Source organism: Cryobacterium sp. Sr3 (assembly GCF_004402835.1).
In the GTDB taxonomy this organism is placed as follows: Bacteria; Actinomycetota; Actinomycetes; order Actinomycetales; family Microbacteriaceae; genus Cryobacterium; species Cryobacterium sandaracinum.
Map to the genome: position 1 here is coordinate 170,635 of NZ_SOFA01000038.1, position 55,051 is coordinate 225,685.

Annotated in this window: 58 protein-coding genes (2 of these 58 running past the window's edge); 25 read left to right on the forward strand and 33 right to left on the reverse strand. The window is 67.3% G+C overall.

Annotated features, from left to right (window positions below):
- Nucleotides 1-315, forward strand: partial view of a peptidase gene (locus tag E3N94_RS12315; protein WP_134374666.1) — the 3' portion only. The gene continues 15 nt to the left of window position 1, outside the view; 315 of the gene's 330 nt are visible here — the last part of the coding sequence; its start codon lies off the left edge, out of view; its stop codon occupies nucleotides 313-315.
- Between the two features lie 265 nt (nucleotides 316-580).
- On the opposite strand, the gene E3N94_RS12320 is transcribed toward E3N94_RS12315, so the two are convergent.
- Nucleotides 581-1,861, reverse strand: coding sequence for a solute carrier family 23 protein (locus E3N94_RS12320; protein WP_134400810.1), 1,281 nt, complete (start codon nucleotides 1,859-1,861; stop codon nucleotides 581-583).
- A gap of 102 nt (nucleotides 1,862-1,963) precedes the next feature.
- Here E3N94_RS12320 and E3N94_RS12325 point away from each other — a divergent pair, with 102 nt between their 5' ends.
- The 3 genes from E3N94_RS12325 (at nucleotide 1,964) to E3N94_RS12335 (ending at nucleotide 5,562) form a co-directional block, all read left to right on the forward strand.
- A complete protein-coding gene (locus tag E3N94_RS12325) occupies nucleotides 1,964-3,493 on the forward strand; it encodes a carboxylesterase/lipase family protein (RefSeq protein WP_241987121.1) in 1,530 nt (509 codons plus the stop codon).
- Between the two features lie 226 nt (nucleotides 3,494-3,719).
- A complete protein-coding gene (locus tag E3N94_RS12330; RefSeq protein WP_241986224.1) occupies nucleotides 3,720-5,138 on the forward strand; it encodes an NCS2 family permease in 1,419 nt (472 codons plus the stop codon).
- Nucleotides 5,139-5,256: 118 nt separating this feature from the next.
- Nucleotides 5,257-5,562: a hypothetical protein gene (locus E3N94_RS12335; protein ID WP_233191409.1), complete on the forward strand. Its 306-nt coding sequence runs from the start codon at nucleotides 5,257-5,259 to the stop codon at nucleotides 5,560-5,562.
- Nucleotides 5,563-5,590: 28 nt separating this feature from the next.
- On the opposite strand, the gene E3N94_RS12340 is transcribed toward E3N94_RS12335, so the two are convergent.
- The 5 genes from E3N94_RS12340 to E3N94_RS12360 all read right to left on the reverse strand — a co-directional run bounded on the left by E3N94_RS12340 (nucleotide 5,591) and on the right by E3N94_RS12360 (nucleotide 10,765).
- Entirely contained in the window at nucleotides 5,591-6,337 is a 747-nt protein-coding gene (locus E3N94_RS12340; protein WP_104101273.1) for an FCD domain-containing protein, read from the reverse strand.
- Between the two features lie 67 nt (nucleotides 6,338-6,404).
- Complete coding sequence (locus tag E3N94_RS12345; RefSeq protein ID WP_166784834.1) at nucleotides 6,405-7,196, reverse strand: 3-oxoacyl-ACP reductase; 792 nt, start codon at nucleotides 7,194-7,196, stop codon at nucleotides 6,405-6,407.
- A 35-nt stretch (nucleotides 7,197-7,231) separates the two neighbouring features.
- Entirely contained in the window at nucleotides 7,232-8,593 is a 1,362-nt protein-coding gene (locus E3N94_RS12350) for an aldehyde dehydrogenase family protein (RefSeq protein ID WP_104101072.1), read from the reverse strand.
- Nucleotides 8,590-9,411, reverse strand: coding sequence for a gamma-glutamyl-gamma-aminobutyrate hydrolase family protein (locus E3N94_RS12355; RefSeq protein WP_198411611.1), 822 nt, complete (start codon nucleotides 9,409-9,411; stop codon nucleotides 8,590-8,592). Before E3N94_RS12355 ends, E3N94_RS12350 begins: the two co-directional genes overlap by 4 nt.
- Complete coding sequence (locus E3N94_RS12360) at nucleotides 9,398-10,765, reverse strand: glutamine synthetase family protein (protein WP_134342064.1); 1,368 nt, start codon at nucleotides 10,763-10,765, stop codon at nucleotides 9,398-9,400. Before E3N94_RS12360 ends, E3N94_RS12355 begins: the two co-directional genes overlap by 14 nt.
- A 220-nt stretch (nucleotides 10,766-10,985) precedes the next feature.
- Here E3N94_RS12360 and E3N94_RS12365 point away from each other — a divergent pair, with 220 nt between their 5' ends.
- Both E3N94_RS12365 and E3N94_RS12370 read left to right on the forward strand, forming a co-directional pair.
- Nucleotides 10,986-12,533 carry an amino acid permease gene (locus E3N94_RS12365; protein WP_104101074.1) on the forward strand — a complete coding sequence of 516 codons (1,548 nt, stop codon included), beginning with the start codon at nucleotides 10,986-10,988 and terminating at the stop codon, nucleotides 12,531-12,533.
- A gap of 438 nt (nucleotides 12,534-12,971) precedes the next feature.
- Nucleotides 12,972-13,253 (forward strand): alpha/beta fold hydrolase, encoded by a 282-nt coding sequence (locus tag E3N94_RS12370; RefSeq protein ID WP_134342063.1) that lies wholly within the window; start codon nucleotides 12,972-12,974, stop codon nucleotides 13,251-13,253.
- Between the two features lie 112 nt (nucleotides 13,254-13,365).
- Here the strand turns inward: E3N94_RS12370 and E3N94_RS12375 are convergent, their stop codons facing one another.
- From E3N94_RS12375 to E3N94_RS12390, 4 genes are all read right to left on the reverse strand, one after another.
- Nucleotides 13,366-13,803, reverse strand: a complete 438-nt coding sequence (locus tag E3N94_RS12375) for a hypothetical protein (protein ID WP_134570316.1) — start codon at nucleotides 13,801-13,803, stop codon at nucleotides 13,366-13,368.
- A 107-nt stretch (nucleotides 13,804-13,910) separates the two neighbouring features.
- Entirely contained in the window at nucleotides 13,911-14,123 is a 213-nt protein-coding gene (locus E3N94_RS12380) for a glycosyltransferase (protein WP_166790110.1), read from the reverse strand.
- Nucleotides 14,124-14,187: 64 nt separating this feature from the next.
- Entirely contained in the window at nucleotides 14,188-15,063 is an 876-nt protein-coding gene (locus E3N94_RS12385) for a fumarylacetoacetate hydrolase family protein (protein WP_233199212.1), read from the reverse strand.
- Nucleotides 15,060-16,736: an AlkA N-terminal domain-containing protein gene (locus E3N94_RS12390; RefSeq protein ID WP_277870683.1), complete on the reverse strand. Its 1,677-nt coding sequence runs from the start codon at nucleotides 16,734-16,736 to the stop codon at nucleotides 15,060-15,062. Before E3N94_RS12390 ends, E3N94_RS12385 begins: the two co-directional genes overlap by 4 nt.
- Nucleotides 16,737-16,871: 135 nt before the next feature.
- Here E3N94_RS12390 and E3N94_RS12395 point away from each other — a divergent pair, with 135 nt between their 5' ends.
- The 3 genes from E3N94_RS12395 to E3N94_RS12405 all read left to right on the forward strand — a co-directional run bounded on the left by E3N94_RS12395 (nucleotide 16,872) and on the right by E3N94_RS12405 (nucleotide 20,052).
- Complete coding sequence (locus E3N94_RS12395; RefSeq protein WP_134570318.1) at nucleotides 16,872-18,263, forward strand: FAD-linked oxidase C-terminal domain-containing protein; 1,392 nt, start codon at nucleotides 16,872-16,874, stop codon at nucleotides 18,261-18,263.
- Between the two features lie 22 nt (nucleotides 18,264-18,285).
- The gene (locus tag E3N94_RS12400; protein WP_134570319.1) at nucleotides 18,286-19,515 is read left to right on the forward strand and encodes a PrsW family intramembrane metalloprotease; all 1,230 of its coding nucleotides are present in this window, start codon (nucleotides 18,286-18,288) and stop codon (nucleotides 19,513-19,515) included.
- 165 nt (nucleotides 19,516-19,680) lie between these two features.
- Nucleotides 19,681-20,052 (forward strand): FKBP-type peptidyl-prolyl cis-trans isomerase, encoded by a 372-nt coding sequence (locus E3N94_RS12405; protein ID WP_104101078.1) that lies wholly within the window; start codon nucleotides 19,681-19,683, stop codon nucleotides 20,050-20,052.
- Nucleotides 20,053-20,103: 51 nt separating this feature from the next.
- Here E3N94_RS12405 and E3N94_RS12410 read toward each other — a convergent pair whose 3' ends face one another.
- Nucleotides 20,104-20,400 (reverse strand): DUF167 domain-containing protein, encoded by a 297-nt coding sequence (locus tag E3N94_RS12410; protein ID WP_233191412.1) that lies wholly within the window; start codon nucleotides 20,398-20,400, stop codon nucleotides 20,104-20,106.
- A gap of 56 nt (nucleotides 20,401-20,456) precedes the next feature.
- Here E3N94_RS12410 and E3N94_RS12415 point away from each other — a divergent pair, with 56 nt between their 5' ends.
- On the forward strand, nucleotides 20,457-20,876 hold the full coding sequence (locus E3N94_RS12415; protein WP_104101079.1) for a hypothetical protein: 420 nt from the start codon (nucleotides 20,457-20,459) through the stop codon (nucleotides 20,874-20,876).
- 992 nt (nucleotides 20,877-21,868) lie between these two features.
- On the opposite strand, the gene E3N94_RS12420 is transcribed toward E3N94_RS12415, so the two are convergent.
- From E3N94_RS12420 to E3N94_RS12430, 3 genes are all read right to left on the reverse strand, one after another.
- Nucleotides 21,869-22,717 (reverse strand): SDR family NAD(P)-dependent oxidoreductase, encoded by an 849-nt coding sequence (locus tag E3N94_RS12420; protein WP_104101081.1) that lies wholly within the window; start codon nucleotides 22,715-22,717, stop codon nucleotides 21,869-21,871.
- Between the two features lie 4 nt (nucleotides 22,718-22,721).
- A complete protein-coding gene (locus E3N94_RS12425; protein ID WP_104101082.1) occupies nucleotides 22,722-23,147 on the reverse strand; it encodes a pyridoxamine 5'-phosphate oxidase family protein in 426 nt (141 codons plus the stop codon).
- 112 nt (nucleotides 23,148-23,259) lie between these two features.
- On the reverse strand, nucleotides 23,260-23,571 hold the full coding sequence (locus tag E3N94_RS12430; protein ID WP_134570320.1) for an LPXTG cell wall anchor domain-containing protein: 312 nt from the start codon (nucleotides 23,569-23,571) through the stop codon (nucleotides 23,260-23,262).
- Between E3N94_RS12430 and E3N94_RS12435 the strand changes: the two genes are divergently transcribed.
- Nucleotides 23,564-23,962: a hypothetical protein gene (locus E3N94_RS12435; RefSeq protein ID WP_134342059.1), complete on the forward strand. Its 399-nt coding sequence runs from the start codon at nucleotides 23,564-23,566 to the stop codon at nucleotides 23,960-23,962. The genes E3N94_RS12430 and E3N94_RS12435 overlap by 8 nt on opposite strands.
- Before the next feature lie 293 nt (nucleotides 23,963-24,255).
- Here E3N94_RS12435 and E3N94_RS12440 read toward each other — a convergent pair whose 3' ends face one another.
- The gene (locus tag E3N94_RS12440) at nucleotides 24,256-24,525 is read right to left on the reverse strand and encodes a protealysin inhibitor emfourin (RefSeq protein WP_104101085.1); all 270 of its coding nucleotides are present in this window, start codon (nucleotides 24,523-24,525) and stop codon (nucleotides 24,256-24,258) included.
- Between the two features lie 10 nt (nucleotides 24,526-24,535).
- On the reverse strand, nucleotides 24,536-25,717 hold the full coding sequence (locus E3N94_RS12445) for a M4 family metallopeptidase (RefSeq protein WP_134570321.1): 1,182 nt from the start codon (nucleotides 25,715-25,717) through the stop codon (nucleotides 24,536-24,538).
- A 253-nt stretch (nucleotides 25,718-25,970) separates the two neighbouring features.
- Between E3N94_RS12445 and E3N94_RS12450 the strand changes: the two genes are divergently transcribed.
- Nucleotides 25,971-26,873: an LLM class flavin-dependent oxidoreductase gene (locus E3N94_RS12450; protein ID WP_134570322.1), complete on the forward strand. Its 903-nt coding sequence runs from the start codon at nucleotides 25,971-25,973 to the stop codon at nucleotides 26,871-26,873.
- A gap of 234 nt (nucleotides 26,874-27,107) precedes the next feature.
- Nucleotides 27,108-28,352: an IS256 family transposase gene (locus tag E3N94_RS12455; RefSeq protein ID WP_134570323.1), complete on the forward strand. Its 1,245-nt coding sequence runs from the start codon at nucleotides 27,108-27,110 to the stop codon at nucleotides 28,350-28,352.
- 422 nt (nucleotides 28,353-28,774) lie between these two features.
- On the opposite strand, the gene E3N94_RS12460 is transcribed toward E3N94_RS12455, so the two are convergent.
- The 10 genes from E3N94_RS12460 to E3N94_RS12510 all read right to left on the reverse strand — a co-directional run bounded on the left by E3N94_RS12460 (nucleotide 28,775) and on the right by E3N94_RS12510 (nucleotide 36,160).
- Entirely contained in the window at nucleotides 28,775-29,275 is a 501-nt protein-coding gene (locus E3N94_RS12460; RefSeq protein WP_134570324.1) for a hypothetical protein, read from the reverse strand.
- 196 nt (nucleotides 29,276-29,471) lie between these two features.
- A complete protein-coding gene (locus E3N94_RS12465; protein WP_347232704.1) occupies nucleotides 29,472-29,816 on the reverse strand; it encodes a VOC family protein in 345 nt (114 codons plus the stop codon).
- A gap of 345 nt (nucleotides 29,817-30,161) precedes the next feature.
- Complete coding sequence (locus E3N94_RS12470) at nucleotides 30,162-31,556, reverse strand: IS1380 family transposase (protein WP_134570326.1); 1,395 nt, start codon at nucleotides 31,554-31,556, stop codon at nucleotides 30,162-30,164.
- A gap of 156 nt (nucleotides 31,557-31,712) precedes the next feature.
- Nucleotides 31,713-32,177, reverse strand: coding sequence for a GNAT family N-acetyltransferase (locus tag E3N94_RS12475; RefSeq protein ID WP_104101090.1), 465 nt, complete (start codon nucleotides 32,175-32,177; stop codon nucleotides 31,713-31,715).
- A gap of 67 nt (nucleotides 32,178-32,244) precedes the next feature.
- Nucleotides 32,245-32,511: a hypothetical protein gene (locus E3N94_RS12480; RefSeq protein WP_146068128.1), complete on the reverse strand. Its 267-nt coding sequence runs from the start codon at nucleotides 32,509-32,511 to the stop codon at nucleotides 32,245-32,247.
- A gap of 146 nt (nucleotides 32,512-32,657) precedes the next feature.
- On the reverse strand, nucleotides 32,658-33,431 hold the full coding sequence (locus E3N94_RS12485; RefSeq protein ID WP_134570328.1) for an MFS transporter: 774 nt from the start codon (nucleotides 33,429-33,431) through the stop codon (nucleotides 32,658-32,660).
- A gap of 723 nt (nucleotides 33,432-34,154) precedes the next feature.
- Nucleotides 34,155-34,484 (reverse strand): transcriptional regulator, encoded by a 330-nt coding sequence (locus tag E3N94_RS12495; RefSeq protein ID WP_104101093.1) that lies wholly within the window; start codon nucleotides 34,482-34,484, stop codon nucleotides 34,155-34,157.
- The gene (locus E3N94_RS12500; protein WP_104101094.1) at nucleotides 34,474-34,944 is read right to left on the reverse strand and encodes a hypothetical protein; all 471 of its coding nucleotides are present in this window, start codon (nucleotides 34,942-34,944) and stop codon (nucleotides 34,474-34,476) included. Before E3N94_RS12500 ends, E3N94_RS12495 begins: the two co-directional genes overlap by 11 nt.
- Nucleotides 34,945-35,127: 183 nt before the next feature.
- Nucleotides 35,128-35,538, reverse strand: coding sequence for a DUF4913 domain-containing protein (locus tag E3N94_RS12505; RefSeq protein ID WP_104101095.1), 411 nt, complete (start codon nucleotides 35,536-35,538; stop codon nucleotides 35,128-35,130).
- A complete protein-coding gene (locus E3N94_RS12510; protein WP_104101096.1) occupies nucleotides 35,531-36,160 on the reverse strand; it encodes a TraG/TraD/VirD4 family protein in 630 nt (209 codons plus the stop codon). The genes E3N94_RS12505 and E3N94_RS12510 overlap by 8 nt, the downstream gene beginning before the upstream one ends.
- A 160-nt stretch (nucleotides 36,161-36,320) precedes the next feature.
- Between E3N94_RS12510 and E3N94_RS12515 the strand changes: the two genes are divergently transcribed.
- The 5 genes from E3N94_RS12515 (at nucleotide 36,321) to E3N94_RS12535 (ending at nucleotide 40,397) form a co-directional block, all read left to right on the forward strand.
- A complete protein-coding gene (locus E3N94_RS12515) occupies nucleotides 36,321-37,286 on the forward strand; it encodes an AI-2E family transporter (RefSeq protein ID WP_134570330.1) in 966 nt (321 codons plus the stop codon).
- A gap of 90 nt (nucleotides 37,287-37,376) precedes the next feature.
- Nucleotides 37,377-38,183 carry an HAD-IA family hydrolase gene (locus tag E3N94_RS12520; RefSeq protein WP_104101098.1) on the forward strand — a complete coding sequence of 269 codons (807 nt, stop codon included), beginning with the start codon at nucleotides 37,377-37,379 and terminating at the stop codon, nucleotides 38,181-38,183.
- On the forward strand, nucleotides 38,180-38,599 hold the full coding sequence (locus E3N94_RS12525; RefSeq protein ID WP_134570331.1) for a dihydroxyacetone kinase subunit L: 420 nt from the start codon (nucleotides 38,180-38,182) through the stop codon (nucleotides 38,597-38,599). Before E3N94_RS12520 ends, E3N94_RS12525 begins: the two co-directional genes overlap by 4 nt.
- A gap of 314 nt (nucleotides 38,600-38,913) precedes the next feature.
- Entirely contained in the window at nucleotides 38,914-39,183 is a 270-nt protein-coding gene (rpsO, locus tag E3N94_RS12530) for a 30S ribosomal protein S15 (protein WP_104101100.1), read from the forward strand.
- Between the two features lie 125 nt (nucleotides 39,184-39,308).
- Complete coding sequence (locus E3N94_RS12535; RefSeq protein WP_134570332.1) at nucleotides 39,309-40,397, forward strand: LLM class flavin-dependent oxidoreductase; 1,089 nt, start codon at nucleotides 39,309-39,311, stop codon at nucleotides 40,395-40,397.
- A gap of 290 nt (nucleotides 40,398-40,687) precedes the next feature.
- On the opposite strand, the gene E3N94_RS12540 is transcribed toward E3N94_RS12535, so the two are convergent.
- The 3 genes from E3N94_RS12540 to E3N94_RS12550 form a co-directional block, all read right to left on the reverse strand.
- Nucleotides 40,688-40,876 carry a DUF1508 domain-containing protein gene (locus E3N94_RS12540; RefSeq protein WP_104101102.1) on the reverse strand — a complete coding sequence of 63 codons (189 nt, stop codon included), beginning with the start codon at nucleotides 40,874-40,876 and terminating at the stop codon, nucleotides 40,688-40,690.
- 88 nt (nucleotides 40,877-40,964) lie between these two features.
- A complete protein-coding gene (locus tag E3N94_RS12545) occupies nucleotides 40,965-41,276 on the reverse strand; it encodes an AzlD domain-containing protein (RefSeq protein ID WP_134400825.1) in 312 nt (103 codons plus the stop codon).
- On the reverse strand, nucleotides 41,273-42,034 hold the full coding sequence (locus tag E3N94_RS12550) for an AzlC family ABC transporter permease (protein WP_134570333.1): 762 nt from the start codon (nucleotides 42,032-42,034) through the stop codon (nucleotides 41,273-41,275). Before E3N94_RS12550 ends, E3N94_RS12545 begins: the two co-directional genes overlap by 4 nt.
- Nucleotides 42,035-42,142: 108 nt before the next feature.
- Here E3N94_RS12550 and E3N94_RS12555 point away from each other — a divergent pair, with 108 nt between their 5' ends.
- Both E3N94_RS12555 and E3N94_RS12560 read left to right on the forward strand, forming a co-directional pair.
- Nucleotides 42,143-43,678, forward strand: a complete 1,536-nt coding sequence (locus E3N94_RS12555) for an amino acid permease (RefSeq protein WP_104101105.1) — start codon at nucleotides 42,143-42,145, stop codon at nucleotides 43,676-43,678.
- A 65-nt stretch (nucleotides 43,679-43,743) separates the two neighbouring features.
- Nucleotides 43,744-44,205, forward strand: coding sequence for a VanZ family protein (locus tag E3N94_RS12560; RefSeq protein WP_134570334.1), 462 nt, complete (start codon nucleotides 43,744-43,746; stop codon nucleotides 44,203-44,205).
- On the opposite strand, the gene E3N94_RS12565 is transcribed toward E3N94_RS12560, so the two are convergent.
- The 4 genes from E3N94_RS12565 to E3N94_RS12580 are packed head-to-tail and all read right to left on the reverse strand — an operon-like array spanning nucleotide 44,193 to nucleotide 49,029.
- Nucleotides 44,193-45,899, reverse strand: coding sequence for an alpha-glucosidase (locus E3N94_RS12565; RefSeq protein ID WP_134400835.1), 1,707 nt, complete (start codon nucleotides 45,897-45,899; stop codon nucleotides 44,193-44,195). The two genes, E3N94_RS12560 and E3N94_RS12565, sit on opposite strands and share 13 nt — an antisense overlap.
- A 23-nt stretch (nucleotides 45,900-45,922) precedes the next feature.
- On the reverse strand, nucleotides 45,923-46,831 hold the full coding sequence (locus E3N94_RS12570; protein ID WP_134343014.1) for a carbohydrate ABC transporter permease: 909 nt from the start codon (nucleotides 46,829-46,831) through the stop codon (nucleotides 45,923-45,925).
- Nucleotides 46,831-47,766 carry a sugar ABC transporter permease gene (locus tag E3N94_RS12575; protein WP_134343015.1) on the reverse strand — a complete coding sequence of 312 codons (936 nt, stop codon included), beginning with the start codon at nucleotides 47,764-47,766 and terminating at the stop codon, nucleotides 46,831-46,833. The genes E3N94_RS12570 and E3N94_RS12575 overlap by 1 nt, the downstream gene beginning before the upstream one ends.
- Before the next feature lie 3 nt (nucleotides 47,767-47,769).
- Entirely contained in the window at nucleotides 47,770-49,029 is a 1,260-nt protein-coding gene (locus E3N94_RS12580; protein WP_134570335.1) for an extracellular solute-binding protein, read from the reverse strand.
- A 217-nt stretch (nucleotides 49,030-49,246) separates the two neighbouring features.
- On the opposite strand from E3N94_RS12580, the gene E3N94_RS12585 reads away from it, so the two are divergent.
- The 5 genes from E3N94_RS12585 to E3N94_RS12605 form a co-directional block, all read left to right on the forward strand.
- On the forward strand, nucleotides 49,247-50,419 hold the full coding sequence (locus E3N94_RS12585; protein ID WP_233191414.1) for an ROK family transcriptional regulator: 1,173 nt from the start codon (nucleotides 49,247-49,249) through the stop codon (nucleotides 50,417-50,419).
- A 44-nt stretch (nucleotides 50,420-50,463) separates the two neighbouring features.
- Nucleotides 50,464-51,570, forward strand: a complete 1,107-nt coding sequence (locus E3N94_RS12590) for an LLM class flavin-dependent oxidoreductase (protein ID WP_134570348.1) — start codon at nucleotides 50,464-50,466, stop codon at nucleotides 51,568-51,570.
- Nucleotides 51,571-51,593: 23 nt separating this feature from the next.
- Complete coding sequence (locus tag E3N94_RS12595; RefSeq protein WP_134343017.1) at nucleotides 51,594-52,568, forward strand: dihydroorotate dehydrogenase; 975 nt, start codon at nucleotides 51,594-51,596, stop codon at nucleotides 52,566-52,568.
- Entirely contained in the window at nucleotides 52,568-53,545 is a 978-nt protein-coding gene (locus E3N94_RS12600) for a dihydroorotate oxidase electron transfer subunit (protein ID WP_198411610.1), read from the forward strand. Before E3N94_RS12595 ends, E3N94_RS12600 begins: the two co-directional genes overlap by 1 nt.
- A 257-nt stretch (nucleotides 53,546-53,802) precedes the next feature.
- Nucleotides 53,803-55,051 carry the 5' portion of a polyribonucleotide nucleotidyltransferase gene (locus tag E3N94_RS12605; RefSeq protein ID WP_134343018.1) on the forward strand. Its footprint extends 1,025 nt past the window's final position, so the window shows 1,249 of its 2,274 coding nt (coding positions 1-1,249); it begins with the start codon at nucleotides 53,803-53,805; its stop codon lies beyond the right edge, outside the window.

The window sequence follows — 55,051 nt, forward strand, 5'->3', positions numbered from 1 at the left end:
GCGTTCCTCGTCGTCGCGCTCGCTTCGCTCCTCTCGTCCGCGGTCGTGGTGGGCCTGTATTCGCTCGGGCTGCGGTTGCTCACCACCTCCGGCCGTGTACCCGTGGTCGAACCGGCCGAATTCACGGGAGCCATCACCGTGCTCACCCCCAAGCGTGCGGCCAAGGAGGCCAAGCGCGCGCGCAAGGCCGCCGCCGGCCCACTGAGCCCTCTGCAGAAGCAGGTCGCCCTGATGGGCGCCTACGCCTGTTTCGTGCTCTGTAGCGCGGCCGTGCTCTACGGTGTCTACCTGATTGTGCCGGCCCTGCACCGCTGACCCGCTGCGTCCCTGTTCCGCTTCCCTCGCAGCGTTCCGTGCCGTAACGGGCGCTCTCGGTTGCCGCGCGGTAGCTGCGCCGCTGCGCTGGTGGCACGCCACGTGCGGAACGGCGCTGCACGCTCGCAACGCCGGATGACTGCGCGACCTGGTCCGTCAGGCTGGCGGCGCACCCTGTGGAGCTGGGCGCACGGTAGACGGTGCGCCGCGAGCCAGGACATGCGCCGCGAGCCAGTACCTGCGGCGCTGCAGAGGGCCGCGGATGCTACCGTGCGGTGCCGCGCACCCGGGCCACCCACGTCATCAGGTGGTAGATCACGATGGCGGCGACCGTGCCGAGCGCGATGCCGTTGAAGCTGAGGCTGCCGGCCGTGAAGGTGTAGTCGGCGATGCCGATGATCAGCGCGGTGGCCGCGGTGAACTGGTTGACCGGCTTGCTGAAGTCGACCTTGTTGTCGAGCCAGATCTTCACGCCGATGATGCCGATCAGGCCGTAGAGGGCCGTGGTGACGCCGCCGAGCACCCCCGCCGGGATCGTGTTGATGACCGCACCGATCTTGGGGGAGAGTCCGAGCAGCACCGCGGTGATGCCCGCGACCCAGTAGGCGGCCGTGGAGTAGATGCGGGTGGCCGCCATGACGCCGATGTTCTCGCCATAGGTGGTGGTGCCCGATCCGCCGCTGAAGCCGGCGAGCATCGTGGCCAGACCGTCGGCCATCAGGGCGCGACCCGTGAAGCGGTTCACCGTCACATTCGTCATCTGGGCAACGCCCTTGATGTGGCCCACATTCTCGGCCACCAGCACGAGCACGACCGGCAGGAACGCCGGCAGCACGCCGAGGGCGGCGGACGGATCCGCGAACGGGTTCATCGCCGCGGTGAACTGGGGCAGGCCGATCCAGGCAGCCTCGCCCACCCCGCTGAAGTCGACCTCGCCGGCCACCACGGCGGCCACATAGCCCACGATCACGCCGATGAAGATGGACAGCCGGCCCAGGATGCCGCGGAACACCACGGTCGAGAGGATCACGGCGAGCAGGGTGATCAGCGCGGTGAGCGGGGCCAGCTCGAAGTTCGACTTGGCGACGGGAGCCAGGTTGAGGCCGATCAGGGCGACGATGGCCCCGGAGACGACGGGCGGCATCAATGCGTCGATCCAGCCGGTGCCGGTGAGCTGCACGATCACGCCGATCAGGGCCAGGAGTAGGCCGACGACGATGATGCCGAACAGGGCGCTGCCCATGCCCGCGCTCGCGGTCGCGGCGGTGATCGGCGCGATGAAGGCGAACGAGGAGCCGAGGTAACTGGGCAGCTTGTTGCGCGTGATTACCAGGAAAAGCAGGGTGCCGATGCCCGAGAAGAGCAGCGTCGTGCTGGGTGGGAAGCCCGTGAGCAGCGGTACCAGGAACGTGGCACCGAACATGGCGATGACGTGCTGGGTGCCGATCCCGATGGTCAGCGGCCAGTTCAGGCGCTCGCCGGGGCCGACGACATCCGTGGCTCCGACCGTTTTTCCGTCACCGTGCAGGGTCCAGGGCAGAGCCATGTGTTTCTCGTTTCCGTGTCGTACGTAATCCCGATGGTAGTGAACAATTAAGATCGGACGGTGAGACCATCCGTTCAGCCTGCCCAAGCAGAGCCACTCTCGGTGAGGATTGAAACCGGCTTGCTGCACGGAATCCGGGTGCGCGGGGTGCGCCAGTGGCGCGGGATTCCCTACGCGGCCGCCCCCGTGAACGAGCTCCGATTCCGCGCTCCGCAGCCGGCCTCGCCTTGGCCGGGCGAACGAGATGCAAGCTCCTTCGGCCCGGTCGCCACGCAGAGCCACCGCGGCCAGTTCATCGGCGCGAAACCGACGATCCCGCAAAGCGAGGACTGCCTCAACCTCAACGTGATCGCTCCCGACGAACCGGTCGACCCGCGGATGCTGCGGCCCGTCATGGTCTTCATCCACGGCGGCGCCTACAGCGTCGGGTCCTCGCGGGAGGTGCCCCGGCAGGGTGAGGGGCTCGTGCGGCGCGGCGGCATCGTCTATGTCAGCCTCAACTACCGGTTGGGGGCGCTTGGCTACATCGACTTCAGCCGTTACTCGACCGCGGAGCATGCGTTCGAGAGCAACCTCGGGCTGCGCGACCAGGTGGCTGCGCTCGGCTGGGTGCGGCGCAACATCCGCGCGTTCGGCGGCAACCCGGATGCCGTCACCCTCTTCGGCGAATCGGCCGGAGCCAACGCCGTGACCACCCTGATGACCGTCCCGGCCGCCGCCGGACTCTTCCAGCGCGCGATCGCGCAGAGCGCCCCGCCGAACGCCGTCTATGCCCCCGATGTCACCGCCGAGTGGGCCACGGACTTTGTGCGGCTCCTGGCCCGGCGCACCGGGCAGGCCGACCCGACGAACTCGACCACCACGGCGACGGATGCCGCTGCCCTGCTTCTGCAGGCCGACCCGGCACATCTGGCCGAGGCCACGAGCGACCTGACCCGGCGTGCCCCGGACCGGTACCCCGGCACGATCCCGCTCTCGCCCGTGATCGACGGCGACTTCCTGCCTGAACGACCTCTCGACGCCTTCCGCGACGGCCGTGCCCACCGGATTCCGCTGATCATCGGCACCAACTCGCGGGAAGGTTCGCTGTTCAGTGGGCGCATCGACATCCTCGCCACGACGCCCGGGCGCATCCGCGCCGTGTTCGCGAACACCAAGAAGAAGGCTCGCACGCGCCTGCGGGCGCAGTACCCCGGGATACCCGCGCTGCGGCCCGCCCTCGATTTCGGTGGTGATTTTTCTTTCTGGTACCCGAGCGTGCGCGTGGGCGAACGGCACTCCCGGTATGCCCCGGTGCGCTTCTACCGCTTCGATGCCGCGCCGCGCCTGGTGCGTTTGATGGGGCTCGACGCTACGCACGGCCTCGAGCTGTTCCCGCTGTTCGACCGGCTCGACGGCTGGTTCGGCCGCGGCATGACCGCGCTCGGCGGTCGCCGCGACTTCCAGCGGATCGGTGCCCGGATGCAGGGTTGGTGGCTCAGTTTCGCGGCCTCCGGGGTGCCGGATGCGGCCTGGCCGCTCTACGACGAGGCCGAGCGCCTGACCCTGGTCATCGACGCCGTCGACCGTGTCGAGTCCGACCCGCGCGGGGACCGCCGCCGGGCCTGGGACGCCTTCGTGCCGCACATCTGAGCTCGGCGTGCCACAGCCCGGAAGCCCGGCCGGTTGCCTCCGCGGGCCGTCCTCGCCCAGCCCCGCGGAATCGGCCCGCGCTCCGGGGCCGTAAACTGAGGAACTGAGAATCAGCTGAGTCGGACACCAGGAGCACCCCATTTCTGAAACAGAGACCCACACGTCATCCACGCCTGCCCCCAAGCCGGACGCCCCGGCGGGCACGAACCCGGGGCTCAAGTCCCGCATCGATCGGTACTTCGAAATAACCCGGCGCGGCTCCACCTACGGCCGAGAAATCCGCGGCGGTCTGGTGACGTTCGTCACGATGGCCTACATCGTGATCCTCAACCCGCTCATCCTCGGCGGCTTCAGCGCCGACCAGGCCGCGGTCGACGTGGCCGGCGGATGGCTGCCCAACGGCCAGGTTGCCGCGGTCACCGCCCTCACCGCCGGCGTCATGACCATCCTGTTCGGCGCCGTCGCCCGGCTTCCCTTCGGTTTCGCCGCGGGCCTCGGCATCAACTCCTTCCTGGCCGTGAGCGTCGTCGGCCAGGTGACCTGGCCGGAGGCCATGGGCCTCGTGGTCATCAACGGGCTCATCATCGTGCTGCTCGCCTCCACCGGCCTACGCGAGCTCATTTTCAACGCCGTGCCGCGCCAGCTGAAGATCGCCATCACGGTCGGCATCGGCCTGTTCATCGCCTTCATCGGCCTGGTCGACTCCGGCTTCGTGCGCGCGAGCGGCGCCGCGTCGCCGCCCGTGCAGCTCGGCGACAACGGCTCCGTCGTGAGCCTGCCGACCGCCGTGTTCGTGCTCGGCCTGATCATTCTCGGCATCCTGGTCGCCCGCAAGGTGAAGGCGGCCCTCCTGATCGGAATCGTCGCCACCACGCTGGTCGCGGTGGTCCTCGAGGCGATTTTCAAGGTCGGGCCGTCATTCGGGCAGAACCCCGACGGTTGGAACCTGAACGCGCCGGTACTGCCGACCTCCATCGTCTCGCTGCCCGACCTGAGCCTCGTCGGACAGGTCAGCTTCGGCGCCTTCGACCGGATCGGCATTCTGGCCGCGTCGATGCTCGTTTTCACGCTCGTCTTCACGAACTTCTTCGACGCCATGGGCACCATGACCGGCCTGGCCAGCGAGGCCGATGTGGCCGACGAGAAGGGCAACTTCCCGCGCCTGAAATCCGCCCTGATCGTCGAGGGCGTCGGCGCCGTCGTCGGCGGCGCCACCTCTGCCTCGTCGAACACGGTGTTCATCGAGTCCGGTGCCGGCATCGGTGAGGGTGCTCGCACGGGACTGGCCAACATCGTCACGGGACTGCTGTTCCTCGCGGCCATGTTCTTCACCCCGCTCACCCAGATCGTGCCGCTGGAGGTGGCCGCGGCCGCCCTCGTGATCGTCGGCGCGATGATGGTGTCCCAGATCCGGTTCATCGACTTCACGGAGTTCTCCATCGTGCTACCGGTATTCCTCACGATCATCGTGATGCCGCTGACCTACTCGATCGCCAACGGAATCGGGGCCGGCTTCATCACCTGGGTGCTGGTGCGTTCGTTCTCGGGGAAGGCGCGCGAGATCAGCCCGTTGCTCTGGGTGGTCGCGGCCGGCTTCCTGGTCTTCTTCGTGCGCGGCCCGATCGAGGTTCTGTTCGGCGCGTGACCGTGTGGCCGCCCCCGGCCCGATTCGGGGGCTAACCCCATGGGTGCCAGAACGGATGCTCCGTAGTGTCGTTGGGAGAGCGGCATCCGTCGCTCCCCATCGAAACGGAGAACCGCCCATGTCAACCATCGCTCCCGACCAGGCCCCGGTCTACACTGCCGAGCCCGTACCCCCGCGGAGCAGCACTCTGGCCGTGTCGAGCCTCGTGCTCGGCCTCGTGTCGATCGTCGCCGGCTGGACCTTCCTCGTGCCCATTGCCGGCCTGGTCGTCGGCATCCTCGCCCTCGGACGGGAACCGCAGGCGCGCACCCTGGCGATCTGGGGCATCGTGCTCAACGCGGTGCTGCTGGCCGGCTCGCTGCTGCTCGTGCTGCTGGCGCTGGCCCTCGGCCTGCTGGCGCTGCCGTTCGCGTTCTTGATCTGACCTCGATCTGGCCCGGCGCGGCCTCGCGCTACTCCAGGAAGCCGCGCAGGAGCAGGGCGGTGCCGGCCAGATGCTCGGCCATCGCCTGTGCGGCGGCGTCGGGCCGACCGGTCAGGATCGCGGTCACGATCTGCTCGTGCTGCCGGTCCGAGTGTGCGATGTTCGGTCCGAGTGACGGGATGTTGTCGAGCAGTTCGTTGATCCGCATCCGCACTTCGGCCAGCAGCGGCACGAGCGACGGTGAGCCGGCCAGCTCGCCGATGGTGAGGTGCAGCCTGGAGTCCAGTCGGCGGTAGTCCTCGCCGGTGGCGCCGATCGAGTCGGCCAGGCTGTTCCACAGCACTTCCCGTTCGCCGGGCGACAGGGTGCGCGCGGCGGCATGCCGGGCGGCGCCCTCCTCCAAGATTTCCCGGAGCGCGAGCGCGTCCTCGATCTCGGCCACGGAGATGTCCCGGCGCGCCGGCAGTCCACGCTCGTGGCCTCGGCCGGGCGTTTGCTGGGGCAACGAATCGTTGACGAAGGTGCCGCCGTAGCGGCCGCGTCGGGAGACCAGATAGCCGGCCTCGGCCAGGGATGCGATCGCATCCCGCAGCGTGTCCCGACTCACGGCGAGCATGGCGGAGAGTTCGCGTTCGGCCGGCAGTCGTTCGCCGGGCGCGACGAGTCCCAGCCGCACGGTCTGCAGCAGCCGCTGCACGGTCTCCTCGAAGGCGTTGCCACTGTGCACGGGGCGCAGCAGCAGTCCACTGTCGAGCCCGGGCTGTTCGTCGTCGATCACTGTTCTGGTCCTGGCTCCTGGTCGAACTTCCAGTCCATCACGGTTTCCGCACCCTCCCGCACCGCTACATCGGCGTCACGTAGGCCGAGCTGATGCCGCCGTCGACCAGGAACGTGGAGCCCGTGATGAACGAGGAGTCATCGCTGGCCAGGAACGCGACCGCGGCCGCGAGCTCCTCGGGTTCCGCGAACCGGCCGACTGGGATGTGCACCAGCCGCCGGGCCGCGCGCTCCGGGTCCTTCGCGAATAGCTCTTGCAGTAGCGGGGTGTTCACCGGGCCGGGGCAAAGGGCGTTGACCCGGATGCCCTGGCGCGCGAACTGCACGCCCAGCTCGCGGCTGAGCGCGAGCACGCCGCCCTTCGAGGCGGTGTAGGAGATCTGACTGGTCGCGGAGCCGAGCACGGCCACGAACGAGGCCGTGTTGATGATCGACCCGCGGCCCTGCTTCACCATGTAGCGCAGGGCGGACCGGCAGCACAGGTACACCGACTTCAGGTTGACGTCCTGCACCCGTTGCCAGGCCGGTAGCTCGGTCGTCTCGATCGAGTCGTCGTCGGGCGGGGAGATCCCGGCATTGTTGAACGCGATGTCGACGGAGCCGTAGGTGAGATAGGCGGTGTCGAAGAGGTTGTTGACCTCGCCCTCGTCGGTGACATCCACCTTGACGAAGAGGCAGTCGAGCTGGTCGGCCGCCGCGAGCCCCGCCGCCTCGTCGAGGTCGCCGATCACAACCGTTGCTCCTTCCGCGGCGAACCGTTTCGCCGTGGCCAGGCCGATGCCGCTGGCACCGCCTGTGATCACGGCGACCCGGCCCGCGAGCCGCTGGGTGAGGTCGATGGGGGTGAGGGTGCTCATGCTGGCTCCTTGGGGTTCGTCTGAGGGTGTGGCGTCTAGTCGACGGCGATGAAGACGTTCTTGGTCTCGGTGAACGACAACGGGGCGTCCGGGCCCAGTTCCCGGCCGAGGCCCGACTGCTTGAAGCCGCCGAATGGAGTCGTGTAGCGCACGGAGGAGTGCGAGTTGACGGACAGATTGCCGGATTCCACGGCCCGCGCCACTCGGATCGCCCGGCCCACGTCGCGGGTCCAGATCGATCCGGAGAGGCCGTAGTCGGTGTCATTGGCGAGGTTCACGGCGTCGTCTTCACCGTCGAACGGCAGCACGGTGACGACGGGTCCGAAGATCTCGTCGGTGACGCAACGGTCCGTGCGGGAGTCCGGGGTGAGCACGGTCGGCGGGAACCAGAAACCCGGTCCGGTCGGGGCGCTGCCCCGGAAGGCCACGGGGGAGCCCTCCGGCACATAGGCCGAGACCGCGGCGTGGTGCGCGGCCGAGACGAGCGGGCCCATCTCGGTGCTCTCGTCGGCGGGATCACCCACCCGCACACCGGCGACGGCCGGCTCGAGCAGCTCGAGAAATCGGTCGTAGACGCTCCGCTCCACCAGGATGCGGCTACGGGCGCAGCAGTCCTGGCCGGCGTTCTCGAACACCCCGGAGGGTGCGGTGGCGGCGGCCTTCTCCAGGTTGGAGTCGGCGAACACGATGTTGGCGCTCTTGCCGCCGAGTTCCAGGGTGACCCGTTTGACCTGGGCGGCGCAGCCGGCCATGATCCGCTTGCCGACATCCGTCGACCCGGTGAAGACGACCTTCCGCACTTGGGGGTGCGTCACGAACCGTTCGCCGACCACCGATCCGCGGCCCGGCAGCACCTGGAACAGCCCCTCGGGCAGGCCGGCCTCCCGGGCGAGTACGCCCAGATGGATGCTGGAGAGCGGCGTCCACTCCGCCGGCTTCAGCAACACCGCGTTGCCAGCCGCGAGGGCGGGAGCGAAACCCCAGGCCGCGATCGTCATCGGGAAGTTCCACGGGGTGATGATGCCGACCACACCCAGCGGTTCCTGGAAGGTCACGTCGAGACCGCCGGACACCGGGATCTGCCGCCCGAAGAGTCGCTCGGGGGCGGCCGAGTAGTAAGTCAGCACGTCGCGCACATGGCCGGCCTCCCAGCGCGCCTGCATGATCGGATGCCCCGAGTTGGCCATCTCGATGCGGGCCAGGTTCTCCCGGTCCCCGTCCACGGCCTCCGCGAAGCGGCGCAGAACGGCAGCCTTGTCGGCTGGCGCCACCCGGGACCAGAGCCGCTGCGCGGCCACCGCCCGGGAGACGGCCTCATCGGTCGCATCCGTGTCGAGGTGTTCGACCACGGATACTGGGGTCTCGTCGGCCGGGTTGATCACGGTGTAGCTGCTCACAGGGTGTCCCTTTCCTGATCGTGGTCGTGGTCGTGGTCGTGGTCGTGGTCACGGGCCGCCCGGTAGCGGGCGGCCGCGTCGACGAGGCCCGCGAAGAGACGTAGGTCGTCGTGCTGTTCCGGATGCCACTGCACGGCCAGCCCGAACGGGACATCGGTGAGTTCCACGGCCTGCACGACCCCGTCGTGAGTGCGTGCGGACACGGTGAGGCCGGCGCCGATCCGGTCGATGGACTGGTGGTGGTAGACGGGAACGGGAAGCGGCACGTCCAGGGCGTCGAGCAGCCCGTGCAGCCGCGACTCGGGTTCCACGTGCACGTCCACGATGTTGAAGACGCCGCCGCCGGCCTGGTAGCCGCCGTGGCCCACGACGTCGGGCAGGTGCTGGTGCAGGGTGCCGCCCTGTGCGATGTTGAGCATCTGGGCGCCGCGGCAGATGCCGAGCAGCGGCAGCTCCCGGTCGATGGCCCGGTGGATCAGCTCATGCTCCCAGGCGTCACGGTCCCGCCGCGGCTCGTCGGTTTTCGTGTGGGCGGCCTGACCGTAACGCGCCGGATCGACGTCCTTGCCGCCGGTGATGACCAGGCCGTCGAGGCCGTCGAGCACCCGGTCGGCAATGGCCGCGTCCACGGGCTGCGGCGGCAGCAGCACGGCGATGCCGCCCGCGCGGATGACCGAGTCGAAATAGGCCTGGGGCAGGAAGGCGGCCGGCACGTCCCAGACACCGGTCTGGGACTGCTCGAGATAGGTGGTCAGGCCGATCACGGGGCGCGGGTCGGCACCGGGGCGCGGTGCGGTGCCGGGGTCAGAGGCGCTCAAAGCCGCGCACCCGCTCCCAGTCGGTCACCGCCGCGTCATAGGCTTCCAGCTCGATCCGCGCGTTGTTGAGGTAGTGATCGACGACCTCGTCGCCGAATGCCTCCCGGGCGATCGTGGATGTCGCGAACAGCGCTGTGGCCTCCCGCAGCGAGGCCGGCACCCGCTCGGCGCCGCTCTCGTAGGCGTTGCCGACGAAGGCATCGTCGAGTTCGAGTTCGTTCTCGATGCCGTAGAGGCCGGCCGCGATCAGCGCGGCCACGGCCAGGTACTGGTTCACGTCGCCGCCGGGCACTCGGTTCTCCACCCGCAGGCCGAGGCCGGCCCCCACCACGCGCAGGGCGCACGTGCGGTTATCGAGCCCCCAGGCGATCGCAGTCGGCGCGAAGCTGCCGCTGACATAGCGCTTGTAGGAGTTGATGTTCGGTGCCGAGAACAGGGTCAGCTCGCGCATCACCGCGAGCTGGCCGGCGAGGAAGTGACGGAACAGCGTCGACATGCCGTGATCGGCATCCTTGTCGGCGAAGACCGCGGATCCGTCGGTGCCGCGCAGGCTGATGTGGATGTGGCAGCTGTTGCCCTCCCGCTCGTTGAACTTGGCCATGAAGGTCAGGCTCTTGCCGTGGGCATCCGCGATCTCCTTGGCGCCGTTCTTGTAGATGGAGTGGTTGTCGCAGGTGGCCAGGGCGTCGGTGTAGCGGAACGCGATCTCCTGCTGGCCCAGGTTGCACTCACCCTTGACGCCCTCGCAGTACATACCGGCGCCGTCCATGGCGTTACGGATGTCCCGCAGTAACGGTTCCATCCGGGTGGATGCGAGCAGCGCATAGTCGATGTTGTAATCGCTGGCGGGTGTCAGGTCGCGGTAGCCCTTCTTCCATGCCTCCCGGTAGCCGTCGTCGAAGACGATGAACTCCAGCTCGGTGCCGACATAGGGCACCAGCCCGCGGTCGGCCAGCCGGGCCAGCTGGGTTTTCAGGATCTGGCGGGGTGACGCCACGACGGGTGACTTGTCGAGCCACCGCAGGTCCGCGGTGACGAGGGCGGCCCCGGGTAGCCAGGGCGCGCGTCGCAGTGTGGCGAGGTCGGGGATCATGGCCATGTCGCCGTAGCCGCGTCGCCAGCTCGACATCTCATAGCCGTCCACCGTGTTCATCTCCACGTCGACGGCCAGCAGATAGTTGCAGCACTCCGCGCCGTGGCCGGCCACGTCCTCCAGGAAGAGCCGCGCGGAAACCCGCTTGCCCACCAGCCGCCCCTGCATATCGGTGAATGCGACGACGACGGTGTCGATGTCGCCGCCGCGAACCAGGGAGGTGAGGTCCTCAAGCGAGAGATTTCCGGAGCGGGGTGTCATCAACTTCTCCTCATCGAGCCGGTCAAAGGGTGAACATTCGACCATTAGACCACAGATCGAGCGCTGTGTGACGGCCAATTTTTGTTTCGCTCGACTCAGGAATCGGGCATGTAAAGGTATGTACAAGCCACCATTGGAGCCCTATAGTCATGCCAACGTAAACTCCCGGAGTTGCCGCTCGATCGCTGAGTTGCGCAACCAGAACGCAAAGGAATCCAGGATGTCCAAAGACACCTTGAACGTCTCGGGCGTGACCTACACGACGGCAGAGGCAGGGTACTTCGAGAAACGCAAGCTCCGCCGCAGCGCCGGGATCTGGGGGCTGTGGGGACTCGCCGTCGCCGCGGTCATCTCCGGTGATTTCTCGGGCTGGAACTTCGGCATCGATTTCGCTGGATTCGGCGGAATGCTGATCGCCTTCGCCCTCTTGATCGTCATGTACTACGGCATGATCTTCGCGATCGGGGAGATGGCGTCGGCCATGCCGCACACGGGCGGCGCCTATTCCTTCGCCCGGGCGGCGCTCGGGCCCTGGGGCGGTTTCGTCACCGGCCTGGCCGAGACCATCGAGTATGTCGCGACCACCGCGGTGATCGTGTACTTCTCGGCGTCCTACGCAGACGGCATCACGAGTGAGCTGCTCGGAGTCTCACTGCCCGCCTGGGCGTGGTGGGCCATCCTCTACGCCGTATTCATCGGCCTGAACTCGGCCGGCGCCGCGATCTCGTTCAAATTCGCGATCGTGGTCTCGATCATCTCCATCGGCATCCTGCTGGTGTTCTCGGCAATGGCGGCCTTCTCCGGGCTCTTCAGTGTGGACAACCTCTTCGATATCGCCCCGGAGGCCGGCCAGTCCGAGTTCCTGCCCTTCGGCGTGGTGCCGATCCTGTTCGCCCTGCCCTACGCCATGTGGTTCTTCCTCGGAATTGAGGAGCTGCCGCTGGCCGCGGAGGAATCCCACGACCCGGTGCGGGACATCCCGCGAGCCGGTCTGATCGCCCGCACGACCCTGATCGTGACCGGGCTCCTGGTGCTGGTGCTCAACACCGGGATAGTCGGGGCCTCGAACATCGCCACCGCCGGGGAGCCACTGCTCGACGGCTTTCGGGCGATGGTCGGCGACGAGGCGGCCGCTGTGCTGGCCCTGTTCGCCCTGGTCGGACTGCTGGCCTCCCTGCAGGGCATCATGTTCGCGTACGGGCGCAACATGTACTCCCTGTCGCGGGCCGGCTATTACCCGAAATTCCTCTCCCTGACCGGCCGCCGCCAGACTCCGGCGGTGGCGCTGCTCGTGGGGGCCCTGATCGGCTTCGTGGCCCTGATCCTCGTCGACTCGCTCGGCGGCGCCGGCGGCGTGGCCGGGGCGATCGTGCTCAACATCGCCGTTTGGGGAGCCGTGATCGCCTACATCCTGCAGATGATCTCGTTCGTCGTGTTGCGCCGAAAGTACCCGAATGCGAACCGGCCCTACCGCAGCCCGTGGGGCGTACCCGGGGCGGTGATCGCGGGCATCCTCTCGCTCGCGATCTTCTTCGGGTTCTTCATCAACGAGCCGGCCCGCCCGGCCATCGCGGCCATCGCCGTGGTCTACGTGGTCATGCTGCTGATCTTCGCGCTCTACGGGCGCAAGCGCCTCGTGCTCTCCCCGGAGGAAGAATACGCGGTGTCCGGCGGCCTGCACGGCGACCCGCAGAAGGAAGGCTACGGCGGCGCCGTGGAGGAGCAACTGCTCGCGCTCGACGGTCGGGACGACCAGCGCGCGCCGTAGCCGAACGAGTTTCGATCGATTGGTTGGGTCGCCCTCCGCGGGTCAGAGCTGACGCACCCGCGTGGACGCTGTTCAGCACAGGCGGAGCGACCTGCCGGTGTTGAACCAATTCGACGGAGATTCTCGAGGAAAACGGCCATTTCGACGTGGTGAGGTCCGTTTTGGGCAGAATCTCCGTCGAATTCGTTCGGGCTGCGGGGCGGGAGCGCTACCGTGACGCCATGTGCGTCTGGGAGCGGCGTTCCCGCGGCCGACCGGGTTCCGCGCCGGCCGCTCGGCCGGCAGGGAACCCGGCCGATGTGATGGTGCTGCGCGACCACACCCTCCCCGACCGGGACTGGACGGTGCTGCCCGCAGGCAGCCGCGCCTTCTGGTTCCCGGCGCCGAGCGGGAACCTCGCCGCCTTCGAGCCGGGCGACCCCGGCCGCTCCGAGAATCGTGCTGCTGCCCGGCGCGACCGGCTCCAAGGAAGACTTCGTGCTGTTGGCCCCGCTGCTGGCCGACGCCGGCTACTTCGTGCAGAGCCACGACCTGGCCGGGCACTACCAGGCGTGCGCGGCCGGGCCCGGCGGCACCGAGCCCTGGGACTACGCCCCGTTCGTGGCCGACCTGATCGTGTTCCCCGACGCAGGGCCCACCCCGGTGCACGTGCTCGGCTACTCGATCGCCGGGATCGTCGCGGAGCTGGCCCTCGCCGCGCTTTACCGGGCGGCTGGCTGATCAGGCGGGCCGATTCGGCAGGCTGATCCGGCTGGTAGCAGGCTGTACCGGAGGTTGGCCGGCCGGCTGAACCGGAGGCCGGCGGGCTGATCCGATGCCCCCGCGAAACAGGTCAGTGCCCGATCGTGGGACGCCCGGCCCGGTGGCGCCGCACCGCGTACCGGGCGGCATGCCGGCGCCACGGGTTATTCTCCGGCCAGCCCTGCAGCAGGGTGCGCCCGCCCCACCGCGCCCGGCGGGCGATGGCGCTCCAGGAATCGAAGGGCCGGCCGGAGATGGCTACCCGCAGGGTCGGGTCGTAGCGCACGCGCACCGCGGGGCTCAGTTTCCTACTGAGGTCGAGGTCGTCGTGGATGTCGTCGCGGTCGCGGTGCACCCGGAGGCGGGCCTCCAGCCAGACCGCCCGGTGCATGGCGAAATTCGAGCCGAAGACCGGGCGGTGCCCCAGCCAGAACGGCATCCAGAAGAAATATCCGCCGATGTAGAAGGTCCCGCCCAACCAGGCCACGAGGGTGCCGCAGCCGTAGAAATCGCCGGGGCCGGTGACCATGTCGCTCCCGGGGACTCCGCCAGCGCGGACTCGATCCGCGCCAGCCAGTCGGCTGGCGGCACGGAGTCGGCGTCGAGACGGGCGATCACGTCACCGGATGCCGCATCCTAGCCGGCTGCCGCCGCCGGCCAGATGCCCCGCTGGGTCGCCCGCACGACCCGCGCACCCCCGAAGAGAGCGATCTCTGCCGAAGCATCCGTGCTCGCGTTGTCGACAACGATCACCTCGTCGGGCACCCGCTGCTGCCGCGCCAAAGCCGCGAGGCAGGTTCGGAGAAGGGCGGCGTCGTTGTAGCAGGGGATCACGACCGAGATCGTCATCGTCGCTGCATCCTTTCCCGCCCGCAGCGAGCTGTCGCATTGATCCTCCATCTGGCGGTCACGGTCAGATCGCGCGGCAATGCGTGGTGAGGAACCCGATCTTGTCGATGGTGATCGTGACCGTCGAGCCGTCGCGCAGGAACACCGGAGGTTTGCGGCTGTAGCCGGCGCCGCCCGGGCTGCCGGTGGAGATGAGCGTGCCCGGCAGCAGGGTCGAGGTTTTAGAGAGGTAGGAGATGATCTCGGCGACCGAGCGCACCATGTCGCCGCTCGAGGCGTCCTGCAGGATGCGGCCGTCGACGTGGGTGGTCAGCCACAGGTCCTGCGGGTCGGCGATCTGGTCTGCCGTGATGACGACCGGCCCGGTGGGCGTGAAACCGTCGAAGGACTTGCAGCGCGACCACTGCGCCTCGGAGAATTGCAGGTCGCGCGCCGTGATGTCGTTGACGACCGTGTAGCCGAAGACATGGTCGAGAGCGTCCGCCACCGACACGTGGTGTGCGGCCGTGCCGATGATCACGCCGAGCTCGGCCTCGTAGTCGACCTGGCTGGTCAGATCGGTCGGCCAGGTGATCGTGGACTCGTGCCCGGTGAGCGAGTTGGGCCAGAGCGAGAACACGGTCGCGGCCGTTTCGACGCGTAGTTCCAGCTCGGAGGAGTGGGCGGCGTAGTTGGCGCCGATCGCGATGATCTGAGGCGGACGCAGCACGGCCGACGAGTAGCGCAGCTCGCCCAGCGGGGTGAGCGTTGCTCCCTGCGCGGCGGCGTTCTGGCTCAGGGCGCGCACCCGGTTGTACTCGTCAGAGTCCTTCTCGATCAGGTCCTGCAGATCGCGGGGGGCGTCGTCCATGATCTCGTCGAGGAACAGCGCTGCGTCGTCGAAGACGGCGGCGAGCCGCGGAGTGGATTGACCTTCAACTCTCAGGTGGGCGAATTTCACCTGTTCAGGCTATCTGGCCCGGGAGGGGTCGCGGTGCGCGGGGTAGCCGCGGCGCCTGCCGCGCGCCACAAGTGCATGCCGGCGTAGCTGCGCCACGGCGCCCAGGCGGCACCGTGGCGGGCGAGTTGCCGGGCCTCCGCGGGCAGGCCGAGCCGCCCGGCGCCCTGCAACAGGGCCAGGTCGCTGGTCAGCAGGATGTCCGGGCTGCCCAGCACGCGCAGGGCCACGTATCCGGCCGTCCACGGTCCGATCCCGGCCAGGGCGGTCAGACGGGACTCAAGATCCTCCCGGGTCTGCCCGTAGGAGAGCACCAGATCGCCGGAGCAGAGCGCCTCCGCCACGCCGATGATCGCGTCGATGCGCGCGGCCGGGCCGCGCAGCACGCCGCGGCCCTCGGTTGCGATCCGCTGGGCGGTGGGAAACAGCCGGGTCAGGGGAGCGGCGGTGGAGTCGTGGATGAAGAGGCTTTGGCTGGTGCCGGTGGTGGCGCTGGTGCCGCTGGTGCCAGTGGTGGCGCTGCTGTCGCTGTCCCCTGCACCCGGGTACACGTCGTCGCCGAGCGCAGCGGCCAGCCGGGTGAGTGCCGTTCGGGCGGAGGCCACCGAGACCTGCTGGCCGATGAGCGCGCGGAACAGGGTCTCCTCGGGGTCCACGCTGCCCGGCACGCGCATGCCGGGGGTGGCCGCGATTCCGGCCGCGAGTTGCGGGTCCCTCCCGAGCGCCAGGTCGATCGCCCGGGAGTCCGCGTCCAGGTCGAGCAGGCGCCGCACCCGGCTGACGAGCGGCGCGAGGTCGGCGAGGCTGGCCAGTCGGGCGCGGCAGGCGACGGCTGGCGCGGCCGCCGTTCCCGACAGGGTCAGTTCCACCGTCGCGGGTCCGTGTGGCAGGCGCAGCGTGCGCGCGTAACGGGCATCCGTCGCCTGTTCCACCCCCGCGAGGCCTCGCGCGGCAAGGAACCGCAGCACCCCCACCCCGTCGAACGGCGCGCGCGCCGGCAGCAGCAGGTCGATGCCCGTCCCGTCACCGACCCCGAAGCCGGCCTCACCGACCCCGCCGACGCCGAGGGGCTGGGCGCGGGGCTGGGCGCGGGCGGGACGGGCGCGGCGCAGCTCGGTGGGGGTGCGCTCGTAGACGACGGCGATGGTGTCGTTGAACTGGCGCACGCTGCCGAAACCGGCGGCGAATGCGACCTCGGTGATCGGGACATCCGTGCTCGCCAGCAGCACGCGGGCGGTCTGCGCGCGGTGCGCCCGGGCGAGCGCGAGCGGGCCGGCGCCCAGCTCGGTCACGAGCACGCGGGTCAGGTGCCGTTCGCTGTAGCCGAGGCGGCGGGCGAGGCCGGGCACGCCCTCCCGCTCAACCGTGCCGTCGCTGATCAGGCGCATGGCGCGGGCGGCGAGGTCGTCACGGATGTCCCAGTCCGGCGACCCGGGGACGGCATCAGGAAGGCAGCGTTTGCACGCCCGCAGGCCGGCCTCGTGCGCGGCCGCGCTGGTGAGATAGAACGACACATTGGCCGGCTTCGGTGTGGCCGCCGGGCAGCTGGGGCGGCAGTAGATTCCGGTGGAGTGCACGCCCGTGATGAACTGACCGTCGAAGCGGGAGTCTCGGGAGGACATGGCCCGGTAGCGCTCGAAGAAGACCGGATCGAGCCCGGCAGGAGGGATGGTCACCCGGCCAGCCTGCCACCGCGAGCCCGGGCGCACCAGCGGGAATCGGCCATCGCCGGTGCCGGCCGCAGCGGCCGCGGGCTATGCCGGCCTGTGTCCGGGCCTGCCCTCCGGCACCCGGCCCGGTACTCTGGGCGCATGACCGCATTGGAGCGTCTGCAGGCCGAACTCGGCACCCACGTCAGCGTCGATCCGCGCCGGCTCGCGGCCGTTCGGGGCGACAAATCGGGCTGGGTTGCCCCGGGGATGCCGCTGGCGGTCGTCTACGCCGCATCCGTCGACCAGGTGCAGGCCACGCTGCGCATCGCGACCGAGTTTCGCGTGCCGGTGATCACCCGCGGAGCCGGAACGGGCCTGGCCGGGGGAGCGTGCGGCACGGACGGCGCCATCGTGCTGAGCGTCGAGCGGATGAACCGTATCCTCGAGATCCGCCCAGAGGATGAACTGGCCGTGGTCGAGCCGGGCGTGCTCAACGGCGACCTCAACACGGCCCTCTCCGCGCACGGGCTGTGGTTCGCGCCGGACCCGGCAAGCCGGGCGATCTCCTCGGTCGGCGGCAACATCGCCACCAACGCGGGTGGGCTGCTCTGCGCGAAGTACGGCGTCACCCGGGAGGCGGTGCTGGCGTTGACGGTGGTGCTCGCCGACGGGAGCCTGCTGGAGACCGGGCACCGCACCGTCAAGGGCGTCACCGGCTACGATTTGACCGCCCTGCTCACCGGCTCGGAGGGCACCCTCGGCGTGATCGTCGAGGCCACCGTGCGGGCGCACGCCATCACCCTGGGTGAGACCGTCACGATCGGCGCGACGTTCCCCAACGTGGCCCAGGCGGCCGCGGCATCCGGTCTCGTCACGGCGGCCCGGCTGCGCCCGGCCGTGATGGAACTCATCGACCCGGTGGCCCTGGCCCTGATCGCGGCGTACCTCGGGCCGAACCTGTTCGAGGGAGTTCCGGCTAGGGGAGCGTTCCTGCTGGTGCAGACGGATGGGCCGGCGAGCCAGGCGGAGGCGGACCAGGCGGTGGCCGTGCTGCGGGCCGCGGGCGGGGAGGTGCGCGCCTCCACCGACGCCGAATCCGCCGATCGACTGCTGGCCGTGCGGCGGGCCGCGCATCCGGCGCTGGCCGCTCACGGCGAGGTCCTGATCGAGGATGTCTGCGTGCCCCGCTCCCGGCTGGCCGAGATGTTCGCGCGGATCGCTGAGATCAGCGCCCGCACGGGCCTGCCCATCCCCACGGTGGCCCACGCCGGAGACGGCAATCTGCACCCCAATTTCCTGATCCCGTTCGATCCGGCCCGGGGCGGCGCGGAGCCGGTCGTGCCGGAGGCGGTCTGGCTGGCGGCCGACGAGCTCTTCCGTGCCGCGCTCGAACTCGGCGGCACGCTCACCGGCGAGCACGGGGTCGGCGTGCTCAAGCGGCGCTGGCTGGCCGAGGAGCTCGGCGACACGGGCTTCGCCCTGCAGCGCCGGATCAAGGCGGCGTTCGACCCGTTGGGCATCCTCAACCCGGGCACCATGTTCGAGGCGTGAGCGCGCAGCTAGTCTGTTGGGCATGACCCACGAGCCGACCCCGGAGCACTCCGCCGCCGCCCCACACTCTCATCCGGCCGGAACCCAGCCCGCGGCCCAGCCTGCCTCGGTGCAGCCCGCGGCCCAGCCGGTGCAGCCCGTCTGGACCGCCCCCGTTCGTCGCACCCGGGCGGGCATCGTCACGCTCACGGTCGCCGGCCTCGTCATCGGGGGCGCCGCTCTGCTGCTGGTGTTCGTCTACCTGGCCACCTTCCTCGGTGCCGGCACGCTGCTGGTCGGCCTCATCCTGGCACTCATCCCACTGATCGGGATTTTGCTCGCCGTGGGCTGGATCGATCGGTGGGAGCCCGAACCCCGCCCGGCCCTCTGGTTCGCGTTTCTCTGGGGCGCCGGCGTCTCCATCGTGACCGCGCTGCTCTTCGACCTGGGCGTGCAGCTGGCCCGGGCCGGCGCCGGGGCCACCGAAACGGATGACGGTTTCGCCGCCGCCGTCCTCCAGGCGCCCCTCGTCGAGGAGGCCGCCAAGGGCGCCGGGGTGCTGCTGCTCTTCTGGGTGCTGCGTCGGAGATTCGACGGCCCGGTCGATGGCGTGGTCTATGCCGCGACGGTCGCGGCCGGATTCGCCTTCACCGAGAACATCCAATACTTCGGTGTGGCGATGATGGACGGTGGCTCTGAGAACCTGGGCTTCACGTTCCTGGTGCGGGGGGTGTTGTCGCCCTTCGCCCATGTCATGTTCACTGCCTGCATCGGCATTGCGTGCGGGCTGGCGGTCCGGTTCCGGCCGTTCCCGGCCTTCGCCACGATTCTGCTCGGATTCGTCTCGGCGATCTTCCTGCACTCCGTCTGGAACGGGGCGTTCTACCTGGTCGAGAGTGGCTCTCTGGTGGCGTACTACCTCGCCGTGCAGGTGCCTCTGTTCCTCGGCGCGATCATGGTTGTCGTGTTGCTGCGGCGCCAGGAAGAACGCGTCACCGTGCTCCGGCTGAGCGAGTATGCCGCGGCCGGCTGGTTCAGCCCGGCCGAGGTGGGTATGCTCGCCACCCGCGATGGCCGTAGGCAGGCTCGATCCTGGGCCGCGCGGCAGCCCCAAACCCGGAAGCGGGCCATGCACCACTTCATCCACAACTCCACCCGCCTGGCTTTCGCCCGACAGCGCATGGTGAACGGTACGGCCGCGAACGTCGACCGGGCCGACGAATCGGAGCTGCTGGGGCTGATCCAGCGCGACCGTGCCGGCGTGATCAACTGACTCTGATGCCCTGACGAACAAGGACTCGCCGCCCCGGTGGTGTGGCAGTGCCGACAACTCTCCCGGAGCGGCGAGTTCTGTTCCCATGGTGCGCCCGACGGCCGCGTTCGCGCAAGGGGGAATTTTTGGTGTGCGGGCGAGCGCGCAATCCGATTGGATAGAGGAATGACTGATCAAAACACCAAGCCCGAACTCGACGCTCCGGAGGGCCCCGCGCCTACCGAACTGACCATCACCGACATCGTGGTCGGCGAGGGAGCCGAAGCAACCCCCGGCGCCACCGTCAACGTGCACTACCTCGGCGTCGCCTATGACACCGGAGATGAATTCGACTCCTCCTGGAGCCGCGGGCAGTCGATCAACTTCCCGCTTGCTCAGCTCATCGCGGGCTGGCAGCAGGGCATCCCCGGCATGAAGGTCGGCGGACGCCGCAAGCTGGTCGTCCCTCCGCACCTGGCCTACGGACCGGCCGGCGGAGGACATCAGCTCTCCGGCCAGACCCTGATCTTCGTGATCGACCTGCTCGGAACCCGCTAGAAACCCGCAGTGCCGGAAGCACGTGCAAGTCGCTACGCGAGTCGCGCATTGCTACGAGTCGTGTTCGATTCGCACGTGCTTGATCCGGGAGGCGTGGCCGCGCACGATGGTCACCGCGCTCTTGGACACGCCGAAGTGCTTGGCCAGCAGCTTCACCAGCGCATCGTTGGCGGCACCCTCAACGGCCCGCTGCTGCAAGAACACGGTGAGCGCAGCATCCGTCGGAGCATGGGACGCGTCGTCGCCCGGCTCCCGGCCCGGCTCTCGGCCCGGCTCTCCCCCGGAGACCAGCGGTCCCTTCCGACTACCGGGCTTCACATGCACCGTCAGGTTCACCGTTCGCGTCACGCCGGTCCTCCGGGAATATAGTTTTCTTCACAACGCTAGTGGGCGGAGTCGTCTTCATGATCTCAATCGATAGTGCGCGGGCCCTGGCCGAAGCCGGTCTGCAGTGGCGTCCCGTCTCCGGTGACGCCTTCCGCATCGAGCGCTCCGGCTTCGAAAGCGACGTGTTCACGGTCAGTGACATGACGATCGAGCCGCACGAGTTCGACACGGGAACGATCCTCGGCTTCAACGGCACCACCGAGTGGGCCCTTGATTCACTGGCCCTCGAGGATGCCCTGTGGATGCCGCGTGAGGACCAGCTGCGCGACCTGTTGCGGAGCACCTTCCGTTCGCTCACCCGTCAGGGCGAGGACAGCTACCGGGTGACGGTGGCGCTGAACGGGGCGCCGGAATTCTTCGACGCCGCCGACCCCGCGGATGCCTACGGCAACGCGCTCCTGCGTCTGATCAGCCTGTCCGCCGACTCCCTCGCCTGACACCCACCCTCTCGCCGGCTCCGCCGGTGGTCGAGCCTGTCGAGACCCGGTGCGTCGACCTCCAGAGGTTCGCCCGGGGCATCCGTTGCGGTCGAAGTCGCCAGCCTCGGAGATTTTCGCGACACGACGGGCACCCCAGGCCATCACAACGGCGTTTCCCGAAAATCTCCGAGTTCACGAGACACGGATGCGTGCTGCACGCCCATTGACGGATGCCCGCTGCGGGCCCGGCGACGGCTGCTTCTACTCCTCCACAATAAGGGTTTGATCAGGTTATCCACGGGGCGCTGACGGGTGCCGATCTGGAGCATGGAATGTCAGTGGTCAGCCGTAACGTGTGTCTCATGAAGCCCTCCTACAGTGAGCGGCGAGAACGCCTGGGTCGTCACTTCGACGCCATCCGGGAGACCCAGGCGGACGCCGCCCGGGTTGACGCCCGCCTGGCCGAACAGGTCGATCAGGCCCGCCGGTTCGCCGAAGCCCTGGCCCGAAACGCGGCCCGGGCAGCCAAGGACAAGGCCAGGGAGGGACCCCCGGCAGTGGCCGGGGTCGCGACCGGGATGCCCCGCACCCGGTGGCACGCTGTACAGGTCGCCGAACGCGAGTTCGTGACCGAACTGTCCTGCACCCTGCGGCTGCCGGTGCGCTCGACCGAAACCCTGATCGCCGAGAGCCGCACCCTGATAAATGAACTGCCCGGCACCCGGGCCGTCCTGCAGGACGGGTCGATCACCTACCGGCATGCGCAGGCGATCATGAACCAGGCCTGGTCGCGCCACGCCGGGGCCCTGGCCGGGTTCGAGGAGACCCTGCTGAAGTCGGCCCCGCACCTGACGGTGGCCAACCTGAAGAACGAGGCCCGGATCATGCGGGAACGGCTGCACCCGGGGTCGATCGCGGCCGGGACGCCCGGCTTCATCCGAATCCTGACCCATCCGGAGACCGGGGTGGTGCTCTCGATCGGGCGCACGTTCATCAGTCGGGGACCGACGTCAGGCCAGCCAGGTCGCCGTCATCCGCTGCACGACTCCGCCGTCGAGGTCGGCGAGCTTGGCCGCCACGAACTGGCGCGCCGCCTCCGATGTCTGCACCCGAAACGGTGGGCGGTCGCCGTCGAGCAGGGCGGCGACGATCTCGCCGGCGCTCCGGGCCGACTGGGCCGAGCCGAAGGATGACGCCGCGCGGGCCAGGTACGCCTCCAGTGCCGCGGCGTACGGGTCGTTGGCCAAGCCGGATTGGTTGAGGTCCCGGCCGACGTTGGCGACGAACGAGGATGTCACGGCGCCGGGTTCGACTACCGTCACCGACACACCGGCCGTGGCGGCCACCGGGGCCAGGCTCTCCATGAATCCCTCCACCGCGAACTTCGCCGCACAATACGCCTCGTTGAAGGGCTGGCCGATGGCTCCACCCACGCTCGAGACGGTGATCAGCCGGCCCGTGCTGCCCCGGAGAAGGGGGAGCGCGGCCCGTGTGAGGGCAACCACCCCGAAGAAGTTCACCTCCATCACGGCGCGAACGTCATCGACCGTTGAGTTCTCGATGGTGCCGAGCCTCCCCGACCCGGCGTTGTTGATGAGCGCGTCGAGCCGGCCGTGCCGGTCGATGGTCCCGGCCACGGCATCCGTGGCCGCGTGCGGTTCGGTCACGTCCAGGCGACGGATGTCGAGACTCACCTCCGCGTCGGTGGCCGCGTCCCGCAGAGCGCGGGCGCCTTCGAGGTTGCGCATGGTGGCTACCACCGTGTGGCCGGCGCGAGCCGCGGCGATGGCGGCGTGGAGTCCGATACCGGAGGAGGTCCCCGTGATCAGAACGACGCTGGAGTCCGGTGCGTGAGTCACGCTTCTAGTACCGGTCGGGTTCCGGGCCGAGCTGGAACCGGCGGCCTGTGATCCTGGTCGGCGTTATCTCGACGTAGATGTACTTCAGGGTCGGGATGAGCGGGCGCAGCGGCAATTGATCCGCGGCCTCGATCTCGGCCTGCTTGTCGAGAACTCGGGCCTCGCCTCGCGCCACGACGCTCCACGCCTCGCTGCGACCGATGCCGTCGATCTCGAAGGCGACCCGGTTGTTCACCGTGAGCTCGAGGAGCTTCGTACCCTCGGCCGTGCGGAAAACGAGCCGCCGGTCTGCGGAGACGAAGTTCACCGGGTAAATGTCCGGCTCACCGGAAATGCTCATCGCGAGTCTTCCGAAACTGGACGAGATCAGAAGATCCCAGCAGTCGTCCTCGCTGAGGTTCTGAACCGGATACAGGTCGTTGGTTTCCATGACTCATAGTCCCACGCGGTCCGGCCCGGCGCGAGCAGGTGCCGGCAACGAAAAACGCGCCCACCGATCCCCGAGGGGCGGTAGGCGCGTTTCGGTCTGACAGCGAGTCGGATCAGTCCCGACGGAGGCGTACGACGGTGCGTCGAAGCGCGAGGAGCGCGCCGAGTCCCAGCAGCAGGGCGCCTGCAGCCGCGGAGATCAGCAGGGAGGCCGAGTCGACGCCGGTCGCGGCCAGCTCGGGAGCGGCCGTGATCGTGTCGGCGGCGACCGGGAGGGCCGTCTCGGTCGGGGTCGGTGTCTCGGTCGGTGTCTGCGTCGGCGTGACCTCGGCTGCATGCACGATCGTGTTGAGCTCGGTCGCGCACTCCACGGTCGAGCCACCGCCGTTGCTGGAGTAGTTGCACTGGTTGACAGTGATGGGCACGTCGGTCGTCACCGTCGCCGAGGGATTCACCCGGCAGAGCACATCGGCGCCGCCGCCGTTCCCGGCGTTGTTGCACTGGGTGACGGTCGCGTCGGTGGTGTTCTCAAGCGGCACGCAGTCGAGTGCCGTGCTGGCTCCGGAGCCGACGCACTGGTTGACCGTGGCGGGGGATGCCGTGGTCGCACCGGTGATGTGGTTGTTCACGGTCACCGTGCAGATGGTGTTACCGCCGCCGACGTTGATCGAGCCGTTGCACTGGGTGATCGTGTGGATCAGCTTCGAAGAGTTCACGACCGTCGCTGCGGGGGGCTGCACCTCGGTGTTCGCCGCGTGGATGCTGACGACGGTGCTGGTGGTCGAACTGGTCGCGCCGGTGGCAAGATTGAGATAATTGTCGACCGTGACGCTGCATTCGACGGCGCCGGTGCCGCCGCCGACTCCGGCGACATCGTTACACTGTTCGACGGTGCCGTCGACCGGAGCAGCCGAAGCGGAAACCGCCGGCGAAGCGGTCAGGACGAAGGCCGCGAGGAAAAGGCCGAGGGCCAGAACAAGCGAACGGTTCAGTGCAGAAGCACTGAAGAAAGAACGTGAAGTTTTAACAGCCAGCAGATTTGCGATGGAGGCCCCCTTAGTTGGTCTACTCTAACAGGGGATTCTCAGGCCAGGACAACGGAGAACGGGTCAGTGCCCTTCATTCACGCCTCTGACCCGGTCAATAAGATCTTTCCACGGCCCAGAGACCTGCTGCTCGCTGAGCACGACCTCGTGGGGTGCGCAACGGATGCGGTAGACGTAGCGGTCCGGCTGAGGAGCCGTCGCGGACACCTCGTCCCAGGGCAGCCCACGAAGAAGTTCCGCCCAGGCGGACCGGTCGGGTTGTTCCTCCACCTGGACCTCCCAGGTGGTTCGGATGCCGGCGAAGCCACCGCTGCGCGAAACGACGACCTTCATGGGGCCGATATTACTCCGGCCGGGGGGCAGGAACGACGGTGGCGCGACCGACGCCGGTCCCTGGGCCAGTGCCGGACCGGGGCCGGGATCCGGTGCCGAGCCCGCCGCCGAGGCCGACGGCGGTCCAGCCGGCGATCACGGCCTCGTGTTCTCGGGACCCGGCGCCGTGGCGCGTGACCGCCGCCCGCGAGGTCGCCCGCGCGAACCCGGCGAAGTCCACGGTGCGGCCCAGCGTGCCGGAGGTGAGGGTGTCGAACCAGATCTGGCCGGCCGTCTCCCAGGCGTTTCCGCCGAGAGCTGTGGCCACGAGGTAGAACGCCCGGTTCGGAATGCCCGAGTTCAAGTGCACCCCGCCATTGTCGTCTTCGGTTTCGATGTAGCCGGTCATGTCCGCGGGCTGGGGGTCCTTGCCGAGAGCATCGTCGTTGTAGGCGGTGCCGGGAGCCTTCAGCGAGCGCAGCGCGACCCCCTGCACCTGGTCGGTGAAGAGACCTTCGCCGATCAACCAGCCGGCCTCGGCGGCTGACTGGCCCAGGGAGCGCTGCTCCACCAGCGAGCCGAACACGTCCGACAGGGACTCGTTTATCGCACCTGATTGCCCCTCATAGGCGAGGTTGGCCGTGAATTGGGTCACCCCGTGCGTGAGCTCATGCCCGATCACCGTCAGCGACGCGGTGAAACGGTTGAAGACCAGGCCGTCGCCATCGCCGAACACCATGCGCTCGCCGTCCCAGAACGCATTGTCGTAGTTGCGGCCGTAGTGCACGGTCGCCTCCAGCGACACACCGCGGTCATCGATCGAGTCGCGCTCGAACACGTTCCAGAACAGGGAATGCGTGTCTCCGAGCCCCACCCAGGCCTCATTGACCGCGAGATCGGCCCCGGCGGGCTGGCCCTCGCGGCGGACCAGCCGGCCCGGCAGTCGTTCCAGGCCGCCGGCATCCGACACGGCCCGGTCCACGTGCCCGCGCACCCGGGCGGCCGCTCCGCCGCGCACACCGGAGTGGACCGACGACGACGGCGTCGGATGCGCCGCCGCGCGCAGTTCCCGGATCGGCACGTCCCGCATCAGAGACCGTCTGGCTGCCTCGGCCGCGGCCGCGAGCCGGGGATCGTCGACCCGCGCCAGCCGCACCAGCAGATACGGCGGCACGATAGTGCACCGGGAGAAGCCGTGCGATGAGCCTGTCATGGGTCGAGTGTGGCACTCGGCGGTGACGCGCACCACAGGAATTCCTGATTAGCCCGTGTGCCGCGACCCTGAGACCCGAGCGAAGGCCCGCGGCGGCATCCGGAACGTGGGCCGGGTGCCGCCACGGGGGTCTGGTGTCATCAGCGGCCGACCCGCTGCCTGAGAAATCAGGAACGCCGGTCGAGTCCCATTAATAGCACCGTGCGCGCCGGGCGAGAAGGTGCCGGTGGGAGGCCTTCCGTAGACTCTCAGCATGCGCTTCGGAATCGTCATTCTCCCGCAGGATTCGTGGCCGGAGGCCCGCCGTCGCTGGCAGGGCGCTGAGCAGCTCGGCTTCGACCACGCCTGGACCTACGACCACCTGTCCTGGCGGTCGTTGGCCGACCAGCCCTGGCATGCGACCGTCCCGACGCTGACTGCCGCGGCGGTCGTCACCTCGCGGATCCGGCTGGGTACCTTCGTCTCATCACCGAACTTCCGGCATCCGGTGACCTTCGCCAAGGAGATCGCCACCCTCGACGACATTGCCGGCGGGCGATTCCTGCTTGGGGTGGGCTCAGGCGGTACCGGGTTCGACGCCACCGTGCTCGGGCAGCCCGAGTACACCCCGAAGCAGCGGTCCGAGCGCTTCGCCGCGTTCGTCACGGCCCTCGACCGGCTGCTGCGCCACGAGGAACCGGGCAGCGGCGGCATCAGCTTCGAGGGGGAGTGGGCGAGGGCGGTCAGCGCGCGAATGGTCGGTGTGCCGGCCCAGGAGCCGCGGGTTCCGTTCGTCATCGCCGCGAACGGGCCCAAAGGGCTGCGCCTCGTCACGACGTTCGGTTCCGGCTGGGTGACGACGGGAGCGGACGGCGTCGTGGGCGAGGACTGGTGGGCGGCGGTAGCCGGCCTCATGCACCGGCTGGAGGACACGGCAGTCGTCGCGGGCAGGGACCCGGCCACCATCGACCGTTACCTGTCTCTCGACAGCGGCGGCTGCTTCTCCCTGCAGAGCATCGGAGCGTTCGAGGATGCCGTAGGTCGGGCCGGCGAACTCGGCTTCACCGACGTGATCAGCCACTGGCCGCGAGCGGCCGGCATCTACGCCGGAACGGAGGCCGTTCTGCACCGGGCTGCGGCCGTGATCAGCCGGCAGCGCGCCCGGGCCGGAAAATAGTTTGAGAAGAACCGACCCCGCAGAGCCGGCGCAGAAAAGCTAACATAAACGATTCCCAAAGCAGTCCTAGCTGCCCTCGTGCGCGGTGCAGGGAAGCACTGAGCCTCGCACGGAGGGTTACGTCCCCGTGAGTGGTGTGGTTTCCCGCTCTTGAGTGTTGCTTCGTCAACGTGAAGAGCCACCGTGGGATGGTCAGTGAGTACCGATCAAAGAACTCACAAAGGACACCACACGATGGCTCTAGACCAGTCTGCCCTGCTCGACCTGCTGGGAGAACTCAAACTCACCGATGTCACCGACCGAATCCGCGTCGCGACCGAAACTCTCTACCAAGAACTGATCGATGCGGAGGCGACCGCGTTCATCGGCGCCGCCCCGTTCGAACGCCCCGGCGACCGCACCACCCACCGCAACGGCACCCGGCCGCGGACGTTGACGACGACGGCCGGGGACCTCGACCTGAAGATCCCGAAGCTGCGCGCCGGCTCCTTCTTCCCCGCGCTGTTGGAGCGGCGCCGCCGGGTGGACCAGGCCCTGTTCGCGGTGGTGATGGAGGCCTACGTCCACGGCGTCCCGACCCGGAAAGTCGACGACCTCGTCAAAGCGCTCGGAGCTGACACCGGGATCTCGAAGTCGGAAGTGTCCCGGATCTGCGCGGGCCTGGACGCTGAGGTGGCCGAGTTCCGCGACCGCACCCTCGCCGTGCAGGACTTCCCCTACGTGTTCCTCGACGCGACCTACTGCAAAGCCCGCGTCGGGCACCGGATCGTGTCCCAGACCATCGTCGTCGCGGTCGGCGTGGCTGCCGACGGACGCCGTGAAGTCCTGGGTTTCGACGTTGGTGACAGCGAGAACGAGGGCTTCTGGACCAGCTTCCTGCGGTCGTTGAAGACTCGCGGCCTCGACGGGGTCAAGCTGGTCATGTCTGACGCTCACACCGGCTTGAAGAAGGCCATCGGGACCGTGTTCCAGGGCGCCGGCTGGCAGCGCTGCCGGGTGCATTTCATGCGCAACGTCCTCGCCGTGGTCCCGAAGGGATCGCAGGACATGGTCGCCTCGATCATCCGCACCATCTTCGCCCAGCCCGACCGCGAGCACATCGAGAAACAGTTCCGTGAGGTGACCACGATGCTCTCCCGCTCGCACCCGAAGGTCGCCGCGATGCTCGTCGACGCGCAACCCGACCTCCTCGCCTTCGCCGGCTTCCCGAGGCGGCACTGGCGCCAGATCTGGTCCACGAACCCGCTAGAACGCGTCAACAAGGAGATCAAACGCCGCACCGACGTCGTCGGCGTGTTCCCCAACACCGCGGCCCTGCTGCGCCTGGCCGGGTCGGTGTTGATCGAGCAGCACGACGAGTGGGAAGCCGGCGAACGCCGCTACTTCTCCGAAGCATCCATGCTCAAGCTGGCCACCATGAACAACCCCATCGAGGTCCTCGACGAGACGGTGATACTCCCCGAACTCGCCGCCGCCTAAACTAGAACTACTGACCCGCACGGTGTCGAGAAACTCCACCACTCAGCGGGACGTGACCCTCTCTTCAGGAAACGTAACGCAGTTTTCGCAGTTGACTCGGGCTTTCCCTAGCTGCCTCACGGTGAGCACAGCGAAGTGGTCAGCGAATGGCCGAGTCTGGGCTTCGAGTTTCCGACGAAGGCCCGACCTTCGTTATCACGCCGATTCTCAGGCATTGCTGCACGGTCAGGGTCCGACCCAGAGCTTGCGCGGGTCTGTTGGCTTCCGTCCAGACGACCAAGATCTGCGCGGTGAAAGTTCCATGTTGCAATGCCCTTCAAGTGCGCCGGTGAAGCGATTCGCACGATGGTCTCAATGGCGCCCCACCAGCGATCCGCGTTTGGTGCGGCATCGCAGAAACATGCCTCTGGCTTAGATCGGCACTATTGATCCTGTTCTGGGTCCGCGTGGACACGCGACGTCGGTTTGGTGGCTGGGCGAAACACGATCGCGACGATCAAAATAACAATTAGAGGCAGCAACGTAGCAGACGAAATGATGATTCCAGAGGGTTGGCCCCTGTCACAATCGCTTTCAAGGCCAGCAGCACTGAGCGGAAACGCGCCCACGACAACGAATGGCAGCAGACAGATCACGAGTACCGGCACGGTGAAGAAGGTGGCGATCGATATCCCGCGGGCGGCTGGCTGGCCACGAGTGATTCTCCGCGCAGCAATCCAGAGCAAGAATCCCGCAGATCCCAGAATGGCTGCGATTGGCACAGAAGTACGAGCCTCTTCAAGTTGCACCCAGCATTTCGCCGCCCGCGAGGCAGGCGAAAGCAATGCCCAGCTTGCGAAATAGGAAGATACGAACGCGACACCAACGAGGATTCCGGCGACGACGCTGAATCGCGAGCGAGCGTCCACTTTTGGGTCCGTCACTTCACGACGTTAGGTGCCGAAGCTCGAACTGACGCCGAGAGGTTCGTGGTGGTCCCCGGCGTGCCCGGCGTGAGTGCGATGAACCCTGCGTGCACTGGTAGGACTCCTCCTGAGGTTTCGATCCGGACTCTAACGTGTTCGTTCCACTCGCCTGCAACGCCAACTCCACTCTGGAGTGACGAAATGAAGCTTCGTTTCACTCATTTCGATAGAAGTCCAAGACGATTCCTTCCGGCCCTTGGACCAGTACCGAGGTCGTCCCCCAATCGGTAGTGACGGGTCCGAGGAGAATCTCAACGCCGTTTGCTCGCGCATTTTGGGCAGCGAGCTCCACATCCACTGTCTCAAAATGCAGAATGACACCTTCTGCGCGCTGCATAGGGATAAGCGCGGTAGTGGAAAACATGAGCGCCGTAGCCCCTATCGAAACCCGAGCAAAACCGTCGTCCAAGACATCTGGGTCAACGTTCAGGAGCTTGCTCACCAGGAGAGCCGACGACTTAACGTCAGAAACGATTAGGTCGATTTGATTGAGGTTCACAGTTCCTCCATGGCCGCTGACGCATTGGCTCTACTGTTCCGATCCTGCATCACGACGACAGTGATAAACCGAGGTCGACTTCCACAGGGCCTTGCCGACAAGCGCTGGCTGCGGCCAGCCTAGCCGTCAGCGGCGCCCAACCCGGGAATTGCCCGTCCCCAGCTCCGGCGTTCGGTGCGAGCTCGAATTCCCCGACACCCCCCGCCTAAGCCTCGATCCACCGGTCAGCCTGGCTGATCCGGGTCACCGGCGTTTGATCTGAGGTTTCTGGTGGTGGGCATGGCGGTGCGGCCGGCCCTGCTGCCGGTGGTGTTCCTGGTTTGGTTGCGCCGTGGGGCTGGGTGGTCAGATGGTGGCTGTTCGTGGCGGGCCGCAGGCCGCCGCGAACAGGGCTGTCCATCCGGTTTCCCAGGGCCAGCTGGCCGGGAGATGCAGGACGTGTTTCCGGGCCGAGGTCGAGATACGGGCCGGAATCTGAATCAGTTTGCGGCGGATGGTTTCGGTGCGTGCCTTGCGGAGGGTGCTGCCGGCGATGGTGCCGGCGGCGCGGGCGAGGTTGAACGCGATCGTGGCCAGCACCAGCCAGGCGGCGTTGGCGGTGAATTTCCCGGAGGGCAGGTGCGCCAGCGCACTGTCTTTGAGGTCGGCGTTGACCTGCTCGATGATCGCGTGTTGCCGGTGGGTTTTGTCTGCGGTGACGGTGTCCAGGGTGCTGGTGGTGAAGAACGCGTGGAACCGGTGCGTGTCGAAGAGGGTGGGTTGTCCGGCGCCTTCGAACGGGTTCAGTTCCGGGATCCGCCGCACGACCAAGCGTCCCGTGATTCGTTCGCTGATCTTCCTCGAGCTGAACGCGGTGAACGGCACCTCGGCGACCTCGGCGGAGGAAATCCAGGTGCCGGTGGTCTCGTCCCGGATCGCGTCGGTGTAATCAATCGTCGTCCAGGCGTCATCAGGGATCGTGGCGATAGCGCGTTTCACGGCCGGATCCATGCGGGCGGTGATGGAGACTTTCGCGCCGGCCCGGTGCGCGGCCGAGACCACAGCATGGCCATAGAACGCGCTGTCGGCGCGCAGCAGCACCAGCCCGGACGCGGTCCCTGAGCGCAACCGTGTCACGGTCGCCAGGACATCGGCCACGAACTTCCCCGCCCCGCGCGGGGACCCGGCGGCGCCTTTCCGGAGCCGGGCGCCGATGATGACCGGCGCGGCAGATGTAGTCGAGACGATTCCGATCAACGCGTTTAGCCCGCGCACTCCGGAGTATCCGTAGCCGGAGCCCTGTTTCTTGTAACCGTGGACTTCTTTGATGGTGTCGTCGATATCGACCAGGGCGTAGTCATCGATCCCGGCTACGATCGGTGCGACCTGGGCGACGTTGACCAGCCACCGCCTGGCGACTGCGTCGAGCTGGCGGACGTGGCCGAAAGTGAACGCACGCAGGAACGAGCCCAGAGTGGAGGGTGCGTAGGTGCCGACGAAGAGTTTCTTCATCCCGCCGTGCCGGAGCAGGGCCATATCGTCGATGGAATCGGCGCTGGCGCGCATCCCTGCGACCAAAGCGGTGACCTTTAACCCGGCGTTTGCACCGAAGTAGCCGGGCAACGTCAACCACCGATTAGCCAGCTCGGCCAGACCCGTCGAGACCGCCAAGGCCATCGCCGGAATGAGCCCGGCAGCCGACACGAGATTGGTGTCGTCGAAGGTCGCTGACAGGGACGTGGATCTATGGAACAATTGCATCTACGAGATGTCCTCTTGATGTGGTGAATAAACGCCGTGGTAAGCCTTATTTTTCCTGATCAAAAGGGCATTCTCTGTTTATCGCGCCGCTAACTCCTCAACTCGACCGGTGGATCGAGGCTAAGACTGCGCGCCGAAGGTTCGGCTATCAGGCGTTCAGAGCGATCCCGGCTTCAGATCGTATGTCACCCATTTTGTCGAAGTGGCGGTCGAGTCATAAAGGCGCCGGGCACGAGTGTTGTCCTCCGCCGTGATCCAGCGGACGACTGAGCTGCCCTCACCGTCGGCCAATGAGGAGAGTTCGCTGAGTAGCGCCCGCCCGACGCCGGAACCGCGAGTGTTCGGGGACGTGAACAGATCGTCGAGGAAGATTCCCACGCTGCCAGTGGAAGGCCGGGCAAATCGTCGATAGTGCGCGAGTCCCACGAGGCGATCCCCGGAACTGGCAACGAAGGCATTAACTTCATGCCCGCCGTCGTTGATCCAAGTCCACACACGTTCAACAATGCTTTCATCAGGGGAAAGTGCGTAAAACGCTCGATATTCCCCATACAGCCCCGCCCACTCGGCGAAATCTGATGCCTGGACCCCGCGAACCGAGACCGTGTCGTCTGTACTCATCGCCCCAGAGTAGCGGCCCGCATTCTGTTCCCGAGGAAGGCTAATTGCCCGGCCGCGGATCGGCGACCTAGAGATTAGTCAATTGCGTCAGCAGAGTCTCGGCTGCGCCGGTGATGCTGCCGACTGCGGAGGCGGTGAAGATACCAGCCACTCCCCAGAACCAGTAACGGTCACTCCGACCCGCTTTCATCCGGTTGAGCGCCAGCCACCAAGCCGCCACCGTCGCCAAGGTGGAGGCGATTACGGTACCGAACGCCATCCGGACGAAGTCTGCTGCGTCTGGAGCACCCCAGGAGTTGATCGCGAGAACGATACAGAACGGAACGATGATCATCCCCACGAATCCGATGAGCACCGGAGACACAGCGCGTCGTGTCTGAGTACTTGTCTGGGTTGTCATGCGGTGAGTCTCGCAGGTCTCGCCCCTGCAGACGACGCAATCGTTCCCGCGATCCGCAAAGGGTTCCTGCAATCATTCAATTAGGCGGAGGGTCGTCGCCAGAGTCTCGCGGAGATGCCGGCGCTGAGAGCGACGAAGACGGCGGCTGCCGCAGCTGTGGTGAGGAAAGTTGAACTCACGTTCCAGCTCTCGACGAGGAAGCCGCTGAGCGCGCTCCCGGCCGCAGCACCGACGTTGTGAGCGGTGTTCACCCACGTTGTTGACTCGGTCTGTCGGGTCGTCCCACCAAAATCGTTGGCTGCAAAATACGCCACGATCATGACCGGGGAAAGGAAGAGTCCAGCGGCCGAAATGACCAGTCCCAGGGAGATCGTCGACGTTGCGAGGCCAGCACCGGCAGAGGCCATGATGAACAATATCGCCAGGATCACGAGTTGGCGCTGCGAGGACACCGTGATCTGAAGAGCGCCATAGGCAAGGCCTCCAACGGCGCTGCCGGCCGCGAACAGGGCGAGGACAACCCCCACCGCTGCGGCATTACCGAGGGTAGCAATCATGGCCGGGACCGCAACGTAGACGGTGCCGACCACAAGGCCGGCTGCCAGCACCGGCAGGAGCAGTGCGATGAATCGCGGTTCTGTGAGCAGGGGCGCAGCGCTGGCTGCGTCCCTGCGTGACGCGTCGACCGGGGTCGCGGCCATCGTGGGGGAAGACATCATCAGTGTTGTCCCGACCAGGATCAGTGCGGCAGGGATGAGTAGGGCGGTACTCGGCTCGATGATGACCAAGAGCAGGCCGGACAAGGCGGGGCCGACAAGGTAGAGCAACTCCTCGAGGACTGCGTCCAGACTCAAAGCCTTTTTCAGGAGAACTGGAGTCGGGGTCAACGACGCCCAGGCGACCCGCATTGTCGGGCCCAACGGTGGAGCGAACNCGCCCAGGCGACCCGCATTGTCGGGCCCAACGGTGGAGCGAACGCGCCGAGGAGGCCGGCCACCGTCACGCATAACCAAACTGGTGCGCCCGAGCTCGTGAGCAGTGCGAGAGCGACCAAGCTCAACCCGAAAACGCTGCTGAGCAGGAGGAGGACAAGGCGGCGTCCGAATCGATCGATGAGGCGGGCTCTGGCTGGTGCGAGGAAACCGGCACCAGCCCCGTATGCGCCGACCGCTATACCGGCGGCGGAGAAGGACTGGGTCACTTGTTCAACTGCGAAGAGGAGAGGCAGACCGACGAGAGGATAAGCGAAGCGTCCGGTCAGGGCACTCGAGAAAACAAAGGGGACGTGTTTGAGTCTGAGAACATCCGCGTAGGTCGCGGACAGAGTCGTTGCGGGCATGGTTAAGCTCCGAGATAAATGGCGCGGCTTTTGCGCGCAGTGAATGAGGACCTGCTAGCTGAAGAAGTCAGCCCGGTCTTCAATCACAGATAGGAAGCATGCCGCAACGATAGCGGACGGGTGGCCAGACCGACGTCCACCCACCGACACTGACCGACCCGGCTGGCCAGCGGAGATGCCGCGCAGACCGTTCCGCGAAGGATTAGTGGTCTAAGGCTTTCAGTGGGACGCCTCAGGATCAAGAGTCCGCGTTATCGAGGTGATCGAAGCCAACTGCAATCTTCCTCAGCGCACGAATGTGGTCGTCGAACGCGTTTCTACCTGTTGCGGTGAGGCGGAGCCAGGTGAGGCGGCGGGAGTCGTCGCGCGATGCTGACGTTTTCTTGGTGATGCTGACGAAGCCGGCGTCAATGAGTGCCTTCGATTGTTTCGAGAGCGTGGCGTCGCTGACGCCGAGCGTGTCGCGGAGCACGGCGAAGTCAAGCTCGTCGACTGAGCGGAGGAGTCCGCATATCCGCAATCGCAGCGGTGCATGAATGGTCTCGTTGAAGGTGCCATCAGCGGACATGGTGAAGACGCTCTCGCATCGACGAGAAGATCAGGCTCGCGAGCCAGAAGACCAATACAAAGGCCACGACTGCTGGAATCACAATCCACCAAAATAGGCCGCTGGCAGCAAATCCCAAGGAGACGCTGAAGAGCGCGAGCGAGCCCAACACTGCCGCGGCGAATGCCGCCCATGCCTGCACCCCAAACCGCGTGAATTTGATGCCTGTCGCCCGGTATGACAGGCCCACCAACAGAATTCCGGCAACAAGTGCCGTGATCAGCACGAATCCTCCGGCTCCCTCGCCAGGGAAAGCGGGTGTCATCACATAGCTGGCCGCGATGAGTCCGAATCCAGGGGCGAGCCATTTCGGGGTCCGGACCTTCTCAACAAGACGGGCCCGGTCAGCTTGGAGTTCCTCAAAGAGCCCCGCGACAATTCGAGCGTCATCCGGCCCGCTCGGCACCAAGTTGTTTTCCATGGCGGTAAGTCTATCAAGTCATTTTCCGCAACTGCAAGTAACTAGGGCTGGACATGGCCACTACCCAGTAATACGGGTGCGTGGGCTGATCCCCCGTCGAACAGCTCCACTCGCGTAGATATATCTTCGATTAATAATCAATTTCTAGCGGGGCACGCTCTAAGAATGGCGTGGCGTCCCCTTTTATTGGAGCTCCACGTCGTCGGGCGGCATCGACGCAGGCACGATCCTGGCGGTGGTGTCCGTGCGAGGGTAGAGATGACCCTGGTCAGGATCGCAGTCGCGGAACGGCCCATTGCCTTTGTCGAAGATGACGGCGGCGTGGCGGTCCCAGTGGTTGATCCACCAGAACGAAACGGCGCCGGCGTCGCCGTCCATAACGCTGGCGTCAGCTTGCATGCTGGCCTGCCAGAGGGCCTTGAACCGGGCGACGATCTCAGGGTGTAGCCACCATTGGGTGCACCACGGCGTGGGCCTGGTGCCGACGACCTCGACGGTGGCGAGGTGACCGATCAGCAAATCAAGAAACATTTGGCGAACGTCGACCGCGTCCTCTTTAGTGTTGGTCGAGTCGTAGTCGTCGTACTCAGTCATGAGCTGCTACCTCCGCTGCAATGGTGTCGTCCGGCACCGGGATCTGTGCCGGCGCGAGGCTCGGCGTCCTGGTCGGGGTGCGGTTGATGGTGGTGGTGAGGGTCTTATCGCGGAACCAGGGGACGGTGTTGACCATGACGGGTCGGCATTTGGAGCTGAAGACGATGGCGCGCCATTCGGGGAGGGAGCCGAGGGCGGCGATGTCAAGGGTGTTGACCTTGCGGGTGTTGGTGGAGGTGGATTGGTGGCCGTCTTTGCCGGTGGAGCTGCCGTAGTTGATTTCGTCGTGTTCGCCGATGAGGGCGGCCAGCGAGCGGAGGAAGTCGTCGTCGCCGGAACCACCGCCGAACACGCGGGTGGCGACGGCGTCCCAGAGGGTCTGCCACCCGTCTTTCCCGAACGCGTCGATCGCTTGGGCGCGGGATTGGAAGTAGGAGTTGAGGATGATGCCCATCGACCCGTAGAACGAATACACCGAGGGCAGTTCGGGCCAGCGGACGATGTTCGCGCACTCGTTGAGCTCCATCACCAGCGGGACCGGGAGCCGGCCGCCGTTTCGCTGCGCGGCGGTTTCGGCGGTTTTGCAGATGGCGCGGATGAGGGCGACGAATTCGACGGACATTCTGGCCGAAACGCCGCAAAAACCTGGGAAAGAGCGCTCTCCTGGCAGAATCTCCGTCGAATTCGTTCGACGCCGGGCCGAGGTTCCGCCCGAATCGGTTAGGAGGCACTCGGCCGGGCAGCCGTTTACCGATGCTGCAACAGGTGCCTATGGTGTCAGCATGCGCGCCGAGGACCCCTCATCCCCGTCCCTGCAGACCCTACTGACCAGCCGGCTCGGCCGGTGGGCCATCCGCTCCACCCAGATCGTCGTCGTGGTCGTGCTGACCGCCGGCGCCGTCTACGCTCTGGTGCGGGTGCAACTCGTGGTGATCCCCGTTCTCGTGGCGCTCATCCTGGCATCGGCGCTGGCACCGCTGGTCGGCTGGCTGCGCACGCGCGGCCTCCCGGTCATTCTCGCGACCTGGATCACCCTGTTGGCAGGGGCACTCATCCTCGGCGGCATCGTCACGCTCATCGTCTTCGCGGTGCGCAACCAGTGGGGTGCGCTGGTGGTGGCGGCTGGCGACGGGCTCGACGAACTACAGGGGCTGCTGGTCGAGGGCCCGATCGCGCTCGACTCGGAGCAGTTCAACGCGGTGCGTGATGCGATCGTGGGCTTCGTCACCCCGACGGTTCTCGGCCAGTACGTGCGGGGAACGGCGATCATCGCCCTCTTCGACGCCGTTCTGATCGGCGTCGGGCTGGCCATCCTGCAAGTTCCGCTGGCCCTGCCGCTGGCTGTGATCGTGTTCCTCACGGCGTTCATCCCACTGATCGGGGCGACCATCGCGGGCATCCTGGCTGCCCTCGTGGCGCTGATCGTTGTGGCCATCGTGATCGTGGTCAACCAGATCGAGGGCGACCTGCTCAACCCGGTGGTGATGGCGGGGGCGTTGAAACTGCATCCGCTGGTGATCCTCGTCGCTTTGACCGTGGGCACCATCCTCGGCGGTATCGCCGGGGCCGTTCTGGCGGTCCCGCTCGTCGCCGTGGGCTGGGCGATGATCAAGGTTTGGGACAGGCCGGATCAGTCGATCACCCAGCGGGCGAAGTTCTCCATCCGGCACCGGCCTCAGCCGGCGAAGCCCGCCGAGGCCGCCCCATTGTCGGCTCGGGGTGGCGAGCCTACGATAGGCGGCATCTGACCGGGGAGGCACAGGTGGCGATTTCACCGCTGAAAGCAGCCATCGACCGAGCCTTCGCCGCCATCGGCAACGCGAGGAAGGCCTGAGGCGATGCCCGCTCTCATCTTCGACTGCGACGGCGTGCTGGCCGACACCGAACGCGACGGCCACCTGCCGGCCTTCAACCAGACCTTCGAGGAATTCTCGGTGCCCGTGCAGTGGAGCGACTCCGATTACGTCCAGAAGGTGACGATCGGGGGAGGAAAAGAACGGATGCGCAGCATCCTCACCCCGGAGGTGGCCGGCGTGCTCGGTCTGCCGGCGGACGACCCCGCGGCCCTCGACTCGGCCGTCGCCGGCTGGCACCGGCGCAAGAGCGCGATCTACACCGAGCGGGTGGCGAGCGGCGCGTTGACGGCCCGCCCGGGCATCCGTCGACTCGTCGCACAAGCCGCGGGCGCCGGCTGGATCCTCGCCGTGGCCTCCACCTCGGCCGAGGAATCCGTGCGCGCCGTGCTCACGCAAACAATCGGGCCCGAGCTGGCCGCGCAATTCCGGGTCTTCGCCGGCGACATCGTGGACCGGAAGAAGCCGGCCCCGGACATCTACCTGCATGCCCTGCGGGAACTCGGGATCGACGCCGCCGACGCCGTGGTCGTCGAGGACAGTGCGAACGGCCTCCGGTCGGCGCTCGCCGCGGGCCTGCGCACCGTGATCACGATCAGCGGTTACACCGCGGACGAAGATTTCACCGGGGCGGCCCTGGTGGTGTCGTCGCTTGGGGACCCCGGCGGCCCCACCACCGTGACGCTGCGCGACCCGCTGGGTCTGGAGCCGGAATTCTTCGTCGACCTGTCCGATTTCGCCACCATCCTCAGTGCCCCCGACCGCCCGGCCCCCGATCTGGAGAGCCGATGACCCGCTCAGCCCTGTTCGACACCGAATTCGTGGCGATGCTCCTGGCCGCCACCGAGGGGATCAAGGCCCGCGGCAAGTCCGACCTGGGAGACAAGACCCTGCTCGACGCCCTCGTGCCGGCCACGGATACGCTCGAAGCCGAGGTGGCCGCCGGCCGTGACCCGGAAACCCTCCTCGCCCGGATGTCCCTGGTTGCGCGGGCGAGCGCGGACGCCACGAGCATGCTGCAGGCCCGTCGCGGCAGGGCCAGCTACACCGGAGAACGTAGCATCGGTTCGCCCGATCCCGGAGCCCGAAGCAGTTCGTGCCGGACATGCACCAGGGGATCGCCGCCGCGAACCTCGACACGCGTGGATGGGCGTGGGCATCCATGGCGAACCGGGCCGACGCCGCGCGAAGCTGACCACCGCGAATGAGATGACCGACGAGATGCGCGACGCGGTCGTCGGGGACCTGCCGGACGTGTCGGGGACCGGGTGGCCCTGATGATCAACGGCCTCGGCGGCACCCTCTCAGTGAGCTCTACATCCGGTTCGGGAGGGCGCACGAGCAGCTGGTCAGCGCCCCGGCCGAGATCGCAGCCCGCATCTTCTGGCCGTTGCTCCTGCTGCTCCAGCCGACCTCTCGGACTCTGCTAAACTCGAATGGTTGCCGTTTGACGGCCGCGGATCAAGAGAGCCCAGGCATTCGGCCCCGGGCACCGCGCAGTGAGAGAAAGGGGATCCCATCTATGGCACTCGAAGCTAATGCAAAGAAGGCGATCATCGAAAAGTACGCTACCCACCCAGGCGACACCGGGTCCCCCGAAGTTCAGATTGCAATGCTCACGCAGCGCATCCTGGACCTCACGGAGCACCTGAAAGAGCACAAGCACGACCACCACTCGCGTCGTGGTCTGCTCCTCATGGTTGGTCAGCGCCGTCGTCTGCTCGGTTACCTGTCGGATGTCGACATCACTCGGTACCGCACACTGATCGGCAGCCTCGGACTGCGCCGCTAAGGCACTTTTCGAAGACACCGCGATCTTCTTACAAGCGGGCCGTCACCTTCCGGGTGGCGGCCCGTTTGTGTGTCCGGAGCGGGGAACCGGGAATATCTCCGGGCCCGGCGCGGTTTCCCTCACCGATGTCTACCTCCGCGCTAAGCCTCTCCGTGCTCGATCTGATCCCCGTCCGCACCTCGCAAAGCTCCGCTGAGGCGATCGCGGCAGCCGTGCACCTCGCCCAGAGCGCGGACCGGCTCGGCTACACCCGATACTGGGTCGCGGAGCACCACAACATGCAGGCGGTCGCGTCGACGAACCCGCCCGTGCTGATCGGTATCCTCGCGGCGCAGACCGAACGCATCCGGGTCGGCTCCGGGGGCGTCATGCTTCCCAACCACTCTCCGCTCGTGATCGCCGAGCAGTTCGGCATCCTCGAGGCGGCCTTCCCCGGGCGCATTGACCTCGGGCTGGGCCGTGCGCCCGGCAGCGACCCGATGATCACCGCACTGCTGCGCTCGAGCGGAGCAGTGAGCGAGGTCGACGCGTTTCCGCGCAACATCGCCGACATCGCGGCGCTGCTGCACCCCGACGGGGCCTCGCTCAGCCTCACCTCCGGTCAGGACTACACCCTGCACGCGACTCCCGCCGCCACCGGGATGCCCGAAATCTGGCTGCTTGGCTCCAGCGACTACTCGGCCCGGCTCGCCGCCCGGCAGGGCATGCCCTACGTGTTCGCCAACCACTTCGCCGGCGACGGCACCACAGCGGCCCTCGAGCTGTACCGACGCGGGTTCACCCCCAGCGAGACCCTCGACGCCCCCCGCACCATCCTCACCCTGAACGTGTCGGTCGCCGAGACCCGGGTCGAGGCCCTCGCCCTCGCCCTGCCGCAGATGCAGCAGATGGCGCGCCTGAGATCGGGCCTGCCGCTCGGCCCGCTCGCGACGGTCGAAGAGGCCGCCGCCGCACCGATGGCGCCGGCGCTGCTCCAGATGATCGAACGGATGGCCGCGGCCTGGATCATCGACGAGCCCGGCGCCGCGGCCGCGCGCATCCGTGCCCTCGCGGCGAAGTTCGGGGTCGACGAGGTCATGCTGCAGCCGATCGCCTCCGCTCACACGGGCGCCGACGCGGCGACCTCACCCGGGCGTGCGCGCACGTTGGAACTGCTCGCCGCCGAGCTTTTCACCGAAGAGCAACTCGCGGCCGAGGAACTCGCGGCGGTCTAGACGAGTGAACCCTCACAGCCGTGAACGGGATGGCGTCGAGGGCTGGGGGTTCGGGGGCGGTTGCCGCGGTGCAGTGACTCCGTCCGGAACGAATTCGACGGAGATTGTGGCCGTATCGGCCCCGAATACTCCGATAAGGCCGTTTTACGCCAGAATCTCCGTCGAATTGGTTCGACGCCGCACACGGTGCCCCGCCGGATGACCAGCGTCCACACGGCGCAGTCAGCTTCGACTCTCCGGGAGCCACAGGACCAATCGACGGTGACTCACTCGGCAGAACCGAGATTCGTTCAGGCGTCCGGTTCCGTCATGTCGACCACGTGCGACTTGACGTGGGCCTTCAGTGCCTCGATGCCCTTGAGGGCCTCTGCCTTGGAGTGATAGCTTTCGGAGGTCGCGATCACTTCGCCGTTGTTGGCCTTCAGCCGAAACTGGTATCCGCCGGATCGTTCCGCGTAGAGCTCATATTTCCCGGACATCACACACTCTTTTCTTCATCATCGAAAAACGTCGACGGACGCATTGCCGTTGGAAAAACCCTACCGCCCCCGTTGGCGCGCGAGACCCTCAACCCAGACCGAGCAGCCGGAGCCCGGCGGCCGCTGCCGCGCCCGCGATGACCACCGCCAAGAACGGGGCCTTGAACCAGAGCGCAATCGCCGCTACGACGAGCGCCCCGAGCCGGGCGTCGACGACGAGGTCCTGGCCGGTGGCCACGGTGTTCGCGACCGTCAGGGAAGTCAGCAGGCCGATCGTGAGGACGCCGGCGACGCGGGCGATGCGCGCGTTGGTGACCCACTTCTGCGGCACGAGATAGCCGAGCAGCTTCGTGAGGAACGCCGCCGCGCAGGCCACGAGGATCCAGAACCAGACGCTCATCGGGGAGCCTGCGCATCCGTCGAACCGGGTGCATCGGGTGGACCGGGATAGGGGTCGACGTCGGGCTCGAGACCCTCGCCCGCCGGCCCGTGCCGAAAACCGAACCAGCCGATGGCACCGGCGACGACAGCCGCCACGAGGATGGGCACGCCCGGCGAAACGAGCGGCACGGTCAGTACGGTGGCCAGCGCGCAGACCGCGGCGATCGCCCCGGCCTCCTTCGACCGCAGCCGCGGCCAGAGCAGCCCGAGGAACGCCGCGACCGCCGCGCCGTCGAGGCCCCACTGTTTCGGGTCGCCCACGGCGTCGCCCGCGAGAGCCCCGATCAGGGTGAATACGTTCCACAACACGAAGATGCCGAGACCGGCGACCCAGAACCCCCGCTTCTGCTCGACGAGCACGGTCTGCCCGGTGCTCGTGGCAAGCGATTCGTCGATGGTGACCTGGGCGGCGGCGAAGCGGCGCCAGCCACGAGGGTGCAGCAGGGCGTTCAACTGCATCCCGTAGACCGCGTTACGGATGCCGAGGAGCGCCGCCGCGCCGGCGGCTGCCGCACCGCTGCCGCCGCCGGCGATCACCCCGATGAACGCGAACTGGGAGCCCCCGGAGAACAGGAGCAGACTCAGCGCCGAGGTCTGCCAGATGTCGAGCCCCGACGACACCGACAGGGCGCCGAACGAGATGCCGTAGAGGCCGGTGGCCGCCGCGATCGACAGGCCGACCCTGGCCCCGGGGGAGTGGCGGAGGGTGGTGGGCACCGCTCAATGCTAGGGGGTGCGGCCCCCGGGTCTGCGGGGTCCGGGGTCGGGGAAGCCCCGCGGGGGCCTAGCATTGACCGATACCCAACGGAACGGAAGCACCCAGTTATGAGCGTCTGGCGCACCAAGAGCATTGAGGCCTCCATGGCCGACTCCCTCGAGAAGGGGCACAGCCTCAAGCGCACGCTGGGCACCTGGGACCTCATGATCATGGGCGTCGCGGTTGCCGTCGGTGCCGGGATCTTCTCGGTCGGTGCGAAGGCGGCCGGCAGCTACGCCGGGCCATCCGTCACCCTGGCGTTCCTCCTCGCCGCGGTCACCTGCGCGCTCGCCATCATGTGTTACGCGGAGTTCGCCTCGGCGGTTCCCGTGGCCGGCTCGGCGTACACCTTCACCTATGCGACCCTCGGCGAGCTGCTCGCCTGGATCATCGGCTGGGACCTGATCCTCGAGATGCTGACCGCCGCGGCCGTGATCGCCAAGTATTGGGGCATCTACCTGAGTGAGGTCTTCGAACTCTGGAACTGGGATGTCCCGGCCACGATCGCGGTCTTCGGACTGCAGGTCAGCTGGGGCGCGTTCGTGATCGTCGCAATCTTCACCACCCTCCTGGTGCTGGGCACCAAGCTGTCGGCGCGCGTCGCCAGCATCTTCACCATTCTCAAGGTGGCGATCGTGGTGTTCGTGATCGTCGTGGGTGCCTTCTTCATCAACCCGAAGAACTACACGCCGTTCATCCCCGAGGCCGTGCCCTCCGCGGGCGGCGACGGCGACGTCTGGATGCAGTCCCTTTTCTCGTTCATGACCGGCGCCCAGCCGGCCCAGTACGGACTGTTCGGTCTGCTCGCCGGCGCCTCGTTGGTCTTCTTCGCGTTCATCGGCTTCGACGTGGTCGCCACCAGCGCCGAAGAGGTCAAGAACCCGCAGACGACCCTGCCGCGCGGCATCTTCGCCGGTCTGGCCATCGTCACGGTGCTGTACCTCGGCGTCAGCCTCGTGCTCACCGGCATGGTGCCGTACACCGTTCTCGCCGACGACCCCAATGCCTCACTCGCGACGGCGTTCGTCTCGGTCGGCGCCGGCTGGGCTGCCCAGGTCATCTCGGTCGGCATTCTGGTGGGGCTCACCACCGTGATCATGGTGCTGCTCCTCGGCCTCTCCCGCGTGCTCTTCGCCATGAGCCGCGACGGCCTGCTGCCGCGCGGCCTGAGTGTCACCTCGTCCAAGCGCGGCACCCCCGCCCGGGTGCAGATCATCTCCGGCGCCGCGGTCGCCCTGATCGCCGGGTTCACCGACGTGGGCGTGCTCGAGGAAATGATCAACATCGGCACGCTGTCGGCCTTCGTGCTGGTCAGCATCGCCGTGGTCGTGCTGCGCAAGAAGCGCCCCGACCTGCCCCGGGCCTTCAAGGTGCCCTTCTCGCCCTTCCTGCCGATCCTGTCGGCCGCGCTCTGCTTCTGGCTGATGCTCAACCTCACGACGCTCACCTGGGTGCGCTTCGCGGTCTGGCTCGCGATCGGCATCGCGGTGTATTTCCTCTACGGCCGCCGTCACTCCGTCGTCGGTATCGAGGCCAAGCGCGTCTTCGACGAAACCCTCCGCGACGAGGTCATCGCCGAGGAGAAGGCAGCGCTGGGCAAGTAGCGCGCTTTCGCGGTCGGGGGCCGTCACTGGGGTGACCCCCAGCATCCATCGGGAAGGATGGAGCCATGCTGCACCGCCATCCCGTCCTGTCCCTGGTCACGCTCGCCTATCTGGCGTTCGTGGGCTGGGTGACGCTCGGGCCGCAGCCGCTCGACAGTGGGAACAACGAGCTGCTGCTCCGGGCGCTCCGATTCTTCAATCGGCACGACTCCACCGACTGGATCACCTACGGGCGGGTCGAATTCGCGGCCAACATCGCCATGTTCATCCCGATCGGCGTGTTTCTGCTGCTCCTGCTCGGACGCCGGTTCTGGTGGCTGGCGATCGTCGTGGCCGTCCTACTCACCGGCTCGATCGAGTTCACGCAGCAGTTCCTGCCGACCCGGGTCCCGGATGTGCGCGATCTGGTCGCGAACGGGAGCGGCGCCGTGCTCGGTGTCATCGTCGGCCTCGTCCTTACAGCCTTCAAACTGGTGCGCCGTGAGGAGCTCCGGTCGAGGCGGGTTGCGCCGACCTACAGCCGGTAGAGGCGCGCCTCCCAGGGGCGCAGCACCGGATTCGAGGACGGTGCGGCGGCATCCGTTGTGGCCGGATAGTTGGCCAGAATCAGATCGGCGCCGGAGACGTCCATCGGAAGCAGGTCGGTGAATGGGGCATCGGATGCGTTCGCGACGACGAGCAGCGTCTCCTCACCCCGGCTGCGAGTGAAGGCGTAGAGCGCGTCGTGGTCGGGTTCGAGCAGGGTGAAATCGCCGAGGGCGACCACCTCGCTCTCATGCCGCAGCGCAATCAGGCGCTGGTAGAAGCGGAACACACTCCGCTCGCTCGCGAGGTCGGCGGCCACGTTCACCGTGACGCTGTTTGGGTTCACGGCCAGCCACGGCGTGCCGGTGCTGAAACCGGCCTGCGGCGAGGCATCCCACTGCATGGGCGTGCGCGCGTTGTCGCGGCCCATGGTCTGCACTCCGGCGAGCACGGTGCCGGGGTCCAGGTCGAACTCTTCCACGGCCTCGCGGTAGTGATTGAGGGATTCGAGGTCACGGTAGTCGTCGATGGAGTCGAACCGCACGTTGGTCATGCCGATCTCCTCGCCCTGGTAGATGTAGGGCGTTCCGCGGTGCAGGTGCAACACCAGGGCCCACAGAGTTGCCGACTCGTAGCGCAAGGAGGTGTCATTGCCGAAGCGCGACACCAATCGGGGCTGGTCGTGGTTGTTCAGGTAGAGGCTGTTCCAGCCGGTCTCGGCCAGACCCTCCTGCCAGCGTGACAGGCTCTTCTTCAGCGCCGTCAGGCTGCGAGGCAGCACCTCGAACTTGTGCTCGCCCTGGTCGAGGCCCACATGCTCGAACTGGAAGATCATGTCAACCTCGCGCCGGGCCGGGTCGGTGAACAGCAGGGCGTCGTCGGTGCTCACGCCCGGCATCTCGCCGACGGTGAGGTGCCGCCCTCCGCGGCCGTCGAAGACCTCGCGGTGCATCTCCTGCAGAAACTCATGGATCTGCGCCCCCATCGGCGAGCCGCCGCCGGTGGCCGGGGCCGGTCCGTCGATCAGCTCGACCTGCTTGGCGATGAAGTTGATCACGTCCATCCGGAAGCCGTCGACGCCGCGGTCCAGCCACCAGTTCATCATCGCGTAGACGGCCTGGCGCACCTCGGGGTTCTCCCAGTTGAGGTCCGGCTGCTGCTTGGCGAACAGGTGCAGGTAGTACTCATCGGTGGCGGGATCGAGCGACCAGGCCGGGCCGCTGAAGGCGCTGCCCCAGCCGTTCGGCGGGCCACCGTCGGCCTGGGGCTTGCGCCACCAGTACCAGTCGCGCTTCGGGTTCGTCAGCGACGAGCGTGATTCCCGGAACCAGGCGTGCTCGTCGCTGGTGTGGTTCACCACCAGGTCCATCACGATCTTGATGCCGCGCTCGTGGGCCTCGACCAGCAGCAGGTCGAACTCCGCCAGGCTGCCGAAGACCGGTTCGATGTCCTGGTAGTCGCTGATGTCGTAGCCGTTGTCATGTTGCGGCGACGGGTAGACCGGAGAGAGCCAGACCGCGTCAACGCCGAGCTCGGCGAGGTAGTCGAGCTTCGAACGGATGCCGCCGAGGTCGCCGATCCCGTCGCCGTCCGAGTCCGCGAAGCTGCGCGGATACACCTGGTAGACGACGGCGCTGGTCCACCAGGAGGCGCCGGTCGCGGGGGTGGTCGCGGGGGTGGTCGCGGGGGCGGTCATCCCGGACGTTGGTGCGGGTGTCGTCATTTGATCGATCCTCTCATCACGCCGGAGATAACCCAGCGCTGGGCAAAAATGTACACAATCAGCAGCGGGGCCATGGCCATCAGGTATGAGGCGAACGCGGCCGAGTAGTTGGTGTTGAACTGGCCCTGGAACACGAATTGGGAGAGTTGCAGGGTGCGTGCCGCCGGGTCGGAGAGAACGACGAGAGGCAGGATGAAGTCATTCCACGCCCAGACACAGGTGAGGATGCCGACGGTCGCGTTCATCGGGGTCAACAAGGGGAAGATGATCTGCCAGTAAACCCGCCAGGTGGTCGCCCCGTCGGTGTAGGCCGCCTCCTCCAGCTCGATCGGGATCGATTTGATGAACGCGACGTAAATGAAGACGTTGAGCGAGAGCCCGAACACCGCGTAGAGCAAGATCAACCCGACCTGGTTGTCCAGACCGAACAGGGCCGTCTCTTTCACGACTGGGAGCATGATGATCGGGAACGGGATGAAAATGGCGGACAGCAGGTAGAAGTAGACGCCCGTGAAGAACGGCTTGTGCAGGTTGCGGGCGATCGCGTACGCCACGAGCGAGTTCGTCAGCAGGGTGAGGATGACGGCGCCGACGGTGATCAGGGCTGTGTTCATCAGCGCCTGCGGGAATTTGGTCAGCGTCCAGGCGTCGGCGAAGTTCTCCCAGTGGACGCTGGTGGGGAGCGCGAACCCGGTGCCGCCGAGCTGGTCGGGGGTCTTCAGCGCGGTGATCACGGCGAAGTAGAGCGGCACCAGCACGGTGATCGCGCAGACCGCGATCAGCATGGTGGCCCACCAGTTGATCCGGGTGCGGTTGTCTTTGATGCGCCGGACACCGCGCGAGTCACGGGCCGCCCGGGGGGATGCGGGTTCGACCGTGGCGGGGGAGTCGATGGTGATAGCCATTAGAAGTCGGCCTCCGTGCGCTGAAGAACTCGGAACTGCAGGAACGAGACGAGCATGATCACGATGACGAACAGCACCGCGTTGGCGGACTGGTAGGCGAACTCGCCGCCTTGGAAACCGCCCCGGAAGATGAGCAGGGTGATCGATTCGGTCGAGGTGCCCGGCCCGCCGGCGGTGAGGGCGACGATGTGGTCGAAGGTCTGCAGGAACCCCTTCAGGCTCAGCACCATGTTGATGGTGAAAAAGGCGCTGATCATGGGGAACGTGATCGACCGGAATTGCCGTCCCGGCGTGGCCCCGTCGATGGCGGATGCCTCGTAGAGTTCGCGAGGGATCGTCTGCAGACCGGCCAGGTAGAGGATGATCGCGAACGCGCAGGCCTGCCAGACCGCGAGGGCGACGATGGCCGTCCACGCCCAGTCCGGGTTGGTGAGGATGTTGTCACGGAACACCGGGACGTTCGACAGGATCCGGGGGAGCGAATTGGCGAAGAAATACTGGAAGACGTAACCGACGACAAGGATCGCCAGCACGTAGGGGATGAAGAAGATGCCGCGAAAGGTGGACTGGAACGCGATCTTCGCGTTGAGTCCGACCGCGATGGCCAGCGAGATCACGTTGGTGAGGATGGTGGCGACGATGGCGAAGCCGAAGGTGAAGCCATAGGCCTTCAGTACCCGGTCGTCCTGGAACAGGGCGATGAAGTTGCCGAACCCGACGAAGTCCCACGAGCCGAAGCCTGCGTAGTTGGTGAAGGAGAAGAAGATGCCGATGAGTACCGGGACGGTGTGCAGCAGCGCGAAGACGGCGACCGCGGGGACGACCATCCAGTAGAAGGCGCGCGGGGTGGCGCCGACGCGTCGCCGCGCCGCGCTCGGCCGCGACGCTCGGGGCGTCTGCTCCGGCCGGGGCCGGGTCAGGACGGAAGTAACCATCAGTTAGTCTCCGCTTCGTGTCGAGGTGGTGCGTGACGCGACCTTGCGCCATTCGTTGTCGAGGGTCGCCAGCGCTTTCGCGCTGTTCTCGTCGGTCAGGAACTGCTGCACGATGGGCCCGAGCGGGATGCTCGCCGGGATCTGGTGATCGACGAAACCGGTGATCCGGCCGGCCTGGAAGTACGGTTGCAGTTCCGCCAGGGCCGGGTTGGTGTTCTCGGCTGCGTCCCGGGCCGTCGAGAACATGTTCTGTGAGGCTGCGAAGGAGTTCTGCACATCCTCCTGAAAGAGGAAGTCCACGAAAAGTCGGGCTTCGGCGAGGCGCGGTGTGTCGCGGCCGATGGCAATGGCCACGTCGACACCGGAGACGAGCTCGATGTCGGCCGGGTCATCCGTCACAGGGTAGGGGAAACCGCCGACGCTGATGTCGGGGTTGTTGGCCAGGATCGGGCTGAGGGCCCAGATCCCCTGCATCAGCATGGCCGATTCGCCGTTCGCGAAAGCCAGGTTGCCGTCTTCGTACGTGCGGCCGAGGTAGCCGTCCTGCGCGTAGGAATACAGCGTCTGCAGCTTCTCGAACGTCTCGTCGTAGTTCTTCGCGAACGAGACGGCCGAGTCGGGACCCACCTCCTCACCCTCCGCGCGGAGATCGGGGAAGAAATCGTCGCCGCCGAGTTGGGCGCCGATACCGTTCAGGGAGGATTGCACTGTCCATGCGTCGGCCGCGGTGCCGTAGAACGGGGCGATACCGGCCGCCTGGAGCGTGTCGCAGGCGGCGATCAACTCGTCCCAGGTGGTGGGAATCTCGATGCCCTGCGCGGCGAAGATGTCACGGTTGTAGAGAACGCCGTTGCCGTTGTTCGCGAAGCCGAGGGCATTCACCTCGTTCTGGTAGGAGCCGAGGGCCCCGACGATGTCCTGAACGGCCGGGTTGATCCGGTCGAGAACGGGGTCGCCACTGAAGTCGTGGAAGACACCGGCCCGCGCCAGCTGGCCGAAGTTCCCCGATCCGTTCAGACTGATCACATCGGGCACCTTGTTCTTGACCAGTAGGGTGCGGATGGCGGTGTCCGCATCGGGGACGGCGTTCTGGGTTACCCGGATGCCGGGGTTCTCTGCCTCAAAATCGGCGATGATGCCGTCGAAGTCCGCGATGGCCTCGGACTTGAACTGGAAGAAATCGAGGGTGACGACGTCGTTCTGACCCGGGGCGCAGCCGCTGAGGGCGCCGATCCCGAGCGTACCGGCCAGGAGGAGTGCCATGGGTCGCCGGAGCGTCCGCAACCTCCTCGACCGGTGGCGTCGCCGGGCGGGTGTCTGGTACGTCGTCGTATCCGTCATTGCGGGGCTCCTTAGGCCGTCATGTCGCTGCATGAATCTTTCTACGGCAAAAAGAATAGGACGTCAATTCGGGAAATTTGCCGCTCTCGCGAGATGAAAAGTCCGCTCGGGCCAGAGTATTCATGCCACTATGGAATAAATGGCACCTCAGGGGGCGGATATGACCACGGATGCGGCGTCGACAGTGAGCGAGACCTCCCGGGAACTCGCGCGAGCCGTGCTCATCCACGGCCCGATCTCCCGCAGCGACCTCGGCCGTCGCCTGGGACTGTCACCGGCCAGCCTGACGCGGTTGAGCAAGCCGTTCCTCGATTGTGGCCTGTTCGTCGAGGGCAGCGAAGACCGCGACGGAACCGTCGGGCGCCCGGCCCGGCCCTTGGACGTCCGGGTGGATGCCAGTCGGTTCGTCGGGGTGAAACTCACCGGCGACGACGTCTTCGCGGTGCTCACCGACCTGCGGGCCAACGAGGTGGGCTCGGCCCGGCGGGTGCTCGCCGATCACACTGTCGAGCACGTTGTGGCCCGAATCGACGAGGTCGTGCGCGAGCTCGGCGGCCCGGATGGGCTGTCGGCACTCGGCGTCTGCGTGGGTGGGCATGTCACCGGCGCCCGGGTCGTGACCCGGGCGCCGTTCCTGGGCTGGCACGACGTGGACCTGGCCACGCGGCTCGAGCGACTGCTCGGAATTCCGGTCACGATCGAGAACGATGTCGTCGCGCTCACCTCCGCCGAGCAGTGGTTCGGAGCGGTCCGGGGTGTCCCGACCTTCGCGGTTCTGACCATCGGCGTCGGCGTCGGCTACGGACTGGTCGTCAACGACCAGGTGATCGTGACGGCCGACAGCGGCCTGGGCCTCGGTGGGCACATCCCGCTCGACCCGAACGGGCCGCTCTGCCCGGAAGGACACCGCGGCTGCTCGCAGGCAATGCTCACGAGCCAGAGTGTTTCTGCCCAGGTCAGCGTGGCCCTCGGCCGCGAGGTCGACTACGACGAGGTGCTCCGGCTCGCGGTGGAGGGGAACCGGGCTGCGGCATCCGTCGTCACCGCCACCGGTCGCGGACTGGGCCGATTGATCGCGGTGATCGCCAATATCGGGATGCTCGACACGATCGTGCTCTCCGGCGAGGGGATGCCACTGTGGGCGCTGGCATCCGAGGAGGTCATCGCCGCTGCCCGAGCCGACCGCGACCCGGATGCGACACCGCTGACAATCGTCGTTGACGACAGCGGGGTCTCCTCCTGGGCCCGCGGGGCCGCGGCTGTTGCCATCCAGCGCTCGCTCGGCCGATTGGCAGCTGCCGCCAGCGAATAGAATCGTCCATGCGCGCTGCGCGCCGCGCGAGTGGGAGGCTGCACATGCAATTCGGGATCTTCACCGTCGGTGACCTCACGGTCAACCCCACGACGGGCCACACCCCCACCGAGCACGAGCGCATCACGGCCATGGTCGCCATCGCCGAGAAGGCCGAAGAGGTCGGCCTCGACGTCTTCGCCGCCGGTGAGCACCACAACCCGCCCTTCGTGCCCTCGTCGCCGACGACGCTGCTCGGCTACATCGCCGCGAAGACCGAGCGCATCATCCTCTCCACGGCCACGACATTGATCACCACGAACGACCCGGTCAAGATCGCCGAAGACTTCGCCATGCTCCAGCACCTCTCCGGTGGGCGGGTCGACCTGATGCTCGGTCGCGGCAACACCGGCCCGGTCTACCCGTGGTTCGGCCAGGACGTGCGCCAGGGCATCCCGCTGGCGCTGGAGAACTACGCGCTGCTGCGCCGGTTGTGGCGCGAGGACGTCGTGGACTGGGAGGGCCAGTTCCGCACCCCGCTGCAGGGGTTCCAGTCGACGCCGCGCCCGCTCGACGGGGTGCCGCCGTTCGTGTGGCACGCCAGCATCCGCAGCCCGGAGATCGCCGAGCAGGCCGCGTTCTACGGTGACGGCTTCTTCGCCAACAACATCTTTTGGCCCAGGGAGCACTACCTCAAGCTGATCGGGCTCTACCGGGCCCGGTTCGAGCACTACGGCCACGGTCGAGCCGACGAGGCCATCGTGGGCCTCGGCGGGCAGGTCTTCATGCGCACGAACTCGCAGGACGCCGTCGACGAATTCCGGCCCTACTTCGACAACGCCCCGGTCTACGGCCACGGCCCGAGCCTCGAGGAGTTCACCGAGCAGACGCCGCTGACCGTCGGCAGCCCGCAGCAGATCATCGACCGCTACGCCGGCATGCGCGACTACTTCGGCGACTACCAGCGTCAGCTCTTCCTGATCGACCACGCCGGACTGCCGTTGAAAACCGTGCTCGATCAGCTCGACATCCTCGGCGGCGAGGTGGTGCCCGTGCTCCGCACGGAGCTAGCCGTGAACCGGCCCGCTCACGTTCCCGACGCACCCACGCACGCCTCGCTGAAGGCCGACGCCGCGATAAGTCTGCTCGCGGCATCCATCGCCCGCCCGTGACCTCTCCCGCGGAAGCAGACACCATGACCATCGCGCCGCCTCAGCCATCAATGGATGCGCGCCGCGCCTTCTTCGACGCCCGTCCCGCCGCCTCCGTGGCGGTCGACCTCTCCGTGCGAATCGGCAGCCTCACCCTCGCCAACCCGGTCATGCCGGCCTCGGGCTGCTTCGGGCCTTCGCTCGGACGCTTGATCCCGGTCGCCGAGCTTGGCGCCGTGGTCACCAAGACCGTGTTCGGCACCCCGCGCGGCGGCAACGCGGCGCACCGGCTGACCGAGCTCCGGGCCGGGATGGTCAACAGTGTCGGCATCCCGAGCCGCGGGGCCGCCGGCTACCTGGCGTCGCAACACCCGCTCTACCTGGCGCTCGGCGTGCCCGTGATCGTCAGCGTCGGCGGCCACCGTTCGGGCGAGTACGCCCCCGTCGTGCGGGGCCTGCGGGGCGCGGGCGACGCCTACGAGCTCAACGTGTCCTGTCCGAACCTCGACCGCCACGGCACCGACATCGGCTCCGATCCCGACGCCATCGGGAAGGTCGTGCATGCTGTGCGCCTGGAGACCGACAAGCCCCTGATCGTCAAGCTGCCGGTGCTCGTCTCTTCGATCGCGGACTGTGCCCAGGCCGCTGAGGCGGCCGGCGCCGACGCCGTCTGCGTGGCCAACTCGATCCCGGCGCTGCCGCTCACGGCCGCTACGCGGAGCCCCATTCTCGGCAACGTGATCGGCGGTCTGTCCGGCCCGAATATCCGCCCGGTCGTGCTGCGGTTGGTCTGGTTGGCCTCCCGAGCGGTCGACATCCCGGTGATCGCCTGCGGCGGGATCGAAACCGCCGACGACGCCCTCGACTACTTCTCGGTCGGCGCCCACGCCGTGCAGGTCGGCACGGCCAGCTTCGGACGCCCGTTCGCCATGGTCGAAATCGTTCGCGCCCTGCAGGAGCGCTGCGAGGGCGTCGCCGCGGCCGACATCACCGGACTGATCGAATTGTGGAGGGCCTGATGACCGTTACGACCGCCCTCGGGGCCCTCGCCGCCCTGCGCCGCCAGCAGGCGTTCGCCGCGGCCGACGAGGCCGCGCTGGACGGCCTCATCGCGGTGCGACCGCCCGAGCGGATGCCTCGGCCCGACCCGGTCTGGGACGACGCCCGCGTTCTCGTGCACGAGGTCGTGGGAGAGCGGTACCGCCGGCTCGTACTGGCCACCGACACCATTGCGACGACCGCCCTCGCCGGACAGTTCCTGATGATCACCGTGCCCCCCACAGGCGGGGAGCGCATCCTGCTCCCACGCCCGATGGCCATCCACCGCCGCCACCCCGACCAGGGCACCGTGGAGGTCATCTACGGCTCGGCCGGCCGCGGCACCACCGCGCTCACCGACGTACTCGTGGGCGAGAGCCTCCTGGTCACCGGCCCGCTGGGCCGCGGCTTCGAGTTCCCGGATGCCGCCCTCCCGACTGAGACTGGTCCAGAGGCGCCCCGCACGGCCCTGATGATCGGCCGCGGTGTCGGCGTCTGCGCCATCATGGGCTCGGTCGAAGACGCCGCCCGGCTCGGCATCGCCGCCACGGTCGTGCTCAGCGGGAGGTCGCCGGCCAATCTGATCGGCCTGGCCGACTGCGCCGAGCTGGGCGCCACGGTCATCCCCGTCACCGACGACGACGGCTCGAGCGCGCTGCCGGCGCTCGGCGAACGGCTGCGCGGGCTTTTCGCCTGGGCTCCGCCCGACGTCATCCTGGCCTGCGGCGCCGGAGTTCTCGCCCGCCTCGCCGCCGATCTCGGCGCCGAGTGGGGCGCGCCGGTGCAGGTCTCGCTGGAGGCTCACATGGCCTGCGGCCTCGGCTACTGCCACGGATGCGCCGCGCCCGTCGCCACGGATCCCGCCGTCGAGGGGCCGCTGGTCTGCGTCGACGGCCCGGTGTTCGACGCCGTGCTGCCGGACCGGGGCGCGGCCGGGCGCGAGAAACCAGCAGGCTGAACGTCTTCTGTTAGGCTTGAGGAGGTTAATCCTTGGATTGGCCACGCAGAATCACGCTCAGTACGGAGCAGACCGGCAGCGCGCTGGTCCTCGGTGGTGGTTTCCCAACTTGCCGGCAACATCCGCAGTTGGTGAATTTCTACTGGTGGCCAGCTCTCGCACCTTGCTTCTCCGCGTCCAGCTCGCGCGCCATACGGGCAACCGAGTCTTCATCGCCAGAATGGCGAGAAGCAAAAACCAAAGGAGAGAACCCCCATATGGAGGGTCCAGAAATCACGTTCGCCGAAACCGTTATCGATAACGGCAAGTACGGCACACGCACCATCCGTTTCGAAACCGGGCGTCTCGCCCAGCAGGCGCAGGGCTCTGCCGCCGCCTACATCGACGAAGAGACCATGCTTCTCTCCGCCACGAGCGCCAGCAAGCAGCCGAAGGAGAACTTCGACTTCTTCCCCCTTACCATTGACGTCGAAGAGCGCATGTACGCTGCCGGACGCATCCCGGGCAGCTTCTTCCGTCGCGAAGGTCGCCCGTCGACCGAGGCCATCCTCACCTGCCGTCTGATCGACCGGCCGCTGCGCCCGTCCTTCGTCGACGGACTCCGCAACGAGATCCAGGTTGTCGTCACCGTTCTGGCCATCGCGCCGGATGAGTACTACGACGTGCTCGCGATCAACGCGGCCTCGATGTCGACCCAGCTCGCCGGCCTCCCCTTCTCGGGCCCGATCGGTGGCGTTCGCGTCGCCCTCATCCCCGACGAGAACGGCTCCGGCCAGTGGGTTGCGTTCCCGAAGCACTCGCAGATCGTCGACGCCGTGTTCAGCATGGTCGTCGCCGGTCGCGTGGTGACCGACGCCAACGGCGCGCAGGACGTCGCGATCATGATGATCGAGGCCGAAGCCACCGACAACGCCTGGGATCTCATCAAGGGCGGCGCCATCAAGCCGAACGAAGAGGTCATCGCCGAGGGCATCGAAGCCTCGAAGCCCTTCATCAAGCAGCTCATCGAGGCGCAGCAGAAGGTTGCCGCCTCGGCCGCCAAGCCGACCGGCGCCTACCCGGTGTTCCCGTCCTACCAGCCGGCCACCTACGACGCCGTCGCCGCTCTCGCGTACGACCAGTTGAAGGCCGTCTATCAGATCGCCGACAAGATCGAGCGCCAGAATGCGGATGACGCGCTCAAGGCATCCGTCAAGGAGGCCATCGCGGCCAAGGTCGCCGCCGGCGAACTCGACGCCAGCGCGAACAACCAGGTTTCCGCCGCGTACAAGTCGGTCACCAAGCTCGTCGTGCGCTCGCGCGTTCTCAACGAGGGCATCCGCATCGACGGCCGTGGGCTCGCGGACATCCGCCCGCTCGACGCCGAGGTTGCCATCATCCCGCGCGTGCACGGTTCCGCGATCTTCCAGCGCGGCGAGACCCAGATTCTGGGTGTCACCACGCTGAACATGCTCAAGCTCGAGCAGACGATCGACTCCTTGAGCCCGGTCACCAAGAAGCGCTATA

Bases quoted from the DNA above. Each gene is read 5' to 3' on its own strand.
- E3N94_RS12320 (WP_134400810.1), bottom strand. From the start codon at position 1,861: ATGGCTCTGCCCTGGACCCTGCACGGTGACGGAAAAACGGTCGGAGCC.
- E3N94_RS12335 (WP_233191409.1), top strand. From the start codon at position 5,257: ATGTCAACCATCGCTCCCGACCAGGCCCCGGTCTACACTGCCGAGCCC.
- E3N94_RS12345 (WP_166784834.1), bottom strand. From the start codon at position 7,196: ATGAGCACCCTCACCCCCATCGACCTCACCCAGCGGCTCGCGGGCCGG.
- E3N94_RS12360 (WP_134342064.1), bottom strand. From the start codon at position 10,765: ATGACACCCCGCTCCGGAAATCTCTCGCTTGAGGACCTCACCTCCCTG.
- E3N94_RS12365 (WP_104101074.1), top strand. From the start codon at position 10,986: ATGTCCAAAGACACCTTGAACGTCTCGGGCGTGACCTACACGACGGCA.
- E3N94_RS12375 (WP_134570316.1), bottom strand. From the start codon at position 13,803: ATGGTCACCGGCCCCGGCGATTTCTACGGCTGCGGCACCCTCGTGGCC.
- E3N94_RS12380 (WP_166790110.1), bottom strand. From the start codon at position 14,123: ATGACGATCTCGGTCGTGATCCCCTGCTACAACGACGCCGCCCTTCTC.
- E3N94_RS12395 (WP_134570318.1), top strand. From the start codon at position 16,872: ATGACCGCATTGGAGCGTCTGCAGGCCGAACTCGGCACCCACGTCAGC.
- E3N94_RS12400 (WP_134570319.1), top strand. From the start codon at position 18,286: ATGACCCACGAGCCGACCCCGGAGCACTCCGCCGCCGCCCCACACTCT.
- E3N94_RS12405 (WP_104101078.1), top strand. From the start codon at position 19,681: ATGACTGATCAAAACACCAAGCCCGAACTCGACGCTCCGGAGGGCCCC.
- E3N94_RS12415 (WP_104101079.1), top strand. From the start codon at position 20,457: ATGATCTCAATCGATAGTGCGCGGGCCCTGGCCGAAGCCGGTCTGCAG.
- E3N94_RS12425 (WP_104101082.1), bottom strand. From the start codon at position 23,147: ATGGAAACCAACGACCTGTATCCGGTTCAGAACCTCAGCGAGGACGAC.
- E3N94_RS12435 (WP_134342059.1), top strand. From the start codon at position 23,564: ATGGGCACGTCGGTCGTCACCGTCGCCGAGGGATTCACCCGGCAGAGC.
- E3N94_RS12440 (WP_104101085.1), bottom strand. From the start codon at position 24,525: ATGAAGGTCGTCGTTTCGCGCAGCGGTGGCTTCGCCGGCATCCGAACC.
- E3N94_RS12445 (WP_134570321.1), bottom strand. From the start codon at position 25,717: ATGACAGGCTCATCGCACGGCTTCTCCCGGTGCACTATCGTGCCGCCG.
- E3N94_RS12450 (WP_134570322.1), top strand. From the start codon at position 25,971: ATGCGCTTCGGAATCGTCATTCTCCCGCAGGATTCGTGGCCGGAGGCC.
- E3N94_RS12455 (WP_134570323.1), top strand. From the start codon at position 27,108: ATGGCTCTAGACCAGTCTGCCCTGCTCGACCTGCTGGGAGAACTCAAA.
- E3N94_RS12470 (WP_134570326.1), bottom strand. From the start codon at position 31,556: ATGCAATTGTTCCATAGATCCACGTCCCTGTCAGCGACCTTCGACGAC.
- E3N94_RS12475 (WP_104101090.1), bottom strand. From the start codon at position 32,177: ATGAGTACAGACGACACGGTCTCGGTTCGCGGGGTCCAGGCATCAGAT.
- E3N94_RS12480 (WP_146068128.1), bottom strand. From the start codon at position 32,511: ATGATCATCGTTCCGTTCTGTATCGTTCTCGCGATCAACTCCTGGGGT.
- E3N94_RS12495 (WP_104101093.1), bottom strand. From the start codon at position 34,484: ATGTCCGCTGATGGCACCTTCAACGAGACCATTCATGCACCGCTGCGA.
- E3N94_RS12500 (WP_104101094.1), bottom strand. From the start codon at position 34,944: ATGGAAAACAACTTGGTGCCGAGCGGGCCGGATGACGCTCGAATTGTC.
- E3N94_RS12505 (WP_104101095.1), bottom strand. From the start codon at position 35,538: ATGACTGAGTACGACGACTACGACTCGACCAACACTAAAGAGGACGCG.
- E3N94_RS12510 (WP_104101096.1), bottom strand. From the start codon at position 36,160: ATGTCCGTCGAATTCGTCGCCCTCATCCGCGCCATCTGCAAAACCGCC.
- E3N94_RS12515 (WP_134570330.1), top strand. From the start codon at position 36,321: ATGCGCGCCGAGGACCCCTCATCCCCGTCCCTGCAGACCCTACTGACC.
- E3N94_RS12520 (WP_104101098.1), top strand. From the start codon at position 37,377: ATGCCCGCTCTCATCTTCGACTGCGACGGCGTGCTGGCCGACACCGAA.
- E3N94_RS12525 (WP_134570331.1), top strand. From the start codon at position 38,180: ATGACCCGCTCAGCCCTGTTCGACACCGAATTCGTGGCGATGCTCCTG.
- rpsO (WP_104101100.1), top strand. From the start codon at position 38,914: ATGGCACTCGAAGCTAATGCAAAGAAGGCGATCATCGAAAAGTACGCT.
- E3N94_RS12535 (WP_134570332.1), top strand. From the start codon at position 39,309: ATGTCTACCTCCGCGCTAAGCCTCTCCGTGCTCGATCTGATCCCCGTC.
- E3N94_RS12540 (WP_104101102.1), bottom strand. From the start codon at position 40,876: ATGTCCGGGAAATATGAGCTCTACGCGGAACGATCCGGCGGATACCAG.
- E3N94_RS12545 (WP_134400825.1), bottom strand. From the start codon at position 41,276: ATGAGCGTCTGGTTCTGGATCCTCGTGGCCTGCGCGGCGGCGTTCCTC.
- E3N94_RS12555 (WP_104101105.1), top strand. From the start codon at position 42,143: ATGAGCGTCTGGCGCACCAAGAGCATTGAGGCCTCCATGGCCGACTCC.
- E3N94_RS12560 (WP_134570334.1), top strand. From the start codon at position 43,744: ATGCTGCACCGCCATCCCGTCCTGTCCCTGGTCACGCTCGCCTATCTG.
- E3N94_RS12565 (WP_134400835.1), bottom strand. From the start codon at position 45,899: ATGACCGCCCCCGCGACCACCCCCGCGACCACCCCCGCGACCGGCGCC.
- E3N94_RS12570 (WP_134343014.1), bottom strand. From the start codon at position 46,831: ATGGCTATCACCATCGACTCCCCCGCCACGGTCGAACCCGCATCCCCC.
- E3N94_RS12575 (WP_134343015.1), bottom strand. From the start codon at position 47,766: ATGGTTACTTCCGTCCTGACCCGGCCCCGGCCGGAGCAGACGCCCCGA.
- E3N94_RS12580 (WP_134570335.1), bottom strand. From the start codon at position 49,029: ATGGCACTCCTCCTGGCCGGTACGCTCGGGATCGGCGCCCTCAGCGGC.
- E3N94_RS12585 (WP_233191414.1), top strand. From the start codon at position 49,247: ATGGCACCTCAGGGGGCGGATATGACCACGGATGCGGCGTCGACAGTG.
- E3N94_RS12590 (WP_134570348.1), top strand. From the start codon at position 50,464: ATGCAATTCGGGATCTTCACCGTCGGTGACCTCACGGTCAACCCCACG.
- E3N94_RS12595 (WP_134343017.1), top strand. From the start codon at position 51,594: ATGACCATCGCGCCGCCTCAGCCATCAATGGATGCGCGCCGCGCCTTC.
- E3N94_RS12600 (WP_198411610.1), top strand. From the start codon at position 52,568: ATGACCGTTACGACCGCCCTCGGGGCCCTCGCCGCCCTGCGCCGCCAG.